The organism is Pantoea sp. EKM103V (assembly GCF_011800365.1).
In the GTDB taxonomy this organism is placed as follows: Bacteria; Pseudomonadota; Gammaproteobacteria; order Enterobacterales; family Enterobacteriaceae; genus Pantoea; species Pantoea anthophila.
The window spans coordinates 1-42,430 of the sequence record NZ_JAALFQ010000016.1 but is presented as its reverse complement, the minus strand read 5'-3'; the positions used below and the strand labels follow the sequence as shown (position 1 = coordinate 42,430).

Below are 42,430 nucleotides of genomic sequence, written 5' to 3'. Positions count from 1 at the left end.
CTGGAGCGGGAAACGAGACTCGAACTCGCGACCCCGACCTTGGCAAGGTCGTGCTCTACCAACTGAGCTATTCCCGCGCCTTGTACCGACACTAAATTCTTCACCGGTACGGGGTGCGCATTATACGAGAAATCGTTGCTGCTGCAAGCGTCTGAAAGCAGAATTTTTCGTTTTCAGCGCGTTTGCCGATTAAATGGGCAACCTGGCGATTTCATGCGCACCCTTCGCGGATTAAAGCTGCAAAAAGTGTTCGCGGTAGTAAGCGAGCTCCGCCACTGACTCGCGGATATCATCCAGCGCCTGGTGTGTGCCGCCTTTTTTGAAGCCTGGCAGGATAGAGGGTTTCCAGCGGCGGGCCAGCTCTTTCAGGGTGCTGACATCCAGATAGCGATAGTGGAAGTACGCCTCCAGCTCAGGCATGTACTTAAACAGGAAGCGCCGATCCTGCCCGATGCTGTTGCCGCAGATAGGTGAGGTGTTCGCCGGCACCCACTGCTTCAGAAATTCCAGGGTGGCCAGCTCCGCCGCGCGATCGTCAATCGTGCTCGCCTTCACCCGCTCAACCAGACCGCTGTTGGTATGGGTGCGGACATTCCACTCATCCATCAGCGCCAGCTGCGCGTCAGACTGATGAACCGCGATAACCGGCCCTTCTGCCAGAATATTCAGGTTGGCATCAGTCACCAGGGTCGCAATCTCAATAATACGGTCGTGAGCCGGATCAAGCCCGGTCATCTCAAGATCAATCCAGATCAGGTTCTGTTCATTTCCAGTAGCCATGCTGTTTCCTGCGGTTGCTATAGTCGTCATTCACAATGAATAAGGTGTATCATAGACGTTTTGCCCAGCCGGGCGAAATCTGGCTAATGCTGTGAGGGTGAGTGAGTAAAAATAAACTGTCGAAGGGCCAACAACGCCGCGTAAGCGCTAACCACGATCGCCGTCTCAATCAGCGTAAAGAGCGCCCGGAAGCGGACGACAACCTGTTTGGGGAAGCCGCAGATGGGGTTGTTGTCAGCCGTTTCGGCATGCACGCTGACGTTGAGGATAGCGCAGGCGTTGCCCACCGCTGCAATATCCGCCGCACGATCCGTTCGCTGGTGACCGGCGATCGGGTGCTGTGGCGTCCGGCAACCAGCGGCGGCAAAGGGATTGTGGAAGCGGTGCATGAACGCACCAGCGTGCTGACCCGTCCCGATTTTTATGACGGTGTGAAGCCGATGGCGGCCAACATCGATCAGATCATTATTGTCTCTGCGATCCTGCCGGAACTGTCGCTTAACATCATCGATCGCTATCTGGTGGCCAGCGAGACCCTGGAGATCGAGCCGCTACTGGTCCTCAACAAAACCGATCTGCTGGATGAGCGCGCGCGCGCCGTGGTCGATGAGCAGATGGATATCTACCGTGCGATTGGCTATCGCGTAGTGATGGTCTCCAGCCGGGCGAAAAATGGCCTGGACGATCTCGAAGCCGCCTTAACCGATCGCGTCAGTATCTTTGCCGGTCAGTCCGGCGTCGGCAAGTCGAGCCTGCTGAACGCCCTGCTCGGCTTCGACAAAGAAGAGCAGCTCGCGATTCTGACCAACGAGGTGTCAGACGGCTCCGGCTTAGGTCAGCACACCACCACCGCCTCACGGCTCTATCACTTCCCGCACGGCGGGGATGTTATCGACTCACCCGGCGTGCGCGAGTTCGGCTTATGGCACCTGGAGCCGGAACAGATTACCCGCGGATTTGTCGAATTTCGCGCCTTCCTGGGTGCATGCAAATTCCGCGACTGCAAACATGGCAGCGACCCGGGCTGTGCGATTCGTGAAGCGGTGGAAGCCGGTAAAATTCATCGCTCCCGTTTCGACAACTACCACCGTATCCTGGAGAGCATGGCGCAGGTAAAAACGCGTAAAAATTTCCCTGACGGTGAGAGTTAACCGGTATAACCGCGTGATCCGGTCTGACCAGAAGATTTTGCGAGGTGCCTTCCGTTCGTCGATCCAGACCGTGCAGCATGCGCGGAATCAGGTATAGTCGCCATCAGAACGGGGCACTGCTACAATCCGCTTCCTTTTTTCAACGTCATAAAATAGCCAGGAGGCTAAGGTGTTTGATCGTTTAAAACTCGGCTTGAATCATATTCTCCCGAAGAAATGGCTGACTGAACTCGCCGGTTGGGGCGCCAGTCGCCGCGGTGGTTGGTTGACCAAACTGGTCATTGACATCTTTGTCTGGTTTTACAAAGTCGACATGGCGGAAGCACGAAAGCCCGACACCGCCAGCTATCGGACATTTAATGACTTTTTCGTGCGTCCGCTGAAAGAGGATGCGCGTCCGGTGGATGCTGACGCCAGCCTGATCGCCCTGCCCGCAGATGGCGCTATCAGCCAGCTCGGCCACATCGACGGTGACCAGATTTTCCAGGCCAAAGGTCATCACTACTCGCTTGAGGCACTGCTGGCAGGTGATGAGCGAATGGCGGCCCGGTTTGTGGAGGGCGAATTCGTCACGACCTATCTGGCCCCGCGTGATTATCACCGCGTTCATATGCCGTGCAACGGTATCCTGCGTGAGATGATCTATGTGCCTGGCGATCTCTACTCGGTCAATCCGCTGACCGCGCGTAACATCCCGAATCTGTTCGCCCGTAACGAACGCGTCATCTGCTACTTTGAAACCGATATCGGGCCGATGGTGCAGATCCTGGTGGGCGCCACCATTGTTGGCAGTATCGAAACCGTCTGGGCAGGCACGATTACGCCACCGCGTGAAGGCGTAATTAAGCGCTGGCACTATCCGGCAGCGGATGATGAAGGCGCCGTGGTCCTGCTGAAAGGTCAGGAGATGGGTCGCTTCAAACTCGGCTCTACCGTCATCAACCTGTTCGCACCGGGTCGCGTCAAACTGGCTGAAAGCCTGGAAGCGGAAAGTAAAACCCGTCTGGGACAACCGCTGGCCCTGGCGCTGCCGGTCGCGACAGACCTCTCCGACGTCATCGTCGACTAAATTGAGTGTCCTCCGTGCGTTCGATTCTCCTCCTGCTGCTGAGCCTCTGGCTCAGCAGCCCGGCCTTTGCGGCCAGCCTTCCTGACGCCAGCCAGCTCAAACAGCAGCTGGAAGAGATAAAATCGGCCAAAAGCTCGCCCGCGCAGGCAGAGCAGATCCAGTCGATTGAAGCCGCCCTGAATTTCCTCTCTGAACGTGATGACTCCCTGGAGCGCGCAGCGCAGTATCAGCAGGTCATTGATGATTTTCCGCGTCTGGCGCGGGAGCTGCGCCAGCAGATCGCCACGCTCAGCGACAGCGGAAAAACAGTACGCAGTAATATGAGCAGCGCCGAACTGGATCAGGAGATCCTGCAGGTCAGCAGTCAGCTTCTGGAAGAGGGGCGGCAGGCGCGCCAGGAGCAGGATCGGGCGCGGGAAATCAGTGATTCCCTGTCGCAACTGCCGCAGCAGCAGACGGATGCCCGCCGGGCGATGACGGAGAGTGAGCGTCGTCTGCAGAGTGCCAGCAACAGCAGCTCACCGCAGGGGCAGCTTCAGCTGGCGGCTCGCCAGGCGGAAAATGCGGCGAATAAAGCACTCGTCGATGAGCTTGACCTGGCACAACTCTCTGCCAATAACCGTCAGGAACTGGCGCGGATGCGGGCGGAAGCCCATCAGCGTAAAGCAACGCAGCTGGATAACTACCTGCAGGCGCTGCGCAATCAACTCAATGACCAGCGGCAACGCGAAGCCGAAGTTGCGCTGGCCCGCACCGAGCAGCTGGCAGAAAACAGCGGTGATTTGCCGCAGGACATCAGCGATCAGTTCCGGGTTAACCGTGAACTCTCTGTCGCCCTGAATCAGCAGGCGCAGCGGATGGATCTGGTTGCGTCGCAACAGCGTCTCGCCACTAACCAGATCATTCAGGTTCGTCAGGCTCTCTCGACGCTGCGTGAGCAGTCGCAGTGGCTGGGTGCCTCTAACCTGCTGGGTGAAGCGCTGCGGGCTCAGGTTGCGCGGCTGCCCGAGATGCCAAAGTCCCAGCAGATTGACAGCGAGATGGCGCAACTTCGCGTGCAGCGTCTCTACTACGAAGATCTGATGGCGCAGCAGGAAACCCTGCGCAAGGGGCATCAGGCCAATGGTCAGCCCTTTACCGCCGAGCAGAAGCGTATCCTCGATGCGCAGCTCCGTACCCAGCGTGAACTGCTCAATTCGCTGATCTCCGGCTGTGACACGCTGATTCTGGAGATCACCAAGCTGAAGGTCGGCAATACACAGCTTCAGGATGCGCTCAGTGAAGTCAAAGATGCGACGCACCGCTATCTCTTCTGGACCGCCGACGTCAGCCCGATTGGGCTGAGCTATCCGCTGGACCTGGCGAGAGATCTTTCCCGGCTGCTGTCGCTGGATACGCTGGGTCAGCTTGGGAAAGCGATAGCAATGATGTTTACCAGTCGCAACACGGTGCTGCCGATTATTGGTGCGCTGCTGCTGGTTGGCTTCAGTATCAGCTCGCGCCGCCACTTCAATGCTTTTCTGGATCGTTCTGCCAGCAAAGTCGGCAAAGTGACACAGGATCGCTTCCGTCTGACCATCCGCACCGTGTTCTGGTCGATTCTGGTGGCGCTGCCGCTGCCGGTGTTGTGGGGTACGCTGGGGTATGGCCTGCAGAACGCCTGGCCCTACCCTATCGCAGTGGCGATTGGTGATGGCATTACCGCCACGCTGCCGCTGCTGTGGGCATTCATGATCAGCGCCGCCTTTGCCCGCCCCAACGGACTGTTCATCGTCCATTTCCGCTGGCCGCAGAACCGGGTCGCGCGCGCCATGCGCTACTACTCGCTGAGTATCGGGCTGATTGTGCCGCTGATCATGTTGCTTATCGCCTTTGGTAATCTTGAAGACCGGAAGTTCTCAGCATCGCTGGGCCGCCTCTGTTTCATCCTGATCTGCGGGGCCATCAGCATCGTCACCGTCAGCCTGAAGCGTTCCGGCATCCCGCTCTATCTCGATAAAGAGGGAAACGGCGATAACATAGTGAACCGGATGCTCTGGAACATGATGATCGCCATGCCGCTGATGGCAGCCCTCGCCTCTGCCGTAGGGTATCTGGCGACTGCGCAGGCGCTGCTGGCCCGTCTGGAAACCTCAGTCGCTATCTGGTTCCTGCTGCTGGTCATCTATCACATCATCCGCCGCTGGATGCTGATTCAGCGGCGGCGTCTGGGCTTTGATCGCGCCCGTCAGCGCCGTGCCGATATGCTGGCGAACCGGGCGCGCAGTGAAGAAGAGAAAGAGCAAGGTAACCAGAACACCGACGCGATTGAAGTTGAGGAGCCGGTGATCGACCTGGATGCGATCAGTGCGCAGTCGCTGCGACTGGTGCGCTCCCTTCTGACATTGATCGCCCTGGTCTCGGTGATTGTCCTGTGGTCCGAAATTCACTCGGCCTTCGGCTTCCTGGAAAATATTCAGCTGTGGGATGTCAGTACCTCCGTGCAGGGCGTGGAGTCGATTCAGCCGATTACCCTGGGGTCGGTACTGATTGCCATACTGGTGTTTATCATCACGACTCAGCTGGTGCGCAACATGCCAGCCCTGCTTGAGCTGGCGCTGTTACAGCATCTTAATCTGACGCCGGGCACCGGCTACGCCATCACCACACTGACCAAATATCTGCTGCTGCTGATTGGCGGACTCATTGGTTTCTCCATGATCGGCATCGAGTGGTCGAAGCTGCAGTGGCTGGTTGCCGCATTAGGTGTGGGACTGGGGTTTGGTTTGCAGGAGATTTTTGCCAACTTTATCTCAGGCCTGATCATCCTGTTTGAAAAACCGATTCGTATTGGCGACACCGTGACGATTCGCGACCTGACCGGCAGCATTACGCGGATCAACACCCGTGCCACCACCATTACCGACTGGGACCGTAAAGAGATTATCGTGCCGAACAAGGCCTTTATCACCGAACAGTTTATTAACTGGTCGCTTTCCGATTCCGTTACGCGTGTGGTGCTTACCATCCCGGCCCCGGCCAAAGTGAGCAGTGAACAGGTCACCACCATCCTGACGCAGGCGGCGGAACGCTGCAGTTATGTGCTGGATACACCGCAGCCGGAAGCCTTCCTCGTCGATTTGCAGCAGGGGATTCAGCTGTTTGAACTCCGGGTGCATGCCGCGGAGATGGGACATCGTATGCCCCTGCGTCACGAGCTGCATCAGCTCATCCTGCGCGGATTTGAGCAGCACGGTATTGAGATGCCGTTCCCGCCGTTCCAGATGCGCATGGAGACCCTGGGTAAGAAGCTGCCTGCCAGTAACGGGACACCGGCGGCCCGTGCCTATAAATCGGGTGGCCTGTAAGAGAGCATGCCTGGCAGAGTCGGGGACGTGAAGTACAGGGTGAGTCGCGGTAAGATCGAGCCTGCACAGGGAACACGGGCAGATCGGAAAGGCGCTAAAGCCAATCCCTGGCCGCTCGGCCCGCGCCGTCCATGGCGCGGGACGCTTTCCTCTTCTGCCCGTATTCCCTGTACTCTGAACGTCTCAGTGGCGGTCAGAGGCATCTGTTTTGATATTGTCATGAATGCAAAACGCCCGGCCAAAGCCGGGCGTTTTCAGTCAGTGACGTCTGCTACTGCTTAACGAACGCCTCTCCCTGTTCAATATCTTTCTTCAGCGTTTCCAGCATGCCTGACAGCGCCTGCTGCTCATACGCACTGAGTGTACCGATCGGCTTGCGTTCAGCAATCCCGTTTTTACCCAGCAGCAGCGGCTGTGAGAAGAAGCGCGCATGTTCGCCCTCGCCTTCCACATAGGCACACTCCACCACGTTCGCTTCGCCATTCAGCGCGCGAACCAGTGACAGCCCGAAACGCGCAGCTGCCTGCCCCATCGACAGCGTGGCCGAACCGCCACCGGCTTTGGCTTCCACGACCTCAGTGCCGGCGTTCTGAATACGTTTGGTCAGATCCGCCACCTCCTGATCGCTGAAGCTCACCCCTTTAACCTGAGAGAGCAGCGGCAGAATGGTCACGCCAGAGTGGCCGCCAATCACCGGCACTTCAACCTGGTCAGGCTGCTTGCCTTTCAGTGCCGCGACAAAAGTATTGGCGCGAATGATATCCAGCGTGGTGACGCCAAACAGACGGTTCTTATCGTAAACGCCATGCTTTTTCAGCACTTCCGCCGCGATAGCAACGGTGGTGTTGACGGGGTTAGTGATCACCCCGATCAGGGCTTTTGGCGCGGTTGCCGCCACCTGTTCTATCAGGTTACGGACGATACCGGCGTTAACATTAAACAGGTCCGCACGATCCATACCGGGTTTGCGTGCGACACCTGCTGAAATCAGTACCACGTCGGCACCTTTCAGGGCTGGCGTCGCGTCTTCTCCGCTGAACCCTTCAATAGTGACGGCGGTGGGAATATGGCTGAGATCAACGGCAACACCCGGTGTCACCGGGGCGATGTCATACAGTGAGAGTGCTGAACCTGCCGGAAGCTGGGTTTTGAGCAGAAGTGCGAGCGCCTGGCCTATGCCGCCAGCGGCACCGAGAACGGCAACTTTCATTCTTGACTCCTTATTAAGGTGGGGCAGAGATGGGCCGAAATTCTATCTGTGTCAGACCTTAATCAACTGCTCAGGCGATAATGATAATCCGCTGTTAATTCTACGTGTTTTCACACTTAATCGCCGGATTCAAAAGTTACTTATCATGTCGCCTGAATGACCGACAACCGTGCCGTCGTCAGACAGAGAACGGCTATGTTCGTTTTCTGTTACTACACCACCAATAGTATAACAACTTTGCAACCTTCGCCTTTCGGGGCTGTGACAGGGGTTTTGGTCTGAAGGGATTTATTTGCTATTATCGCCGCCCGCTAGCCGCCCGAACCCTGCTCATCAATCGACCGATTGCATAAAAATGCATTTAAATGCATAATCACCACTCTGCCGCGGGCGGATGCGCGGTTATTCTTTCTATTTATTGGTAACCTATGCGAAACCCATCGAAACAAGACGATCTGATCAAGGCTTTCAAGGCCTTATTAAAAGAAGAAAAATTCAGTTCCCAGGGCGAAATTGTTCAGGCGCTTCAGGATGAGGGCTTTGAAAATATCAACCAGTCCAAAGTCTCGCGGATGCTGACCAAGTTTGGCGCAGTGCGCACCCGTAATGCCAAAATGGAAATGGTCTATTGCCTGCCTGCCGAACTGGGTGTGCCGACGACCACCAGCCCGTTAAAAAACCTGGTGCTGGATATCGACTATAACGATGCGCTGGTGGTCATTCACACCAGTCCGGGCGCAGCACAGCTGATTGCACGCCTGCTGGATTCATTAGGAAAGTCGGAAGGAATTCTTGGCACCATTGCCGGGGATGACACCATCTTTATTACCCGTGCGCGTGACTTCACGGTCAAGCAACTGCATAGCGCGATCCTCAACCTGTTTGAACAGGAACTCTGATCGCTGACTGGCGGCCGGCCATCCTGCGCCTGGTCGTCAGTTCATCTCTCTGCCCGCGCTTTCTCTGCGGTTTGCGCTTCTCCTCTTCCCGTTACGCGCTCCTCTCGTGACTGCCGTTCTGCGAGGCTTGCCCCCGTTTTCAGGCAGCAGGCTGGTGGTCAGATAGCGTCGTCTGCTTCACCTTTTGCGCTATTTTACACTGCTTTACATCACTAATCCGGCCGCATTGCCCGGATCCAGATCAAACACCAGCCCGATATACCACCCTCTTTCGCACGAAACGTTAAAGTCATTTATCCCCTTGTTTCTGCTGTTAAAACACGCTCAAAGCTCATTTTTCACCCTGTTTTTATAACGTCCGGTTATTAAAAGTAGCCATAAGGATAAAGAATCACAAAAAAACATTATTAGCGCGGTATTAATTTCTGACGTTATTAGTCCTATACTTCTTTTCGTGATGCAAATCACACTAACTAAAAAGATAAAAACAGACGACGAGGAAAATTTCATGAACGTAAAAACTACCATCGCTGCTCTTAGCGTGCTCTCTGCCCTGTCATTCGGTGCTGTGGCAGCAGAATCTATCACCGCCTCTCAGGCACAGGATCTGCAGGCTGTCGGCACCATCAGTGTCAGCGGCGTAGCGGGCTCACCGATGGATATCCGACAGAAACTGAGCGACAAAGCCGATCAGCAGGGCGCAAAAGCCTATCGCGTCATTGAGGCTTACAACAACGGCAATTATCACGCGACCGCCGCGCTCTATAACTAAGGCGTCGCCTCACTCCGTCTGACGCGATAAGCCGCGTGCCGGAGAGCGTAAGCAGAATTTCAGGAGAGCAGAAAATGAAAACTAAACTTGCCATCGCTGCACTGAGCATCGCTCTGTTTTCAGCAGGTGCCAGTGCCGCCAGCCTGGTTTCCAATGAACAGGCGCAGGGTTTGCAGTCAATGAACCAGACCATCAGCATTGCGGGCCGTAACGGCGACCAGACGCATATTCGTCAGGTCCTGTCGGAGAAAGCGGATGCGCAGGGCGCAAGCCACTATCGCATCATCGAAAACAATCAGGACAATACCTGGCATGTGACCGCTGAGCTGTATAAATAATTTACTGTGATGACGCCTTGTGGCGTTGAAAATATCGACGACCCGCACCAATGATTAGCCGCAGGTTGTTGAATGTAATGAGGAGACGAACATGAACATCAAAACAACCATCGCTACAGTCAGTCTGCTTTCCGTTATGGCTTTCGGCGCTTCCGCCGCGCAGCTGGTAAGCGGCGATCAGACGCAGAACCTGCAGCCTGCGGGCACCGTAACCATCAGTGGTACCGCGGGTGCACCGATGGATTATCGCGCTGAACTGTCTCAGAAAGCCGATGAACAGGGTGCCAGCGCCTATAAAGTGATCGAGGCGCGCACCGGTGACAACTACCACATCACCGCACAGCTTTATAAGTAATTCCTCGTCACTATCATGACGAACCCTTTGGCCCCGCTCGCCGGGGCCTTTTTTCATCTGACGTTAAAGTGAAGCTGACCTTCCAGCTCCTCTTCAGCTTCATCAAAGAGTAAAATCAGGGCCCCATAACGCCGTCGCTGTCCTCTGCCCAGATTGATGAACTCAATCTCCAGCGGCATCGGGAGCAGATCCCCCGTCACCACATCCCATAACCCATCCAGATCGCAGATGCGACGCTCATCCAGCGCGAATCGCTCGCTGAACTGGCGGAAAAAATGGGCCTGGTCGACAATTTCATTAAAATCAAAACGCTCGGTTTTCATGCTGACGGCTCCCATGCTCCGTCTGCGGGCGACCTTCGCCGCCCGTGCCCTTCTGCTAGCCCAAACCGCCCAGATGCAGCGCTTTGACCTCCAGATACTCTTCCATGCCGAGTACCGAACCTTCACGGCCCAGACCCGACTCTTTGACGCCGCCAAAGGGTGCCAGCTCGGTTGAAACGGCACATTCGTTAATGCCGATCATGCCACTTTCCAGCGCCGCTGAAACGCGGAACACCCGCTGCAGATTCTGCGTGTAGAAGTAGGCGGCCAGGCCAAATGGCGTATCATTGGCGCGGCGGATCACCTCATCTTCATCATCGAAGCGGAAGCAGGCGGCAACCGGGCCAAAGGTCTCTTCCTGCGCGAGCTGCATCCCTTCGTGTGCTTCGGCGATCACGGTTGGCTGCCAGAAGTTGCCGCCCAGCGCATGGCGCTCGCCGCCTGCCAGCAGTTTGCCACCTTTTGCCAGCGCGTCATTGACGTGCTGCTCCACTTTCTCCACCGCCGACGCTTCAATCAATGGCCCGACAATCACGCCCTCGTCCAGGCCATTACCCACCTTAAGCCTGTTCACCTCTGCGGCCAGCTGCGTGGTGAAACGATCGTAAACACTGTTGTGGATGTAGAAACGGTTCACACTGACGCACACCTGACCCGCATTGCGGAATTTGTTCGCAATAGCACCTTGTACGGCGGCATCGATGTCGGCATCGTCAAAGACGATGTAAGGCGCGTTACCGCCCAGCTCCATAGAAACTTTCTTCATGGTTTCGGCGGCATTGCGCATCAGCAGCTTGCCCACCTGGGTTGAACCGGTGAACGAAATCTTCCGCACCGCTTTGCTGGCCATAATGGCGTCGCTGATGGCATGGGTGTCACCCGCTACGGCGTTCAGCACGCCATCCGGGACGCCAGCCTGTTTCGCCAGGGCCAGCAGGGCAAAGGCGGAGAGTGGCGTGTTATTAGCGGGTTTGATGATGCCGGTACAGCCCGCGGCCAGTGCGGGTCCCAGCTTGCGGGTCAGCATCGCCATCGGGAAGTTCCACGGTGTGATGGCCGCCACAACGCCAATCGGTTCACGGGTGGCCAGGATGCGGGAACCCGCTTTGGCGGGCGGAATGATCTCGCCATTGGCTCGCTTCGCCTGTTCGGCAAACCACTGGATAAAACTGGCGGCATACTCCACTTCGCCCTCCGCCTCTTTCAGCGGCTTGCCCTGTTCCGTCGTCATCAGTTCGGCCAGCCAGCGTTTGTTCTCGATGATGAGCTGGTACCAGCGAGTGAGAATCTCAGCACGCGCTTTTGCCGTCTGCGCACGCCAGGCGGGAAAGGCGCGTTCTGCTGCGGCGATCGCCTGTTCCGTTTCAGCCTTGCCCGCTTTGGCGACCTGCGCAATGACCTCGCCGGTTGCCGGATTGGTTACGTCAAAGGTGGATGTCGCCAGGTGCCACTGGCCGTCTGCCAGATAGCCGGTCTGAAACAGCTCGCTCTGTTGCAGTGATGTCATTGATTCGCTCCTGTCAGTTTTACGCTTCCGTCTGAAGAGTATAGTTGGCAAAAGCGACAGGTTTTGTGACGGGCGGGGATTGCGCAGGCCGCTGCCGATCGCAGCGGCCAGATTCAGATTTGGATGAGCGTGTTCTGGTACTTATCCAGCATCAAGGCCAGGCGTTTTACCGGTTCCGTTACGCTGACTGGTGCCTCGTAATGGACCAGTTTCTCCTGATAGAGGTCCAGTTCTTTCAGCAGGCGTTCAAAATAGTAGCGCCGCTTGTCATCGCTGCTGGCAGAGATGACCCGGTCAGCGGTATAGCGCAGCTGCCGGTGATAAGCAGAGAGATCCGCGTTGATCGGGATGTCTGCGTCACGCAGCCGCTGATGACCGATGATCAGCGTCAGGGCAATACGGTATTTATTGATATCGCCCGGAAACAGGTTCAGCAGCAGAAACAGTTGCTGATAGAGGGCCGGCAGATGGTTTTCACGCCGACGCGCCTGATTAGTCGTCATGGCTGAAACCGCCGCATACATAAAGCGGTTCAGCAGCTTACGGCCGGTGCGGGCCTTCGATTTGTCTCGAATCAGCAGAATAACCATCATCGCCACAAAGCAGCCGATGACCTGGCCGAGCACATTGTCGAGAAAGACGTTGATGTGGAACTGCATCGGATTATCGAGAACCAGCACGTTAAGCGTGCCGATCAGCGCCCCCAGCGTGCCGAGCTGACGCCGCTGAATGAAGATGCCACCGATAAAGCCCAGCAGGCCGATGGCGATGCAGAGCAGCAGTGCGCTCTGCTGGGTCGAGGGGAGCACATACATAAAGTAGAGCGCGCCCAGCGGCACCGCAACCGTCATGCCGTAGAGAAAATCTTTTGCCATCATCAGTGGATTAGGCATCCGCATCGCCAGCGCAGTGATAACCGCCAGCATGACCATACAGCCGCTGCCCGACGTCCAGCCGGTGTAGAGCCAGAACAGGGAACCCAGCGCGGTCGCCACAAAGGTGCGGATACCGTTGATCATCGCATGGTGTGTTTCGGCGGAGCGCGCCTGAATCACCACCTCGCGCTGCAGGATCTCCTCCTCCAGCGACGTGATCCGGCTGTTACTTCGGATGCCTTTCAGCAGCAGCAGATATTCCGTCGCGGCACCCACCCAGCTGCTCAGCGTCACCGGGGCCGTTTTGTCTCTGGCCCCCATCACCCGCCGCATCACCTTCATCCGCTTGTGCACCTCATCAACCGTCGTGGCGGGCTTTTCAATCATCAGGCGATACTGAGGGGGGATGTAGTCCGGACGCGAATTCTGGATCAGAAAGGTTTCGGCTGCCTGCGTAATCAGGGTCAGCGACAGGGTATTAAGCATCTGCAGCCGGCGGTTACTGTTCTTCCAGCGTGACGACTCCATCATCAGCTGGCTGCGCATGCTGTTAAGGGCGGTGGTGCGCCGGACCAGCGCGCTCCAGGCTTTATCGACCTCCTCTTTGTCACCGTGGGCAACGCAGAGCTGCAGCAGCTGATAGTGCGCCACCAGCAGCGAGTCGACCTCCGCATCGATCACTTTTTTGATCGAGCGTGGTGAGAAGATCATGTCGGCCAGAATGGCACACAGAATGCCGAGCACGATTTCACTGCAGCGCTCGACCGCATATTGCGGCACCAGGGTCAGACCGCCGCTGGCGTCAGCGGTCACCACGATAATCAGCGCGGTGTAGCCCGCCAGTCCCAGTGCGTAAGAGTTTTCAACTTTGATCAGCGAAGAGAGCCAGACGCAGAGCCCTGCCCAGATGCAGCACAGCAGCAGCATCACAACAGGCGCACGAACGGTGGCAATCATGATGGTCAGCGCGGCGATACAGCCGATAAAGGTCCCGATAATACGCAAAACGCCACGGTAGCGAAGCGCCCCCGAATAGGGATCGCCCCCCGCTGCAAACGCGGTGCCGCCCGCCACAATACCGGCAGTCATCACCGCCCAGCGCGGCGTTTCGAGGTTGAAGTGAAAGCCGACCATCAGCGCTAACACCAGCGCAAAGGTCAGCTTTACCGGGAACCGCAGGAACTCAATCATATCGCCCTCTTAACCAAACTCACGCAGGCGATTAAACAGGCGAACCATCGGTGAAACCTGCTCAGGCTGACGATCGGCCTGACCGGTAATGACCACGGTCGCCGTTGTCCCGGCCGGGAAGCGGTTGCCGGGCTGCTGATCCAGACGGATGCGCACCGGAACACGCTGCGCCAGGCGGACCCACTCCAGGTTGGAATCGACCGTTGCCATACCTTTACTGTCAACCGAGCTGCTGCTGTTGGTGACACCGGCCGCCACACTGTCTACGGTCCCCCGCAGCACAATGTTGCTGCCAAGTGGCGTCACTTCCGCACGGAAGCCCTTCTCTACGCCATGCAGCTTGGTCTCTTCCAGATAGGCCAGCACATAGTAGGAGTGCTGCTGCACCAGGGCGACCGCCACAGAGCCGCGGGTAATGAACTCGCCCTGATAGACATTCAGGTTGGTGACCCAGCCATCGGAGGGCGCTTTCACGGTGGTGCGCTCCAGATCGATCTTCGCCAGATCGCGTGTCGCCACCGATTTCGCCAGCTGATGCTCGCTGGTCTGCAGATCGTTGTTGGACTGCTCAATCGCCTCGCGCGACATCGCCGAAGTGCCGAGCTGGTTACGGCGGCCGGCTTCGCGCCGTTTCTCACTCACCAGCGCCTGGTAATATTCCACGTCTGCCTGAGCCTGCTCGAGCGCCTTTTGATAGCGTGGACGGTCAACCACAAACAGCGTGTCGCCCTTCTTCACCAGCTGGTTGTCGTGCACCGGAACGTCGGTAATCAGGCCGGTCACGTCAGGTGAGATCGCCACTACGTCTGCCGCGAAGCGCGCATCACGCGTCCAGGGGGATTCGGTATAGAACACCCAGGCACGGAAGATGATAACCACAGCAATAATGACCAGCAGGAGCGTAATCGCGTAACGCGCGATTTTTCTTATGAGTGCTTTCACTTAAACCTCAGACTAATAAACGGGAGACAAGGTAAAACACACAGCAGTAAAGCGCTGTATTGAAAAGTGCCGGATGCCAGACAAGATCGTAAATACCGCTCGGCGTCAGCACACGTTTCACTAACCAGAACAGCATCAGTGAGAGAATAAGTTCGATGAATACGGGCGGAAACGAGAGCCCAAACATGACAAATACCGGAAGCACACTCATCAGAAATCCTTAGTTCAACCTTGCCGGGAGTCTCCTTTGCCTTTTCAGCTGTCACAGCAAACCCAGCTGACAGCGCGATACAAACCGCAGCTGGCTTAATAATAGCGTATCATCACAGGGCATCAGGCAATGAAGAGTCACCGGGAGATACCCCGGCGCGCTTATAATAACGCGCCTGACTATAAGTTTTCTACAGAATGTGATCTAAATCACTTTTAAGCCAGAGTAAATAATGGAACGACTGAAGGGCATGTCTGTCTTCGCCAAAGTGGTCGAACTTGGTTCGTTTACCGCGGCGGCGCGTCAGCTTCATCTGAGTGTCTCCTCAATCAGCCAGATCGTCGCGAAGCTGGAAGATACGTTACAGGTTAAGCTGCTGAATCGCAGTACCCGCAGTATCGGGCTCACCGAAGCGGGCAAAATCTACTATCAGGGCTGCCGCCGTATGCTGGCGGAAGCGACGCAGGTGCATGAACAGCTTTATGCGTTTAACAACACGCCCATTGGGGTGCTACGTATCGGCAGCTCCTCGACCATGGCACAGAACGTGTTAGCGGGCATGACCAGCGATATGCTGCGCGACTATCCGGGGCTGAGCGTAAATCTGGTGACCGGCGTCCCCGCTCCGGACCTGATCGCGGACGGTCTGGACCTGGTGATTCGGGTCGGGGCCTTAAAAGATTCCAGCCTGTTTTCACGTCGCCTTGGCGCGATGCCGATGGTGGTGTGCGCCGCCAGGAGCTATCTGGCGCAGCATGGCACGCCGGAGAAACCGGGGGATATCGATAACTTTTCCTGGCTGGAATACAGCGTACGGCCCGACAACAACTTCGAGCTGATTGCGCCAGAAGGCATCGTCACCCGGCTGGCCCCGCAGGGACGGTTTGTCACCAATGATTCGCTGACACTGCTACGCTGGCTGAAGTCCGGTAACGGCATCGCCTATGTGCCGATGATGTGGGTGATTGATGAGATCACCGCAGGTGAGGTCGATATTCTCTTTCCGCAATATCAGTCCGATCCGCGACCGGTCTATGCGCTCTATACCGAGAAGGATAAGTTGCCGCTCAAGGTACAGGTCTGTATCGACTATCTGACCGGCTATTTTGAGCAGGTTGCGGAACAGTATCAGCTGCACCGCAAAAGCTGACAACCCGCCAGCGGGCGGGTTGTCGGGGTCACATCAGGCGGTGCCGCCGATGGTGAGTTTGTCCAGCTTCAGCGTTGGCTGACCCACACCGACCGGCAGGCTCTGCCCCTCTTTGCCGCAGACGCCCACGCCTTTATCCAGCGCCAGGTCATTGCCGACCATCGAGATCTGCTGCATCGCTTCAATACCGGAGCCGATCAGGGTTGCACCTTTAACTGGTTTGGTGATCTTACCCTTCTCAATCAGATAGGCCTCTGAGGTGGAGAAGACAAACTTGCCGGAGGTGATATCCACCTGGCCGCCACCAAAGTTGGGCGCATAGATGCCATATTCAACGCTTTCGATGATGTCCTGCGGCGTTGATTTGCCGGCCAGCATATAGGTATTAGTCATACGCGGCATAGGCAGATGCGCATAGGATTCGCGGCGACCGTTACCGGTCGGGCTGACGCCCATCAGTCGCGCATTCAGCTTGTCCTGCATGTAGCCTTTCAGCACGCCATTCTCAATCAGCATGTTGTACTGACCCGGCACGCCTTCGTCATCGACCGCCAGTGAACCCCGCAGCCCTTCAAGGGTGCCGTCATCCACCACGGTGCAGAGTTCTGACGCAACCTGCTGACCGATTTTACCGCTGAACACGGAGGTGCCACGGCGATTGAAGTCGCCTTCCAGACCGTGTCCCACCGCCTCATGCAGCAGCACGCCAGGCCAGCCCGCGCCCAGCACCACCGGCAATGCGCCCGCCGGGGCCGCCACGGCAGAGAGATTAACCAGCGCCATGCGAACGGCTTCACGCGCCCAGGCGTCCGCACGCACTTCGCCATTCTCATCGGCCAGGAAAAACGCATAACCGGTGCGTGCACCGCCGCCGCTGGCGCCGCGCTCACGTTTACCCTGATCTTCCACCTGGACGCTGACAGAGAGACGCACCAGCGGACGGACATCCGCCGCCAGCGTGCCATCCGTCGCAGCCACCAGCACCTGCTCGTAAACGCCGGTCAGACTGGCATTGACCTCCTGCACGCGCGGGTCCGCCGCACGGGCGACCTGGTCAACGCGATGCAGCAGCGCAATTTTCTCTTCACGCGTCAGGCTGTTTAGCGGATCGACCGCCGGGTAAAGCGAACGGTTCATGACGGCAGAAAGCGTATGTGCCTTGCCGTTGCCCTGTTCACGGACAATGCTGCGAGCGGCGTCAGAGGAGAGACGCAGCGCATTCAGCGTAATCTGGTCTGCATAGGCGAAGCCGGTTTTTTCACCGCTGACCGCGCGAACGCCCACGCCCTGGTCGATATGGTAAGAGCCATCTTTAATGATTTTGTCTTCCAGCACCCAGGATTCGTGGAAGCTGGACTGAAAAAAGAGATCGGCATAATCCAGACGACGTTCTGAAAGCTGCCCTAACAGGGAAAATAGGTCCTGCTGATTAATGCCGTTAGCAGTCAGTAACTGCTCACTTACCAGGTTCAGAGTCATCGTTTCTCACTCATTATGTGCTCAGATAATCATAGCCTGCGGTAATTCCGGTACGGCGTCAAATTCACTTGTTGTCTGTTTCACGCGGTTTACGCAGCACTTCATTGATTTCCGGTTTATCCAGCGGCCCGCTGATGTGATAACGCAGCAACGATATCCTGTTCCACAAGGGAGCCAGTACCTTACTGGCGGCGAAAACCGCCGCGCCCACCACCGGGTTAATCGCGAAGGCGGTCGCGACACCCACCGAGGCGGAAATCTCCGGCGCCACCACCGCTTCCATATCGATCTGACGCTTCACCAGGTCGAGATTGCCCTGCATAGCGATGTCAGCTTCCAGCCCGTCCACCAGCAGATTATCAGTGCGCATCACGCCGTTCTCGATCCAGGCCGTGCCATTAATCGAATCGAAGTAGAACGCGTTGGTAAAGGTGTCGCTGAAATCGAAGCGCAGCTTGCGCAGCAATGCATCAAAGCTCACCAGTCGCAGGATCTTGCCAGCCGTGCCGGTGTCCACATCCGCAATCTGGCCTTTACCAAAGTGTGTTTTCAGGGTGCCACTCAGCGTCTCTGCGGAGGGCTGCCACGGCGCCGACCGCCAGTGCAGGTCATAGGCAATGTCGAATGGCGCATCACGCAGCGGCGTATTCACACCAAACCAGTTGGTCGCATTATTGATATTAGGACCTTTCAGCGTGCCCTTCAGCGAGGTGCGTGGGTCGTTCGGGCGATTTACCCACTCCCCGCTGATTTTCAGCTGTGAACTGCCGGTATCCACCTTGCCGTTAGTAAGCGCCAACGTATCCCCTTTGGGTTGCAGCATCGCAGAGACCTGACCATATTTCTGCCCCAGTACCCAGCACTCCTTACAGCGCAGTTGCAGAGCCGGCCACTGACTGAAATTAATATTACTGGCCTGCTGAGTGCTCGCTTTGCTGCCTCTGGCCGTCTCGCTGTTCCACTGCGGATTGTAATACAGGTAATCCAGATTCACCTGCCACGGGGATTGTGGTGCCATTGACAGCTCACCACGCAGCTCCTCCGCCCTGACGCTGACGTTGCCACTCCCGGCTGAACGCTGTGCCAGCGTCGCCTCAACCTCATGCCACTGCTGCCCCGCCAGCGTGACCGCCGGACTGCGCAGCGTGATATTGCCGGGCAGCGTCACGCCGCCGGTCTGGAAATCGCTGCCGCCACCTGACGACCTGCCGCCCGTCGCGCCTCCGGCTGCCAGCATCCCGACCCAGGCTTCGCCATCCAGCGCAGGCAGATTCAGCACCATTCCGGCTTGGTCGGGCAGCCCGGGTTTCTTCTGGGCATCATTCAGCCAGATGCCGCGATCCACGCGCAGCGTCGGCTCCAGCAGCCAGCGGCTGTTAAAACGGTGGTTTGCGCTGACGCTGCCGCTGAGATCGAAGTGGTTCAGGTCGCCGCTGGCCTCAATGGTAACCGGCATCGTCTCACCGGCTTTCTTGTCGAGCGGTGCAGGTAAGCGACTACTCACTTCTTTTGCATTGCCGTTCAGGGCAACTTCATAGCGCGCTCCGCCATGATGGGGTAGCGTGATATCGACGTTCCCCTGCCAGGGCAGATGTCCGCCCAGCTGCTTACTGACGGCGGCCGGAATCGGGCTGATTCTGGCCGGTTGCCAGTCGCCCTGCAGTTTAACGTTAACGCCAAAATCATCCGGGTTCTCGGTGGTGCTGAACCGGACGCCCAGGGGCTGACCAAACCAGTTCGCCTGCAAATCTTCACTGGCCAGATTGCCGTTATCGTAACGGAAGCGGCCAGAGAGGTTAGCGATAGTCGTTTTTAACGGTTTGATAAACAGCGAGTTGTCATGCAGATCGACATTGCCGCGCGCGTGCACCTGCTTACCATCCAGCGGAATATCGAGATTCAGATGCCCCCCTACGCCGCCCGTGATTTGCAGCTGCTCCAGGGCGGCACCCAGCGACGACTTCAGCGGAGTCTGCTGAAAATAGTCCGCGACCTGCGGGCCTTCGCCATGGATATCCCCATCGATGATCAGCTTCTCTTTCAGATAGTCAGGGATGACCGCGCTGACGTTGCGCGCTTCAACGTCACCCAGCCGGGCGAGCGGGGCATGCATCCACAGTCCGTCATTCAGGAAGTTGAGGTCGATATCCAGATTGCTGATCGCCGGCCATTTGGGCTGAAACGCGTAGGTCGCCTGCCGCAGCGGCACCCAGACCTGGAACATGCCATCGTTGTGTTTAAACGGGAACAGCGCCGGATTACCGGCAAACAGCAGCGTGGCGTTGTCGACTTTGCCCCCCTTCACGGCCCCGCTCAGATAGTGCGTGAGTCCCCTGCCCATCAGCGGCACCGGGAAATAGCGCCAGGCATCGCCTGCATCAGTGACCCGGATACCGGCCAGAATATCGAGACGCGGCTCCGCGCCACGGTTCTGCTGATAACTGAAGTCGCCCCGCGCCCGGAGTGAGCGCGCCTGCAGATCCAGATCCTCACCCGCCAGCGTCAGGCCATGTTCATCGCGCAGCCAGCGCAGCGCCCCGGTGACCCGTTTAATCTCCAGCGGTGCCTGGAACATGTCACCATAGGGGACGGTGGCGGTTCCCATCGCCACACTAACCTGACCGTTGCTCAGACTGCCGCGAGCCTCCCCGCTCAACCGACTGATGCCCGGCAGCAGCTTCCACTGCTGCCAGCTGAAATCGTGCCATTTCACCTGCAGGCGGGTCTTTTCTGGCTGATCTAACGGGATATCCAGCGCCAGTCGCTCAACGGTGCCCTGTGGCTGTAACTTCTGCCAGTTTTCAAACAGCGCCGGAGAGAGCGGTGCAAAAAGGGGAATAACAGGGGCAAGATGACGCAGCACCAGCTGTGTGGCGCGCACCCGGACCTCAGGCTGGCCGTCAGTGCCCGACATCTGCTTATCCTCAGGACGCCAGAGCAGGGAGAAGTGACCGGCGGGCCAGGTCTGGCCGTCGGTGCTGAGGCGGGTCTGCGGCACATTGACCACCCAGCCATTCCGGAAGCGCGAGAGATGCGCGGTCAGCCCGTCAACCTCAATCCGGTGTGGTCCGCTCTCGCCCTGCCAGCTGGCACCGCCCTGACGCAACAGCAGATCGCCGGCATAGATGTCGCCATCGCGCAGGTTCACCCACGCCGCCAGACTGAAGCGGGCGCTGTCGAGCCGGGTATTGTCGCGCATCCAGCGACCCAGCCACGGACGCACATCGACATCGTCGGCCTGCATCCAGATACGCCCGTCATTCAGTAAACCGTTGCTGTCGTTGAGATCGAGCCGCACCTGAACCACACCGTGCTGGCCGGTAAAGCTCGACAGGCTCACTTCCCCTTCTGCCCGGTGGCGGGTTTTCTCATTCAGCCAAGTCAGGCGCGGAATGGCCAGCTCGGCATGCTGACCGGACGGCGTGCGGAAACCGATGGTGCTGTCGCGCAGGTCAAAGTGGTCAAACTGCCGCAGGAAAAGTTCGTTGATTTGCGCCGGACGGAAGCTGTTTTTCTCTTTATCGTTGTCGAGTAAGGGACGATTCGTGTCGAGATGCAGCTGCCAGAAAGTGAGGTCGCGGAACTGCCAGCGCCAGTGCAGCAGGGATTGCCAGACGTCGAGGGCAAGATTGATGCGTGAAATGGTGAGTTTGCCGTTCTCGTGGAGATCGACACTGAGATCGCGAACCTGCAGGGTGGGACCGAAATTTTCCCATTTGCCCTGCAGCTGACTGGCGCTGACCGGAACGCCGCTGCGATCGGAGATAAATTGCAGAAGGTTGCTGCGATAGCTGTCGAGATGCGGCATCACCAGACGCAATCCGCTGACCAGCAGCGCGACAATCACGATGATTGCCGCGACCAGCAGTAACAAAATCCTCGGCAACTGCCTCACTCACGCCTCTCCTTGTGTTCCGCAAACGACGGATAGTTGGCTCTCGTACCCGACCGTCTTCAGACAAAAGCGGTAAAACACGCATTTTATCCCAAACAAGGGCGTTTTTTCAGCCCGGCAGCCGGAGAAACCAGTGCGCGGGCCGGCGTTACATCATGACAACGTCGAACTGCTCCTGAGTGTAGAGCGCTTCGACATGCACTTTAACCTGCTTGCCGACAAAGATTTCGACCTCCGCCAGGGCATGAGACTCATCGCTTTTCAGCGCCTCCCCCACCGTTGGCGAAACATAGACCAGGAAGCGATCGGAATCGTAGGCGTGATGAACGCGGACAATCTCACGCATAATCTCATAGCAGACCGTCTCAACCGTTTTCAGCGTGCCGCGTCCCTTACAGACCGGGCAGTCCTGACAGAGGATATGCTCGATGCTTTCACGGGTTCGCTTGCGCGTCATCTCCACCAGCCCCAGCGCCGAGAAACCATTAATCCCGGTTTTCACCCGATCCTTGCTGAGTGCGCTCTCCAGCGAATGCAGCACCCGGCGCCGATGATCTTCATTATTCATATCAATGAAGTCGATGATGATGATGCCACCCAGATTACGCAGTCGCAGCTGGCGGGCAATCGCCTGCGTCGCTTCCACATTGGTGTTAAAGATCGTCTCATCCAGATTGCGGTGGCCGACGAAGGCACCGGTGTTGATGTCGATGGTGGTCATCGCTTCGGTCTGATCGATGATCAGATAGCCACCCGACTTCAGTTCAACCTTACGATCCAGCGAGCGCTGAATTTCATTTTCGACATCAAACAGGTCAAAGATAGGCTGTTTGCCATTGTAGAGCTCCAGCTTACCCGCCATCTCCGGAATATATTCCGCAGTAAATTCCACCAGCATTTCACAGGTCAGACGGGAGTCGACCCGGATGCGATCCAGGGCGGCCCCGGCAAAATCACGCAGAATACGCTGCGCCAGCGCCAGCTCACCGTAGAGCAGGCAGCGGGTCTGGTTACGCTTTTTGCGTTCGCTGACTTTGGTCCAGAGACGCTTGAGAAACGCGGCGTCCTGCGCCAGCTCCTCTTCTCCGATCCCCTCTGCGGCGGTACGGATAATAAAGCCGCCCAGGTCGTCACAGTAGTCTGCCACCACCGCTTTGAGCCGCTCGCGCTCTTTTTCACTCTCAATGCGCTGAGAGACACCCACATGCGATGCCCCCGGCATAAAGACCAGATAACGCGACGGCAGCGTGATGTCGGTGGTCAGCCGGGCTCCTTTGGTACCCAGCGGGTCTTTGACCACCTGCACCACCAGATCCTGCCCCTGGCGCACCAGCTCGGCGATGTCGCGAACGACAAAATTTTTCTTTTCGTCACCCGCGACACACTCGGTGTGCGGCATGATGTCTGAGGCGTGCAGAAAGGCGGCTTTTTCCAGGCCGATATCGACAAAGGCGGCCTGCATACCGGGCAGTACACGGCTTACCCGTCCCTTGTAAATATTGCCCACAATGCCGCGCCGCGCCTCACGTTCAATGTGAATCTCCTGAAGGATGCCGCCGTCGATATAGGCAACCCGCGTTTCAGAAGGCGTGACGTTAACCAGTAATTCAGCCGTCATGGTGACCCCTTACGGCACGCAGTGACTGGAAATGGCTGAGTAACTCCGCTGTCTCAACCAAAGGTAATCCGACCACCGCGTGGTAGCTTCCATTAATTTTGCGGACAAAATTTCCGCCCCTGCCCTGGATTCCGTAGGCTCCCGCTTTATCCATCGGTTCGCCGGTCGCAATATAATCGTCGATGTCGGTGGCGGTTAAGGTGCGGAAGGTCACATCCGTCGTCACCACGCAGTCCAGCGCCTGCTGACGATCGGCCAGCGCCACCGCCGTCATCACCTGGTGCGACTGTCCGGAAAGTTTGCGCAGCATCTCGCGGGCATCCTCAGCATCGCGCGGCTTCTCCAGCACGCTGCCATTCAGCACCACGATGGTATCGGCGCCCAGCACCGGCAGATCCTGCGCGGCCAGTCTGACGCCAGCCTGTGCTTTGTCATTGGCCAGACGGCGCACATAGGCCTCTGCCGCTTCATCCGGCTGACGCTGCTCTTCAACGTCCGTCACAAGGCGCTCGAAGGTCAGCCCAAGCTGAGTTAACAGCTCACGCCGACGCGGTGAACCGGAAGCAAGATAAAGGGTTACCATAAATTTCCTTATTGAACAGCGAACTGACGACGAATTTTTCTCATTAACAAGAATAGCCAGGGCCAGAGAATACCGTCGACAACACTGCTCCAGAAAATTTCAGGTCGGAATGAAACGTTGATTACCAGGAATTCAGCCCAGAAGACGATGACATCCATCGCCAGTGACAGCACCATAACCATTAACGCTTGCTGCCACAACGCTAAGTTGCGGAATAACTGGAACTTAAAGGCGATAAGGTAGGCGATGATGCTGAGCGCCAGGGCACGCACGCCGAGTGTGGACCCGGCGATCAGATCCATGATGGCACCGAGCATAAATCCGGTGCCAACATTGACCCGGTGCGGCAGTGCCAGCACCCAGTAGATCAGAATCAGCAGCAGCCATGAGGGGCGGAACATGTAGATCTCATCCGGCCACGGCATGATCTGCAGGATCAGCGCAACCAGGAAAGAGAGCCAGATGACCCAACGTCCCTGGCTGCGATATCGACTCAAGGCTGGCCCCCGCGTGAACGCGTGGTGCTGCTGCTCTGTCCGCTGCTGCTACCGGAAGGGGCCGGCGGGCCCATCTGTGCAGAAGGCGCAGGCGGACCCATCTCCCCGGCAGGCGGTAACACCTGCGGCATCATCTGCATCAGACGCTCGTTCGCGACGCGATGCACTTCATCCTGCGGTAACGGCATATCGCCATTGCGATCCGCTCCCCACAGCAACAGCAGGTAGCGCAGACGCTGCAGACCGGCTGTCGGATGCGCCTGAATCACCGTGTAAGCGCGCTGAGTATCCACTTTAACAGAGGAGACCACGCCCACCGGATAACCTTCAGGGAAACGTCCCCCGATGCCGGAGGTGACCAGCACATCACCGACGCGAATGTCTGTGTTGCCCGGCAGATGCTCAAGCTGAAGATCTTCAGTACAGCCGTTACCGGCGGCGATCACACGGATATCATTCCGCAGCACCTGAATCGGCAGCGCATGGGACGCATCACAGATCAGCAGAACGCGGCTGGTCAACTGCCCGACGGCGATAACCTGCCCCACCACGCCCTTATCACTGATGACCGGCTGACCTTCGTAGACACCGTTTACGCTGCCTTTATCGATCACTACCTGGTCGGTGTAAGGATCGGTGCCGGTAGAGATCACCTGCGTCACCATCTTTTGCTCATCCTGACGCAGCGGTGAACCCAGCAGTTCACGCAGGCGTGCGTTTTCCTGCTTATATTGCCCCAGCATTAGCAGGTTACTGTTTTTCAGGAAGAGCTCACGACGTAACGCTTTGTTTTCCTGCTCCAGTTGCTGACGGGATGCCAGCGACTCTGAGACGCCGTCCAGCAGCTGACGTGGCCCATTCGCCAGGAAGTAAAACGGACTGACCGACGTATCCAGATAGTTGCGTATTTGGGTAAAAGACCCCACACGACTGTCGGCGATAATGATGGCAATCGCCACGACAACCGCCAGGAAAAGACGCAACTGCAGGGAAGGCCCCCTGCTAAAAATCGGCTTCATATAATCTGCGTGATCCTCGACAACGGGTAAGGAAGCGGCGGCTGACCACCGCGCTTCCCTGGGCTGAACGCACTGTACCGGCCAGATTTCGCCGGTTCACATGCTACTCCCCTGCATGATCGTTGCGTTCTTAACCGGTTGAGGCAATTATTCTTCGCTGAACAAATCGCCGCCGTGCATGTCGATCATTTCCAGCGCCTTGCCGCCACCGCGTGCCACACAGGTCAGTGGATCTTCAGCAACCACAACCGGAATGCCCGTCTCTTCCATCAGCAGGCGATCCAGGTTGCGCAGTAACGCACCACCACCGGTCAGCACCATGCCGCGCTCGGAGATATCCGAGGCCAGCTCAGGCGGACACTGCTCAAGGGCAACCATCACCGCGCTAACGATACCGGTTAACGGCTCCTGCAGCGCTTCAAGAATTTCGTTGGAGTTCAGCGTGAAGCCACGCGGTACACCTTCTGCCAGGTTACGGCCACGCACTTCAATTTCGCGGACTTCATCGCCCGGATAAGCTGAACCGATCTCATGCTTAATACGTTCTGCCGTCGCTTCACCAATCAGTGAACCGTAGTTACGACGCACATAATTAATAATAGCTTCATCGAAGCGATCGCCACCAATACGGACAGAGGAGGAGTAAACCACGCCGTTCAGTGAGATCACCGCCACTTCCGTGGTACCGCCACCAATATCGACTACCATTGAACCGGTCGCTTCGGAAACAGGCAGGCCTGCACCGATTGCGGCAGCCATAGGCTCTTCAATCAGGAAGACTTCACGCGCGCCTGCGCCCTGAGCGGATTCACGAATCGCACGACGTTCTACCTGGGTGGCACCGACGGGAACGCAAACCAGCACCCGTGGGCTGGGACGCATAAAGCTGTTGCTGTGAACCTGCTTGATGAAGTGCTGCAGCATCTTTTCGGTAACGAAAAAGTCAGCGATAACGCCATCTTTCATCGGACGAATAGCGGCGATATTGCCTGGCGTACGGCCGAGCATCTGTTTGGCGTCATGACCTACGGCCGCGACACTTTTCGGCGAACCGGCACGATCCTGGCGAATAGCGACCACGGAAGGCTCGTTCAGCACGATGCCCTGTCCTTTTACGTAAATCAGGGTATTCGCGGTACCCAGGTCAATGGACAAGTCATTGGAAAACATGCCACGAAATTTTTTAAACATACTAAGGGATAATCCTGCAAGCTGGGGGCGGAAAATAAAATCCGCTTACTTTACCAACCACACGAAGCTGCCACAAGGCGCAAAAACGTTCTGCTTCGGTGAAAAAAGAGGCCTGATTGCGTTTAAGTCATCTGAACCCGTAACAGAAATCGGCAGAATGGCGACCAGACGCCATCACTCCTGCTTTTCTCCGCCTTTCGCCTTTCCATTCCCGACATAAAATTTAACATTTCCGGCAGTCGGGTTATGGGTGCAGACGAGACTTAACATGACAAAAAAGCGCTAATTGCTGTCATCAGGACGGCAATTCATCAAATACGGTAACGTTGGGAATACTTCTTCACGTTACTGTTAACCGGAAGCGAAGGGGCAAAAAAATCACCCTGCCCGCCTGCTATACCCAGCGACACTAATGTTTGCCACTCCGATCGGGTGCGAACACCGGTGGCAAACACCTGAATGCCGGTGGATTTACAGACTTCCAGCAGACTCTGCACAAACAGCTGATTTTCCGTGCGCCGCTCAATGTTGCGCACCAGGCCGGCATCGAGCTTGATCAGCTCCAGCGGCAGCTGCCGGATATAGGCGCTGCTCACCACGGTTAAACCGGCCTGATTCACCGCCACCCGACAACCAAACGCCTTAAGCGCACGGAATACTGGTGTTAAGCGGTTGATGTGTTGACAGACATCTGCCTCGGCAAGTTCAAATAAAAATCGTTTTCTTTGTCCTTTCGGGCACTGCAGCAGCATGTTCTGCAGCCAGAGCACAAAGGATCGTTGCAGGAGTGAGGACATCGTCAGCGGGATGACCAGGGTCTCTTCCGGCCAGAGTTCAGACAGGGCCGCAATGCGGGTCATCAGCTGGCGATCCCAGGCATCCGCCATACCCAGCTGCTGCACCAGCGGCATATATTCGGCGGCCAGCACCTCTTTGTCGCCGTCGAAGATGCGGGTCAGCATCACCCGGTGCTGCACCTTGCCTTCAATATTGACGGCAGGTTTGTGATAGAGCCGCGGACCACCCCGGCTGAGCGTATTCTCCAGCAGGGTACGCCAGCGTACACTCCCCCGCCCGGCGTCCTGCGGATTGCCTGCACCGTTGGTCCAGTTGTTGCCGCCCAGTAAAGCCGCGCGGCGGGTGGCCATTTCGGCATTCTCCATCACCTGCGGCACGGTCTGCCCGCTGTGCCACGCGCTGATGCCGATGTGAATCAAATCATCACGGTTCACCTGACGCATCGGCGGCAGTGAATCCACCGCATTGATCAGCTGGTCGGCAATGCTGTTCGCCTCTTTAAGGCTGCGATGCGGCAGCAGCACGGCAAAATCACTGCGGAAATAGCGCGCCAGCAGCGCCCCTGGGTAGCGCAGCACAAAGGTAGAGAGCATGTTGACGAAGTTAAAGAGGTACTCGTCGACCAGCGCGGGCTCCAGCGTCTCCTGCAGGGTATCCAGATCGGGCAGCCGCACCATCATCACCACGCCGTGGGTGCCCACATCTTCCTGATCTTCCAGCAGCGTCGCCAGCTGATTGTCGAAAAAGAGTCGGTTGTTGAGGCCGGTCCGGCCATCCTGGGCGGCAAAGGTGCGGATTAGCGTGTCGATACGCACGCGCTGTTCGGCGGCTTCCTGCACATCCACCAGCAACAGATCCAGCGCGCGGCTCGCCCTGGGCGGCCACTCATCCACGCCGCGCTTCGGCATGACGCCGCGTTCGCCGTTGATAATCGCCTCGGCCCGCACTTCGAGATGCTCCATGCCACGCCACTGACGGCTGAGCCAGCGATGCATCATCAGCAGCATCAGACTCATGACCAGTATGATGGTAAACAGAATGCCCAGCGTCGAGGTGCCGGTGATGGAGCGTAGCCAGGTTTTGGCAGGATCGAGGGTAACAACCCGCAGCTGTAAGCCGGTCTGATGCATCAGCGGCACCTCGAACTGGATAAAGCGGTTGGGTTCATCTTCCAGCATCGGGTTTTCATGACGGGAGAGCGTCAGGAGCGTCTGTCTGCCGTTGTGCAGTAAAATCTGCTCCGCATTCATGATGGGCATGATCGACGTGAGCCAGGTATGCAGCTGATCCGGGGTCTGGGTGAGCATCGCCTGATCCACCTGGACCGCCAGGATCTGTGCCCGATGTTCCACGCGCTGATGACTGAACCAGAAAAAACTGAATGCGCAGCCAGCCAGCATCAGTGACATGGCCAGCAGGCTAAGAAAGGTAATAAACGCAGATAATTTTGTGGTTAATCGCATCCCTGTGCCTGTATTACTGCGGTGATAACCGGATCACCCAACCTTGTACCGTCAGCCTGACGAAAACGCGAGCAAAATAGCATAATTTACCGCTGACGGCAGTGCCCGGACGCCAGAAGCCGAAGTATATCGTCGGGATTGTCTTGCTGACGTGAACCCCGGCACTTTTCAGTGCATTCTCATCGCCCTGCCCAGCCAGGAAATTTCACATTTTCGCAGCGAAAGTGGCCGACATCAGCGATAGTCATCATGCTGGTCGATAAGAATCTGTCTGGAGAAGGCCCATGAAACGTACACCCTGCCTGACTGAAGCCGACGTTACGCCGGAAAGCATCTTTAATATGAAGCGCCGCCAGGTGCTGAAAACGCTGGGGCTGAGCGCCGCGGCCATCGGCGTGCCTGGCGTGGCAAACGCCGACATTCTCAGCTGGTTCAAGGGAAACGATCGCCCGCCAGCGCCGGCAGGCCGCCCGCTGGACTTTACTAAACCGGCGCAGTATCAGGCCGATCTGACCCTGACCCCGGCGGATAAGGTCTCCGGCTATAACAACTTCTATGAGTTTGGCCTGGATAAGGCCGATCCGGCCGCCAATGCCGGCACGCTGAAAACCGAGCCCTGGAAGCTGACCATCGATGGGGAAGTGGCGAAGCCCGTGACCCTGGATATGGATGACATCTTTAAACGGTTCGCCATGGAGCAGCGGATCTATCGCATGCGCTGCGTGGAGGCCTGGTCGATGGTGGTGCCCTGGATTGGCTTCGAACTGAACAAACTGATTTCGCTGGCCGAACCCACCAGCAAAGCGCGTTTCGTCGCTTTTCAGACGCTTTACGATCCTGAGCAGATGCCAGGCCAGAAAGATCGCTTTATTGGCGGTGGTCTCAACTATCCCTATGTCGAAGGTTTGCGTCTGGATGAGGCGATGCATCCACTGACAATACTGACGACCGGCGTCTATGGCAAAGCGCTGCCCCCGCAGAATGGCGCACCGATTCGCCTGACGGTGCCGTGGAAATATGGCTTTAAAGGGATCAAATCGATCGTAAAAATCACGCTGACCAGCAATCAGCCGCCGACGACCTGGAACCAGATTGCGGCTGATGAGTATGGTTTTTACGCCAACGTGAATCCCCACGTTAATCATCCGCGCTGGTCGCAGGCCACCGAGCGTTTTATCGGCCCTGGCGGCAGCCTGAAGGTCGAGCGTCAGCCGACCCTGCTGTTTAATGGCTATGGCGAGCAGGTCGCCTCGCTCTATCGCGGTCTGGATTTACGGGAGAACTACTAGGTGGTGCGCCTGTCGTTAAAACAGATAACCGGTTTAAAGGTGATCCTGCATCTGGCGGCCCTGCTGCCGCTGGTTTATCTGATTTTTGCCGCGATGCAGGGGGGGCTGAGTGCCGATCCGGCGAAAGATATTCAGCATTTTACCGGACGAATGGCGCTGAAACTGCTGCTGGGAACGCTGCTGGTCTCACCGCTGGCGCGTTACGGCAGGCAGCCGCTGCTAATCCGCACCCGCCGCCTGCTGGGCGTCTGGACATTTGTCTGGGCCTCACTTCATCTGCTGAGCTATTACCTGCTGGAGCTGGGTGCGGACAATCTGCGTCTGCTGGGCAGCGAGCTGATCTCCCGTCCCTATCTCACGCTGGGCATCATCAGCTGGTTTATCCTGCTGGCCCTGGCGGTGACCTCGTTTCAGCGCGCGCAGCGCAGGCTGGGAAAACGCTGGCAAACCCTGCACAACGCGGTCTATCTTGTCGCGATCCTGGTGCCGGTTCACTATATCTGGTCGGTAAAAATCCTGTCACCCCAGCCACTTATCTACGCCCTGCTTGCTGCGATACTGTTAGCCTGGCGTTACAAAAAGTTTCTCAAATGGTGGCCCCGCTAGGCTCTCACCCGTTGTTTTCCGCTGCTGTTTTCTGATAAAAGATGTGGCCCGCAGGCCACATCCGATCATCTTCGCAGATAAGACCAGTATTTTGCTGCGAAATGACACGAAACGGATATAATGCCCGGCTTTATTGCTCGTCGGGTCTTCTTTTTCACCGTGAAAGGTGACAAATGGAGATTCGCAAGGTATTTTACGCGATGCCTCAATGATTGCGGGAGATGGCAGCAAGATGGCGCATAAATTACATATTCTGCTTTTAAACGGACCCAACCTGAACCTGTTGGGAACGCGTGAACCTGAGAAGTATGGTCATACCACGCTGCGTCAGATCGTTGACGATTTAACGCATCAGGCAGACCAGCTGAATGTGGAGTTGAGCCACCTGCAAACCAACGCTGAATTTCAGCTTATTGATCGCATTCATGAGGCCAAAGGCAATGTGGATTACATCATCATTAATCCTGCCGCGTTTACCCATACCAGTGTCGCACTGCGTGATGCCCTGTTAGCGGTAGAAATACCGTTTATCGAGGTTCATCTCTCCAATGTGCATGCACGCGAGCCCTTCCGTCATCACTCCTATCTTTCTGATGTCTCTGCTGGCGTGATTTGCGGGCTTGGCGCTGACGGCTACACATGGGCTTTACAAACGGCAGTAAAACGCCTGTCTCAAACTAATTAATCAAACTGAGTACGGAACCCCACTCATGGATATTCGTAAAATTAAAAAACTGATCGAACTGGTTGAAGAGTCTGGCATTTCTGAGCTGGAAATCTCTGAAGGTGAAGAGTCCGTTCGCATCAGCCGCGCACCTGCAAACGCAGGTTACCCGGTTATGCAGCAGGCTTACGCTGCACCGGTACAACAGCCTGCGCTGGCCACCGCTGTGGCCCCTGTTGCAGCCGTTGCCGAAGCCGCACCGGCTGAGATCAGCGGTCACATCGTGCGTTCACCGATGGTAGGCACCTTCTACCGCACTCCGAGCCCGGACGCGAAAGCCTTTGTGGAAGTCGGTCAGAAAGTGAACGCGGGCGATACGCTGTGCATCGTCGAAGCCATGAAAATGATGAACCAGATCGAAGCTGACAAATCCGGCGTGGTGAAAGCCATTCTGGTTGAAAGCGGTCAGCCGGTCGAATTTGACGAGCCACTGGTTATCATCGAGTAACGGGGCAGATCATGCTGGATAAAATTGTTATTGCTAACCGCGGTGAGATCGCGCTGCGCATTCTTCGTGCCTGTAAAGAACTGGGCATCAAGACTGTTGCGGTTCACTCAAGCGCGGACCGTGACCTGAAGCACGTGCTGCTGGCAGACGAAACCGTTTGCATCGGCCCGGCGCAGTCAGTCAAAAGTTACCTCAACATCCCGGCGCTGATCTCTGCTGCAGAGATCACCGGCGCAGTGGCGATTCACCCTGGCTACGGCTTCCTTTCTGAGAATGCCGATTTTGCCGAGCAGGTTGAACGCTCTGGCTTTATCTTTATCGGTCCGAAAGCGGACACCATTCGCCTGATGGGTGACAAGGTTTCTGCGATCAACGCGATGAAGAAAGCGGGCGTCCCGACCGTCCCAGGCTCTGACGGTTCGCTGACTGATGATATGGAAAAAAACCGTGCCTTTGCTCAGCGCATCGGTTATCCGGTCATCATCAAAGCGTCCGGCGGCGGCGGCGGTCGTGGTATGCGCGTTGTGCGCAGCGACAAAGATCTGGAGCAATCCATCAACATGACGAAAGCGGAAGCCAAAGCGGCTTTCAACAACGACATGGTTTACATGGAGAAGTATCTGGAGAATCCTCGCCACATCGAGATTCAGGTACTGGCCGATGGTCAGGGCAACGCCATCTATCTGGGCGAACGTGACTGCTCCATGCAGCGTCGTCACCAGAAAGTGGTCGAAGAGGCGCCAGCGCCAGGCATTACGCCGGAACTGCGCAGCTTTATCGGCAACCGCTGTGCCAAAGCCTGTATCGAAATTGGCTATCGCGGCGCAGGTACCTTCGAGTTCCTGTATGAAAACGGTGAATTTTACTTCATCGAGATGAACACCCGTATTCAGGTGGAACATCCGGTGACCGAGATGATCACCGGTGTCGATCTGATCAAAGAGCAGCTGCGCATTGCGGCTGGTCAGCCACTGTCGATCAAACAGGATGATGTGATCATTCGCGGACATGCGGTCGAGTGCCGTATCAACGCCGAAGATCCGGTAACCTTCCTGCCAAGCCCGGGTAAAATCACCCGCTTCCACGCGCCAGGCGGTTTTGGCGTGCGCTGGGAGTCGCACATTTACTCCGGTTACACCGTGCCGCCTTATTATGACTCCATGATTGGCAAGCTGATCACCTATGGCGAAACGCGTGACGTGGCGATTGCCCGCATGAAAAATGCCCTGGCGGAACTGATCATCGACGGTATCAAGACCAACGTCGACCTGCAGATGAAAATCATGTCCGACGAGAATTTCCAGCACGGTGGAACCAACATCCACTATCTGGAGAAAAAACTCGGCTTGCACGAGAAGTAATCGCAACGCTGAGTCAGTCAGAGGCCGGTTAATCCGGCCTTTTTCTTTTGCCGCTGGGCGTTAAGGTTGAATCATGGATGCTCGTTTTATACAGGCACATAAAGAGGCGCGCTGGTCGCTCTATCTCACCCTGCTCTGGCTCGCTGTCTGGGGACTTTCCGCCTGGCTGGGTGGCAATGACACCGGCATCACCGGTCTGCCGCGCTGGTTTGAACTCTCCTGCCTGTTTGCCCCCCTGTTCTTCATTTTTTTGTGCTGGCTGATGGTGCGGGTGATTTTTCGCGACATGCCGCTGGAGGAGAAAAATGAACAGTGAAATTATCCTGCCGCTGCTGATCTATCTGGTGCTGATCGCCGCACTGTCGGTATTTGCCGTTCGCAAACGGCGTGAAGGCAGTTTCCTGACGGAATATTTCCTCGGCAGCCGCTCCATGGGCGGTTTTGTGCTGGCAATGACCATCACCACGACCTATATCAGCGCCAGCTCATTTATAGGCGGGCCCGGTGCCGCCTATAAATATGGGCTGGGCTGGGTGCTGCTGGCGATGGTGCAGGTGCCCGCTGTCTGGCTTTCGCTGGGGGTGCTGGGGAAAAAGTTCGCCATCCTGGCGCGTCAGCATAATGCGGTCACGCTGAATGACATGCTCTATGCGCGCTATCGGAGCCCGCTGCTGATCTGGCTGGCGAGTCTGAGCCTGCTGATCGCGTTTATCGGCGCCATGACGGTACAGTTTATTGGCGGTGCGCGGCTGCTCGAAACCGCTGCCGGTATCCCGTATGACACCGGCCTGCTGATTTTTGGCGGCACTATCGCCCTCTACACCGCGTTTGGCGGCTTTCGCGCCAGCGTGCTTAATGACGCCATGCAGGGCGTTGTGATGCTGATTGGCACCTTCCTGCTGCTGTTTGCGGTGATTCATCAGGCGGGCGGCCTGAGCACGGCGGTTCAGAAACTGCATGACATCGATCCCGCACTGCTCTCACCGCAGGGGCCGGGAGAGGTTATCACCCCAACCTTCCTCAGCTCATTTATCGTGCTGGTCTGCTTTGGTGTTATCGGGTTGCCGCACACGGCGGTGCGCTGTATCTCCTACAAAGACAGTAAGGCTGTCCATCGGGCGATCATTCTGGGCACCATTGTGGTGGTGGTGCTGATGCTGGGCATGCATCTGGCCGGTGCACTTGGCCGGGCGGTACTGCCAAATCTGACCGTGCCGGACAGCGTCATTCCGACCCTGATGATTACCGTGCTGCCGCCGTTAGCGGCCGGACTGTTTCTGGCCGCGCCCATGGCTGCCATTATGTCGACGATTAATGCCCAACTGCTTCAGGCGTCGGCGACGCTGATCAAAGACCTCTATCTGCGGGTCGCCCCGCACCAGATGGAAAATGAGGCGCGGCTGCGACTGTTATCTGGCACCATTACTTTCGCCCTGGGTCTCCTGCTGCTGATCGCGGCATGGAATCCCCCCGATATGATTATCTGGCTTAACCTGCTGGCCTTTGGTGGTCTTGAAGCGGTCTTCCTCTGGCCGCTGGTTCTCGGTCTCTACTGGGAACGCGCCAATGCCGCAGGTGCCATCACCGGCATGGTGGTGGGTGGTGGCTGCTATGCGTTTCTGGCGAGCCTGAAACTGCAGATTCTGGGCTTTCACCCCATCGTGCCCTCCCTGCTTCTGAGCCTGCTGGCATTTTTAGTGGGCAACCTGTTTGGACGCGCGCCGCAACCGGTCGACGCGCCGCAACATTGACGGAAAGAGAAACGTTATGCCGTGGATTCAAATCAAAATTAACAGCTCAGGTGAACACGCGGAAACGCTGAGCGATGCCCTGATGGATATCGGTGCGGTCTCAGTGACCTTCCAGGATACACACGATACCCCAGTTTATGAGCCGCTGCCGGGTGAGACCCGCCTGTGGGGCGACACCGATGTTATCGGCCTGTTCGATGCTGAAACCGATATGAGCCTGATTACCGCCGAGCTGGCGCAGCATCCGCTGTTAGGCGCCGATTTTCGTCACCGGATCGAGCAGATCGAAGACAAAGACTGGGAGCGCGAATGGATGGAAAACTTCCATCCGATGCGCTTCGGTGAGCGCCTCTGGATCTGTCCGAGCTGGCGCGATGTGCCGGATCCGGACGCGGTCAACGTCATGCTCGATCCGGGCCTGGCGTTTGGCACAGGCACGCATCCGACAACCTCCCTCTGCCTTACCTGGCTTGACGGGCTGGATCTGACGGGCAAAACGGTGATCGATTTTGGCTGTGGTTCGGGGATCCTGGCGATCGCGGCGCTTAAGCTTGGCGCGGCTCAGGCAATCGGTATTGATATCGATCCGCAGGCGATTCAGGCCAGCCGCGATAACGCTGAGCGCAACGGCGTGTCCGATCGTCTGTCACTCTATCTCCCCCACCAGCAGCCTGAAAACCTGCAGGCGGATGTGGTGGTCGCCAACATCCTGGCCGGTCCGCTGCGTGAGCTGGCACCGCTGATCAGCGTGCTGCCTAAGTCTGGCGGTCACCTCGGCCTGTCAGGCGTGCTGGAGAGTCAGGCGGAAGGTGTCTGCGAAGCCTATGAAAGTCAGTTCACGCTTGACCCGGTTGCGGTGAAAGAGGAGTGGTGCCGGATTACCGGCATCAAATCCTGAAGTCAGCCTCCGCCGTAGCTCACGGCGATGCCGCTAGCCGGCACAACGCGGCTAAACAGCACAATCAGCCAGCCCGCAGCGTAAGTTGCGGGCTTTTCCAGACAGGCATGGAGAGTTGTACCGTTAATCACGGCATGTGACGTTTTTTATCTGGCGAATTGCCGTACTTTTCTGGAAAAACTTTTGTTCACAATTTCAGCATAAATCAGTAAATCATTGATATTAAAGTGTAATTAAAAACACACCCGATCATCACCCGGATTTCATTGATCTTTCTTGCTGATTGTTCAAAGTTTGGCCTTTCATCTTCCTGCAAAAATGCGTAATATACGCCGCCTTGCAGACACAGTATGGCCATTCTGACTTCATGCGTATTGGAAACCTCCAGCTGAGAAATCGACTGATTGCGGCACCTATGGCCGGTATTACCGACAGGCCATTCAGGACGCTGTGTCACGAAATGGGCGCAGGTATGGCAGTTTCTGAGATGTTGTCTTCGAACCCCGAAGTCTGGGCCAGTGACAAATCTCGTTTGCGCATGGTTCACAGTGATGAGCCAGGCATTCGCGCCGTGCAGATTGCCGGTTGCGATCCCAGCGAAATGGCGCAAGCTGCACGCATTAATGTCGAGGCTGGTGCACAGGTTATCGACATTAATATGGGATGCCCTGCCAAGAAGGTTAACCGCAAAATGGCGGGGTCAGCCTTACTGCAATATCCCGCCGTGGTGGAGTCCATTCTCTCCGCAGTGGTTAATGCAGTGAACGTGCCGGTTACGCTGAAAATTCGTACTGGCTGGGATCCTGAAAACAGGAACTGTGTCGCGATTGCCCAATTGGCTGAACGCTGCGGTATACAGGCTCTGACGATACATGGCCGCACTCGTGCCTGCCTGTTCAACGGGGAAGCTGAATATGACAGCATTCGGACAGTTAAGCAGAGTGTTTCCATTCCGATTATCGCGAATGGAGACATAACTGACCCGCATAAAGCCAGAGCGGTGCTCGACTATACAGGGGCCGATGCTCTGATGATAGGACGCGCTGCTCAGGGAAGACCGTGGATCTTCCGGGAAATCCAGCATTATCTGGACACTGGGGAGCTGCTTGCTCCGCTGCCACTGGCAGAGGTCAAGCGCTTGCTTGTTTCGCATATACGTGAGCTGCACGACTTTTACGGTTCAGGCAAGGGATACCGTATAGCGCGAAAGCACGTCTCCTGGTATCTGCAGGAGCACGCCCCGAATGACCAGTTTCGGCGCACATTCAACGCCATTGAGGATGCCAGCGAACAGCTGGAGGCGTTGGAGGCATACTTCGAAAATCTTGCGTAACGAAATAAAGAGCTGAAAGAACTATGTTCGAACAACGCGTAAATTCTGACGTACTGACCGTTTCTACCGTTAACTCACAGGATCAGGTAACTCAAAAACCTTTGCGTGATTCGGTTAAACAGGCACTGAAGAACTATTTTGCTCAACTGAATGGTCAGGATGTGAGCGACCTGTATGAGCTGGTTTTGGCTGAAGTCGAGCAGCCTCTGTTGGACATGGTGATGCAGTATACCCGTGGCAACCAGACCCGCGCTGCCCTGATGATGGGTATCAACCGCGGTACGCTGCGTAAGAAATTGAAAAAATACGGCATGAACTGATTCTGAGTTCTGTCTGTTAATCACGCCAGCCTTCGGGCTGGCGTTTTTATTTGTGCGGTATGGCACAAAGCGGTGACCTCAGGGATGAAACAGTTGCCTCTCATATGGTAACTATAGTTGCAATCGCAGACGTGATATTTCGCCCTCTCTTATTCCTCCTCTCAGCTTGGATTACAGGCTGACCTGAATGCTCTTCCCCCTGACAGCGCCCTTCCGCTCCGGGTGTGTGACTTTCCGCGCATTAAAAAAGTAACGTGTCTCCTTCATACATGCCTGCCTGCGCGAAGGCTCACATTGCTTCCATATAGTGAAACTATTTGCACTAAATGTGATCGGGTCGACTCGCTTTGCTTCCTTTTGGTGCGCCATATTAGCGGAACTTTCTAAGTGCTTCCGATTATTAACCGTTCTTTCATACAAATTCAGGCTCCTGCAAACCTGGCATCAGCTTTGCAGAGTCGTGAATGGCTGACCGCCACAGACAGGAAAACGCACACTAAAGTGCGCAAACATAACAATACGATCCCGCCACACAGGATGCTTTATGAAAAAGATGATGCTCTCTACGCTGATCGCTGCCGCCTCGCTGGTTGCCGTTACTCAGCAAGCACACGCCGGCGCCACACTGGATGCAATTAAGAAAAAAGGTTTTGTTCAATGTGGGATCAGTGACGGCTTGCCGGGCTTCTCCTATGCGGATGCCAGCGGCAAGTTCACCGGTATCGATGTGGATGTGTGTCGGGCAACGGCTGCTGCTGTGTTTGGCGATGCAACCAAAGTGAAATACACCCCACTGACCGCGAAAGAGCGTTTTACCGCGCTGCAGTCAGGCGAAGTGGATGTGCTTTCTCGTAATACCACCTGGACCTCCTCGCGTGATGGCGGCATGGGCTTCCTGTTTGCGGGCGTGAACTACTACGACGGCATCGGCTTCCTGACTCACCAGAAAGCGGGCCTGAAAAGTGCGAAAGAGCTGGATGGCGCGACCGTCTGTATTCAGGCAGGCACCGATACCGAGCTGAACGTCGCGGACTTCTTTAAAGCCAACAAAATGCAGTACACGCCGGTCACCTTCGACCGTTCAGATGAATCAGCCAAAGCGCTGGACAGCGGCCGCTGTGATACCCTGGCTTCTGACCAGTCTCAGCTTTACGCACTGCGTATTAAGCTGGGCAAACCGGACGAATTTATTGTGCTGCCAGAAGTAATCTCCAAAGAACCCCTGGGGCCGCTGGTGCGTCGTGGTGATGATGACTGGTTCACCATCGTGAAATGGTCGCTCTTCGCTATGCTGAATGCGGAAGAGATGGGTATCAACTCGAAGAATGTTGATCAGATGACAGCCAAGCCGACCACGCCAGATATGGCGCATCTGCTGGGTGCTGAGGGTGACTTTGGTAAAGATCTGAAGCTGGATAATAAGTGGGCCTACAACATCATCAAGCAGGTGGGCAACTATCAGGAAAGCTTTGATCGTAACGTCGGTAAAGACAGTGCTCTGAAGATCGCACGCGGTCAGAACGCGCTGTGGAACCAGGGCGGGATTCAGTACGCTCCGCCGGTACGTTAACAGACCTCGCCAATCGGGCACCGCCTTCTGCGGTGCCCTGCCACAGCTTTCGTTACTGAGGTTTCAACATGTCACAACGCCCAACCGTGAAAAGGGATTTTTCATTTGGTAATCCCACGGTTCGCGCCTGGATTTATCAGTTCATTGCCGTTATCGCAGTGCTTGGTGTGGTGGGTTATCTGGTGCATAACACCATTATCAACCTTGCCAATCGCGGCATTACATCAGGATTTGGCTTTCTCGAGCGCACTGCCGGTTTCGGTATCGTTCAGCATCTGATTGAGTACACCGAGGACGATACCTACGCGCGCGTGTTTCTGGTTGGCTTAACCAACACACTGCTGGTCTCGGCACTCTGTATCGTTTTCGCCTCCATTCTCGGATTCGCGGTGGGATTATCCCGCCTTTCTGACAACTGGCTGCTGCGGAAACTCTCGACCATCTATATCGAAACCTTCCGTAATATCCCGCCACTACTGCAGATATTCTTCTGGTACTTTGCGGTATTGCGCAATCTGCCTGGCCCACGACAGGCGCTGAATGCGTTTGACCTGGCCTATGTCAGTAATCGCGGGCTCTATGTGCCGTGGCCGACCTATGCTCCGGGGAGCTGGCCGTTTGTTATCGCGCTGCTTCTGGCCGTAGCCATCAGCTATGGTCTCTACCGCTTCAACCGTCAGCATCAGCTGAAAACCGGCGAGTTACGTCGCACCTGGCCTGCCGCCGTTGCGATGCTGATTCTTTTTCCGGTTCTGGCGCATCTTGGGTTTGGCGCCGCAACGCACTGGGATGTGCCGCAGCTGCGCGGATTCAATTTCCGTGGTGGCTCGGTAATGATCCCGGAGCTGGCGGCACTGACGCTGGCCCTGTCGATCTATACCTCGTCGTTTATTGCAGAAGTGATTCGCTCCGGCATCCAGTCGGTACCGCACGGCCAGCACGAAGCCGCACGTTCGCTGGGTCTGCCGAATCCGGTGACGCTGCGTCAGGTGATCATTCCTCAGGCCATGCGCGTGATTATTCCCCCGCTGACCAGTCAGTACCTGAACATCGTGAAGAATTCCTCACTGGCCGCGGCTATCGGATATCCCGATATGGTGTCGCTGTTTGCCGGCTCGGTCCTGAACCAGACCGGCCAGGCCATCGAAACGATTGCTATCACGATGGGCGTGTACCTTATCATCAGCCTGCTGATATCACTGCTTATGAATGTCTACAACCGCAAAATTGCGCTGGTTGAGCGTTAAGAGAACGGGATGACTATGTCTGTAACTACGCATGAAACGACCCCCGTCCCGACGACGCCGGTCAGTCGCGCCTGGCTTTGGGCGCGTAAAAATCTCTTTTCCAGCTGGTTTAACACGTTACTGACGCTGTTGTGCATCTGGATAATCTGGCATGTGATCCCGCCCGCGCTGAACTGGCTGGTCTTTCAGGCTAACTGGATCGGCTCCACCCGCGCCGATTGTACGAAAGAGGGCGCCTGCTGGGTCTTTATCCATGCCCGTTTCGGTCAGTTCATGTATGGCCTCTATCCGCATGAGTTGCGCTGGCGTATCAATCTGGCGCTGATCATTGGCCTGGTGTCGATTGTGCCGATGTTCCTGAAGAGCCTGCCCTTCCGCGGGCGCTATATTGCTGCCTGGGCCGTCATCTATCCGGTGATTGTCTGGTTTCTGCTGTATGGCGGCTATCTGGGACTGGAGCGCGTTGAGACACGTCAGTGGGGTGGATTAACACTGACGCTGATTATTGCATCGGTTGGGATTGCGGGCGCACTGCCGCTGGGGATTCTGCTGGCTCTTGGCCGTCGCTCTCGTATGCCGGTGGTGCGCACGCTGTCGGTTATCTTTATTGAGTTCTGGCGCGGCGTGCCGCTGATTACCGTGCTGTTTATGTCGTCGGTGATGCTGCCGCTGTTTATGTCTGAAGGCACCACCATCGATAAGCTGGTGCGCGCCCTGGTTGGCGTCATTCTGTTTCAGTCCGCCTATGTAGCGGAAGTGGTACGCGGGGGATTGCAGGCGTTGCCGAAAGGTCAGTATGAAGCGGCTGAGTCTCTGGCGCTGGGTTACTGGAAAACCCAGATGCTGGTGATCCTGCCACAGGCACTGAAACTCACCATCCCCGGGCTGGTAAATACCATCATCGCTCTGTTTAAAGATACCAGCCTGGTCATCATCATCGGTCTTTTCGATCTGTTCAGCAGCGTTCAGCAAGCCACGGTGGACCCCACCTGGCTGGGCATGTCGACCGAAGGCTACGTCTTCGCTGCACTGGTCTATTGGATCTTCTGTTTTAGCATGTCGCGCTACAGCCAGTATCTGGAAAAGCGCTTTCACACCGGGCGTACATCGCACTGAGGTTTTACATGACTGACTCTATGACACACTCTTCCGACGCGTTGATGATTTCGCTTGAGAACGTGAATAAATGGTACGGGCAATTCCATGTACTGAAAGACATTAACCTGCAGGTTAAGCCGCGTGAACGCATCGTGCTTTGCGGGCCTTCTGGTTCCGGCAAATCGACCACGATCCGCTGTATTAACCATCTGGAAGAGCATCAGCAGGGACGTATTGTTGTTGACGGTATTCACCTAAACGATGACATCCGTAACATTGAACGCGTGCGTACCGAAGTAGGAATGGTCTTTCAGCACTTTAATCTGTTTCCGCATCTGACGGTCCTGCAGAACTGCACACTGGCCCCGACGTGGGTGAGAAAGATACCTAAAAAAGAAGCCGATGAGCTGGCCATGCACTATCTGCAACGCGTGCGCATTGCGGAACATGCCCATAAATTCCCCGGTCAGCTTTCGGGTGGTCAGCAGCAGCGCGTTGCTATTGCCCGTTCACTCTGTATGAAGCCAAAAATTATGCTGTTTGATGAGCCAACCTCGGCGCTGGATCCGGAGATGGTAAAAGAGGTACTGGATACCATGATTGGTCTGGCAGAAGATGGGATGACCATGCTGTGCGTGACGCATGAGATGGGCTTTGCCCGCACCGTTGCAGACCGGGTGATCTTTATGGATCGCGGTGAGATCGTTGAAATGGCTCCGCCGCAGGAGTTCTTTGCGAATCCTAAATCGGAGCGGACCCGGGCGTTCCTGTCTCAGGTTATTCACTGACCGGTACTACTGCTCGTTGTTTCCAACCCGGCCTGGTGCCGGGTTTTTTATGGCCCGTATAAAGGTCAGTAAAGGGGGGCTGGGCTGGGTAGCACAGGAGCACAGGAGCACAGGCTGAGGCGGCTACGCTTTTTCTTCCTAATGATAACCGTAAAAGGCGCTGCTCCGTTTTCTGCAGCCACAACGAAAAAAGCCCTTCGCATACGCGAAGGGCTCTCTCTTATTTGATGCCTGGCAGTTCCCTACTCTCGCATGGGGAGACCCCACACTACCATCGGCGCTACGGCGTTTCACTTCTGAGTTCGGCATGGGGTCAGGTGGGACCACCGCGCTA

The 42,430-nt window shown here is 56.5% G+C and carries 37 protein-coding genes, 1 tRNA gene and 1 rRNA gene; 22 read left to right on the top strand and 17 right to left on the bottom strand.

Annotated features, from left to right (window positions below; translation table 11 throughout):
• Window position 1: 1 nt before the first annotated feature.
• Window positions 2-77: transfer RNA gene (locus tag HFD97_RS20810), tRNA-Gly, on the bottom strand.
• 154 nt (window positions 78-231) lie between these two features.
• The gene (orn, locus tag HFD97_RS20805; RefSeq protein WP_009087476.1) at window positions 232-780 is read right to left on the bottom strand and encodes an oligoribonuclease; all 549 of its coding nucleotides are present in this window, start codon (window positions 778-780) and stop codon (window positions 232-234) included.
• 101 nt (window positions 781-881) lie between these two features.
• Between orn and rsgA the strand changes: the two genes are divergently transcribed.
• The 3 genes from rsgA to mscM all read left to right on the top strand — a co-directional run bounded on the left by rsgA (window position 882) and on the right by mscM (window position 6,347).
• On the top strand, window positions 882-1,931 hold the full coding sequence (gene rsgA, locus HFD97_RS20800; protein ID WP_009087478.1) for a small ribosomal subunit biogenesis GTPase RsgA: 1,050 nt from the start codon (window positions 882-884) through the stop codon (window positions 1,929-1,931).
• Between the two features lie 169 nt (window positions 1,932-2,100).
• Entirely contained in the window at window positions 2,101-3,000 is a 900-nt protein-coding gene (asd, locus tag HFD97_RS20795) for an archaetidylserine decarboxylase (protein WP_009087480.1), read from the top strand.
• A 14-nt stretch (window positions 3,001-3,014) separates the two neighbouring features.
• Window positions 3,015-6,347: a miniconductance mechanosensitive channel MscM gene (mscM, locus tag HFD97_RS20790; protein ID WP_150030249.1), complete on the top strand. Its 3,333-nt coding sequence runs from the start codon at window positions 3,015-3,017 to the stop codon at window positions 6,345-6,347.
• 271 nt (window positions 6,348-6,618) lie between these two features.
• Here the strand turns inward: mscM and mdh are convergent, their stop codons facing one another.
• Window positions 6,619-7,557, bottom strand: coding sequence for a malate dehydrogenase (gene mdh, locus HFD97_RS20785; RefSeq protein ID WP_009087483.1), 939 nt, complete (start codon window positions 7,555-7,557; stop codon window positions 6,619-6,621).
• Between the two features lie 428 nt (window positions 7,558-7,985).
• Between mdh and argR the strand changes: the two genes are divergently transcribed.
• From argR to yhcN (HFD97_RS20765), 4 genes are all read left to right on the top strand, one after another.
• On the top strand, window positions 7,986-8,456 hold the full coding sequence (argR, locus tag HFD97_RS20780) for a transcriptional regulator ArgR (protein WP_009087485.1): 471 nt from the start codon (window positions 7,986-7,988) through the stop codon (window positions 8,454-8,456).
• 508 nt (window positions 8,457-8,964) lie between these two features.
• Complete coding sequence (yhcN, locus tag HFD97_RS20775) at window positions 8,965-9,228, top strand: peroxide/acid stress response protein YhcN (RefSeq protein ID WP_009087487.1); 264 nt, start codon at window positions 8,965-8,967, stop codon at window positions 9,226-9,228.
• 74 nt (window positions 9,229-9,302) lie between these two features.
• Window positions 9,303-9,566 (top strand): YdgH/BhsA/McbA-like domain containing protein, encoded by a 264-nt coding sequence (locus HFD97_RS20770; protein WP_009087488.1) that lies wholly within the window; start codon window positions 9,303-9,305, stop codon window positions 9,564-9,566.
• Between the two features lie 91 nt (window positions 9,567-9,657).
• Window positions 9,658-9,921, top strand: coding sequence for a peroxide/acid stress response protein YhcN (gene yhcN, locus HFD97_RS20765; protein ID WP_167432453.1), 264 nt, complete (start codon window positions 9,658-9,660; stop codon window positions 9,919-9,921).
• A 53-nt stretch (window positions 9,922-9,974) separates the two neighbouring features.
• Here yhcN (HFD97_RS20765) and HFD97_RS20760 read toward each other — a convergent pair whose 3' ends face one another.
• From HFD97_RS20760 to aaeX, 5 genes are all read right to left on the bottom strand, one after another.
• A complete protein-coding gene (locus HFD97_RS20760; RefSeq protein ID WP_009087492.1) occupies window positions 9,975-10,244 on the bottom strand; it encodes a hypothetical protein in 270 nt (89 codons plus the stop codon).
• 55 nt (window positions 10,245-10,299) lie between these two features.
• Entirely contained in the window at window positions 10,300-11,751 is a 1,452-nt protein-coding gene (locus HFD97_RS20755) for an NAD-dependent succinate-semialdehyde dehydrogenase (RefSeq protein WP_167432454.1), read from the bottom strand.
• A 113-nt stretch (window positions 11,752-11,864) separates the two neighbouring features.
• Window positions 11,865-13,817 carry a p-hydroxybenzoic acid efflux pump subunit AaeB gene (gene aaeB / locus HFD97_RS20750; protein WP_046102620.1) on the bottom strand — a complete coding sequence of 651 codons (1,953 nt, stop codon included), beginning with the start codon at window positions 13,815-13,817 and terminating at the stop codon, window positions 11,865-11,867.
• A gap of 9 nt (window positions 13,818-13,826) precedes the next feature.
• Window positions 13,827-14,759 carry a p-hydroxybenzoic acid efflux pump subunit AaeA gene (gene aaeA, locus HFD97_RS20745; protein ID WP_009087499.1) on the bottom strand — a complete coding sequence of 311 codons (933 nt, stop codon included), beginning with the start codon at window positions 14,757-14,759 and terminating at the stop codon, window positions 13,827-13,829.
• Between the two features lie 7 nt (window positions 14,760-14,766).
• The gene (gene aaeX / locus HFD97_RS20740; RefSeq protein ID WP_009087501.1) at window positions 14,767-14,970 is read right to left on the bottom strand and encodes a p-hydroxybenzoic acid efflux pump operon protein AaeX; all 204 of its coding nucleotides are present in this window, start codon (window positions 14,968-14,970) and stop codon (window positions 14,767-14,769) included.
• A 232-nt stretch (window positions 14,971-15,202) separates the two neighbouring features.
• Here aaeX and aaeR point away from each other — a divergent pair, with 232 nt between their 5' ends.
• Window positions 15,203-16,120: an HTH-type transcriptional activator AaeR gene (gene aaeR / locus HFD97_RS20735; RefSeq protein WP_009087503.1), complete on the top strand. Its 918-nt coding sequence runs from the start codon at window positions 15,203-15,205 to the stop codon at window positions 16,118-16,120.
• A gap of 33 nt (window positions 16,121-16,153) precedes the next feature.
• Here aaeR and tldD read toward each other — a convergent pair whose 3' ends face one another.
• The 8 genes from tldD to csrD all read right to left on the bottom strand — a co-directional run bounded on the left by tldD (window position 16,154) and on the right by csrD (window position 28,663).
• Complete coding sequence (gene tldD / locus HFD97_RS20730) at window positions 16,154-17,599, bottom strand: metalloprotease TldD (RefSeq protein ID WP_167432455.1); 1,446 nt, start codon at window positions 17,597-17,599, stop codon at window positions 16,154-16,156.
• A 64-nt stretch (window positions 17,600-17,663) separates the two neighbouring features.
• Window positions 17,664-21,494 (bottom strand): AsmA2 domain-containing protein YhdP, encoded by a 3,831-nt coding sequence (gene yhdP, locus HFD97_RS20725; RefSeq protein WP_167432456.1) that lies wholly within the window; start codon window positions 21,492-21,494, stop codon window positions 17,664-17,666.
• 148 nt (window positions 21,495-21,642) lie between these two features.
• Window positions 21,643-23,112 carry a ribonuclease G gene (gene rng / locus HFD97_RS20720; protein ID WP_009087509.1) on the bottom strand — a complete coding sequence of 490 codons (1,470 nt, stop codon included), beginning with the start codon at window positions 23,110-23,112 and terminating at the stop codon, window positions 21,643-21,645.
• Window positions 23,102-23,695: a nucleoside triphosphate pyrophosphatase gene (locus HFD97_RS20715; protein WP_009087511.1), complete on the bottom strand. Its 594-nt coding sequence runs from the start codon at window positions 23,693-23,695 to the stop codon at window positions 23,102-23,104. Before HFD97_RS20715 ends, rng begins: the two co-directional genes overlap by 11 nt.
• 8 nt (window positions 23,696-23,703) lie before the next feature.
• The gene (gene mreD, locus HFD97_RS20710) at window positions 23,704-24,192 is read right to left on the bottom strand and encodes a rod shape-determining protein MreD (protein ID WP_009087513.1); all 489 of its coding nucleotides are present in this window, start codon (window positions 24,190-24,192) and stop codon (window positions 23,704-23,706) included.
• On the bottom strand, window positions 24,189-25,211 hold the full coding sequence (gene mreC, locus HFD97_RS20705) for a rod shape-determining protein MreC (RefSeq protein ID WP_009087515.1): 1,023 nt from the start codon (window positions 25,209-25,211) through the stop codon (window positions 24,189-24,191). Before mreC ends, mreD begins: the two co-directional genes overlap by 4 nt.
• 147 nt (window positions 25,212-25,358) lie before the next feature.
• On the bottom strand, window positions 25,359-26,402 hold the full coding sequence (gene mreB / locus HFD97_RS20700; RefSeq protein WP_003855260.1) for a rod shape-determining protein MreB: 1,044 nt from the start codon (window positions 26,400-26,402) through the stop codon (window positions 25,359-25,361).
• 311 nt (window positions 26,403-26,713) lie between these two features.
• Window positions 26,714-28,663, bottom strand: a complete 1,950-nt coding sequence (gene csrD, locus HFD97_RS20695; protein ID WP_009087516.1) for an RNase E specificity factor CsrD — start codon at window positions 28,661-28,663, stop codon at window positions 26,714-26,716.
• A 284-nt stretch (window positions 28,664-28,947) separates the two neighbouring features.
• On the opposite strand from csrD, the gene msrP reads away from it, so the two are divergent.
• The 14 genes from msrP to HFD97_RS20625 all read left to right on the top strand — a co-directional run bounded on the left by msrP (window position 28,948) and on the right by HFD97_RS20625 (window position 42,096).
• Complete coding sequence (gene msrP / locus HFD97_RS20690) at window positions 28,948-29,952, top strand: protein-methionine-sulfoxide reductase catalytic subunit MsrP (RefSeq protein ID WP_140029577.1); 1,005 nt, start codon at window positions 28,948-28,950, stop codon at window positions 29,950-29,952.
• 3 nt (window positions 29,953-29,955) lie between these two features.
• Window positions 29,956-30,558 (top strand): protein-methionine-sulfoxide reductase heme-binding subunit MsrQ, encoded by a 603-nt coding sequence (msrQ, locus tag HFD97_RS20685; RefSeq protein WP_046102638.1) that lies wholly within the window; start codon window positions 29,956-29,958, stop codon window positions 30,556-30,558.
• Window positions 30,559-30,790: 232 nt separating this feature from the next.
• A complete protein-coding gene (aroQ, locus tag HFD97_RS20680; protein WP_009087521.1) occupies window positions 30,791-31,243 on the top strand; it encodes a type II 3-dehydroquinate dehydratase in 453 nt (150 codons plus the stop codon).
• Between the two features lie 25 nt (window positions 31,244-31,268).
• The gene (gene accB, locus HFD97_RS20675) at window positions 31,269-31,730 is read left to right on the top strand and encodes an acetyl-CoA carboxylase biotin carboxyl carrier protein (RefSeq protein WP_009087523.1); all 462 of its coding nucleotides are present in this window, start codon (window positions 31,269-31,271) and stop codon (window positions 31,728-31,730) included.
• Between the two features lie 11 nt (window positions 31,731-31,741).
• Window positions 31,742-33,091: an acetyl-CoA carboxylase biotin carboxylase subunit gene (accC, locus tag HFD97_RS20670; protein WP_009087525.1), complete on the top strand. Its 1,350-nt coding sequence runs from the start codon at window positions 31,742-31,744 to the stop codon at window positions 33,089-33,091.
• A gap of 73 nt (window positions 33,092-33,164) precedes the next feature.
• On the top strand, window positions 33,165-33,407 hold the full coding sequence (locus HFD97_RS20665) for a YhdT family protein (protein ID WP_009087527.1): 243 nt from the start codon (window positions 33,165-33,167) through the stop codon (window positions 33,405-33,407).
• Window positions 33,397-34,842: a sodium/pantothenate symporter gene (panF, locus tag HFD97_RS20660; RefSeq protein ID WP_111209017.1), complete on the top strand. Its 1,446-nt coding sequence runs from the start codon at window positions 33,397-33,399 to the stop codon at window positions 34,840-34,842. The genes HFD97_RS20665 and panF overlap by 11 nt, the downstream gene beginning before the upstream one ends.
• 16 nt (window positions 34,843-34,858) lie before the next feature.
• Complete coding sequence (prmA, locus tag HFD97_RS20655) at window positions 34,859-35,740, top strand: 50S ribosomal protein L11 methyltransferase (protein ID WP_111209016.1); 882 nt, start codon at window positions 34,859-34,861, stop codon at window positions 35,738-35,740.
• A 367-nt stretch (window positions 35,741-36,107) separates the two neighbouring features.
• Window positions 36,108-37,073, top strand: a complete 966-nt coding sequence (gene dusB, locus HFD97_RS20650) for a tRNA dihydrouridine synthase DusB (RefSeq protein WP_009087532.1) — start codon at window positions 36,108-36,110, stop codon at window positions 37,071-37,073.
• 23 nt (window positions 37,074-37,096) lie between these two features.
• A complete protein-coding gene (gene fis, locus HFD97_RS20645) occupies window positions 37,097-37,393 on the top strand; it encodes a DNA-binding transcriptional regulator Fis (RefSeq protein WP_003855228.1) in 297 nt (98 codons plus the stop codon).
• Window positions 37,394-37,937: 544 nt separating this feature from the next.
• Entirely contained in the window at window positions 37,938-38,963 is a 1,026-nt protein-coding gene (locus HFD97_RS20640) for an amino acid ABC transporter substrate-binding protein (RefSeq protein WP_009087536.1), read from the top strand.
• A 68-nt stretch (window positions 38,964-39,031) separates the two neighbouring features.
• Window positions 39,032-40,210 carry an amino acid ABC transporter permease gene (locus HFD97_RS20635; RefSeq protein WP_046102627.1) on the top strand — a complete coding sequence of 393 codons (1,179 nt, stop codon included), beginning with the start codon at window positions 39,032-39,034 and terminating at the stop codon, window positions 40,208-40,210.
• A 15-nt stretch (window positions 40,211-40,225) separates the two neighbouring features.
• A complete protein-coding gene (locus HFD97_RS20630; RefSeq protein WP_009087540.1) occupies window positions 40,226-41,326 on the top strand; it encodes an amino acid ABC transporter permease in 1,101 nt (366 codons plus the stop codon).
• An 8-nt stretch (window positions 41,327-41,334) separates the two neighbouring features.
• A complete protein-coding gene (locus HFD97_RS20625; RefSeq protein WP_009087542.1) occupies window positions 41,335-42,096 on the top strand; it encodes an amino acid ABC transporter ATP-binding protein in 762 nt (253 codons plus the stop codon).
• A 229-nt stretch (window positions 42,097-42,325) separates the two neighbouring features.
• On the opposite strand, the gene rrf is transcribed toward HFD97_RS20625, so the two are convergent.
• A 5S ribosomal RNA gene (gene rrf / locus HFD97_RS20620) occupies window positions 42,326-42,430 on the bottom strand; the annotation flags it as partial.

What these genes read in the sequence shown, in the direction of transcription:
- orn (WP_009087476.1), bottom strand. Translation starts at nt 780, where the DNA reads ATGGCTACTGGAAATGAACAGAACCTGATCTGGATTGATCTTGAGATG.
- mdh (WP_009087483.1), bottom strand. Translation starts at nt 7,557, where the DNA reads ATGAAAGTTGCCGTTCTCGGTGCCGCTGGCGGCATAGGCCAGGCGCTC.
- argR (WP_009087485.1), top strand. Translation starts at nt 7,986, where the DNA reads ATGCGAAACCCATCGAAACAAGACGATCTGATCAAGGCTTTCAAGGCC.
- yhcN (WP_009087487.1), top strand. Translation starts at nt 8,965, where the DNA reads ATGAACGTAAAAACTACCATCGCTGCTCTTAGCGTGCTCTCTGCCCTG.
- HFD97_RS20770 (WP_009087488.1), top strand. Translation starts at nt 9,303, where the DNA reads ATGAAAACTAAACTTGCCATCGCTGCACTGAGCATCGCTCTGTTTTCA.
- yhcN (WP_167432453.1), top strand. Translation starts at nt 9,658, where the DNA reads ATGAACATCAAAACAACCATCGCTACAGTCAGTCTGCTTTCCGTTATG.
- HFD97_RS20760 (WP_009087492.1), bottom strand. Translation starts at nt 10,244, where the DNA reads ATGAAAACCGAGCGTTTTGATTTTAATGAAATTGTCGACCAGGCCCAT.
- HFD97_RS20755 (WP_167432454.1), bottom strand. Translation starts at nt 11,751, where the DNA reads ATGACATCACTGCAACAGAGCGAGCTGTTTCAGACCGGCTATCTGGCA.
- aaeB (WP_046102620.1), bottom strand. Translation starts at nt 13,817, where the DNA reads ATGATTGAGTTCCTGCGGTTCCCGGTAAAGCTGACCTTTGCGCTGGTG.
- aaeX (WP_009087501.1), bottom strand. Translation starts at nt 14,970, where the DNA reads ATGAGTGTGCTTCCGGTATTTGTCATGTTTGGGCTCTCGTTTCCGCCC.
- aaeR (WP_009087503.1), top strand. Translation starts at nt 15,203, where the DNA reads ATGGAACGACTGAAGGGCATGTCTGTCTTCGCCAAAGTGGTCGAACTT.
- tldD (WP_167432455.1), bottom strand. Translation starts at nt 17,599, where the DNA reads ATGACTCTGAACCTGGTAAGTGAGCAGTTACTGACTGCTAACGGCATT.
- rng (WP_009087509.1), bottom strand. Translation starts at nt 23,112, where the DNA reads ATGACGGCTGAATTACTGGTTAACGTCACGCCTTCTGAAACGCGGGTT.
- HFD97_RS20715 (WP_009087511.1), bottom strand. Translation starts at nt 23,695, where the DNA reads ATGGTAACCCTTTATCTTGCTTCCGGTTCACCGCGTCGGCGTGAGCTG.
- mreC (WP_009087515.1), bottom strand. Translation starts at nt 25,211, where the DNA reads ATGAAGCCGATTTTTAGCAGGGGGCCTTCCCTGCAGTTGCGTCTTTTC.
- mreB (WP_003855260.1), bottom strand. Translation starts at nt 26,402, where the DNA reads ATGTTTAAAAAATTTCGTGGCATGTTTTCCAATGACTTGTCCATTGAC.
- csrD (WP_009087516.1), bottom strand. Translation starts at nt 28,663, where the DNA reads ATGCGATTAACCACAAAATTATCTGCGTTTATTACCTTTCTTAGCCTG.
- msrP (WP_140029577.1), top strand. Translation starts at nt 28,948, where the DNA reads ATGAAACGTACACCCTGCCTGACTGAAGCCGACGTTACGCCGGAAAGC.
- aroQ (WP_009087521.1), top strand. Translation starts at nt 30,791, where the DNA reads ATGGCGCATAAATTACATATTCTGCTTTTAAACGGACCCAACCTGAAC.
- accB (WP_009087523.1), top strand. Translation starts at nt 31,269, where the DNA reads ATGGATATTCGTAAAATTAAAAAACTGATCGAACTGGTTGAAGAGTCT.
- accC (WP_009087525.1), top strand. Translation starts at nt 31,742, where the DNA reads ATGCTGGATAAAATTGTTATTGCTAACCGCGGTGAGATCGCGCTGCGC.
- HFD97_RS20665 (WP_009087527.1), top strand. Translation starts at nt 33,165, where the DNA reads ATGGATGCTCGTTTTATACAGGCACATAAAGAGGCGCGCTGGTCGCTC.
- panF (WP_111209017.1), top strand. Translation starts at nt 33,397, where the DNA reads ATGAACAGTGAAATTATCCTGCCGCTGCTGATCTATCTGGTGCTGATC.
- prmA (WP_111209016.1), top strand. Translation starts at nt 34,859, where the DNA reads ATGCCGTGGATTCAAATCAAAATTAACAGCTCAGGTGAACACGCGGAA.
- dusB (WP_009087532.1), top strand. Translation starts at nt 36,108, where the DNA reads ATGCGTATTGGAAACCTCCAGCTGAGAAATCGACTGATTGCGGCACCT.
- fis (WP_003855228.1), top strand. Translation starts at nt 37,097, where the DNA reads ATGTTCGAACAACGCGTAAATTCTGACGTACTGACCGTTTCTACCGTT.
- HFD97_RS20640 (WP_009087536.1), top strand. Translation starts at nt 37,938, where the DNA reads ATGAAAAAGATGATGCTCTCTACGCTGATCGCTGCCGCCTCGCTGGTT.
- HFD97_RS20635 (WP_046102627.1), top strand. Translation starts at nt 39,032, where the DNA reads ATGTCACAACGCCCAACCGTGAAAAGGGATTTTTCATTTGGTAATCCC.
- HFD97_RS20630 (WP_009087540.1), top strand. Translation starts at nt 40,226, where the DNA reads ATGTCTGTAACTACGCATGAAACGACCCCCGTCCCGACGACGCCGGTC.
- HFD97_RS20625 (WP_009087542.1), top strand. Translation starts at nt 41,335, where the DNA reads ATGACTGACTCTATGACACACTCTTCCGACGCGTTGATGATTTCGCTT.